This is a genomic window from Pontibacter qinzhouensis (assembly GCF_008017455.1).
Lineage (GTDB): Bacteria > Bacteroidota > Bacteroidia > Cytophagales > Hymenobacteraceae > Pontibacter > Pontibacter qinzhouensis.
This window is the reverse complement of record NZ_VRTY01000033.1, coordinates 1-56,865: the sequence shown is the minus strand read 5'-3', so window position 1 is coordinate 56,865 and position 56,865 is coordinate 1. Positions and strand designations below refer to the sequence as shown.

General features: G+C 46.5%; 41 protein-coding genes. 23 read left to right on the top strand and 18 right to left on the bottom strand.

Annotated features, from left to right (window positions below; genetic code table 11):
- From FVR03_RS10535 to FVR03_RS10490, 10 genes are all read left to right on the top strand, one after another.
- On the top strand, positions 1-2,322 hold a 2,322-nt coding region (locus FVR03_RS10535; RefSeq protein WP_369410452.1), incomplete at its 5' end, for a GumC family protein.
- Positions 2,323-2,756: 434 nt separating this feature from the next.
- Positions 2,757-3,833: an NAD-dependent epimerase gene (locus tag FVR03_RS10530; protein ID WP_147921710.1), complete on the top strand. Its 1,077-nt coding sequence runs from the start codon at positions 2,757-2,759 to the stop codon at positions 3,831-3,833.
- 138 nt (positions 3,834-3,971) lie between these two features.
- On the top strand, positions 3,972-4,856 hold the full coding sequence (locus FVR03_RS10525) for a hypothetical protein (protein WP_147921709.1): 885 nt from the start codon (positions 3,972-3,974) through the stop codon (positions 4,854-4,856).
- A 48-nt stretch (positions 4,857-4,904) separates the two neighbouring features.
- Complete coding sequence (locus FVR03_RS10520) at positions 4,905-6,179, top strand: nucleoside/nucleotide kinase family protein (protein ID WP_147921708.1); 1,275 nt, start codon at positions 4,905-4,907, stop codon at positions 6,177-6,179.
- A gap of 14 nt (positions 6,180-6,193) precedes the next feature.
- Positions 6,194-7,648, top strand: a complete 1,455-nt coding sequence (locus FVR03_RS10515; protein WP_147921707.1) for a lipopolysaccharide biosynthesis protein — start codon at positions 6,194-6,196, stop codon at positions 7,646-7,648.
- Entirely contained in the window at positions 7,645-8,421 is a 777-nt protein-coding gene (locus tag FVR03_RS10510) for a phosphotransferase (protein ID WP_147921706.1), read from the top strand. The genes FVR03_RS10515 and FVR03_RS10510 overlap by 4 nt, the downstream gene beginning before the upstream one ends.
- Positions 8,408-9,352: a glycosyltransferase family 2 protein gene (locus FVR03_RS10505; RefSeq protein WP_147921705.1), complete on the top strand. Its 945-nt coding sequence runs from the start codon at positions 8,408-8,410 to the stop codon at positions 9,350-9,352. Before FVR03_RS10510 ends, FVR03_RS10505 begins: the two co-directional genes overlap by 14 nt.
- 208 nt (positions 9,353-9,560) lie before the next feature.
- Positions 9,561-10,856 carry an O-antigen ligase family protein gene (locus tag FVR03_RS10500; protein WP_147921704.1) on the top strand — a complete coding sequence of 432 codons (1,296 nt, stop codon included), beginning with the start codon at positions 9,561-9,563 and terminating at the stop codon, positions 10,854-10,856.
- Between the two features lie 102 nt (positions 10,857-10,958).
- Positions 10,959-11,972: a glycosyltransferase gene (locus FVR03_RS10495; RefSeq protein WP_147921703.1), complete on the top strand. Its 1,014-nt coding sequence runs from the start codon at positions 10,959-10,961 to the stop codon at positions 11,970-11,972.
- Between the two features lie 96 nt (positions 11,973-12,068).
- Positions 12,069-13,145, top strand: coding sequence for a DUF354 domain-containing protein (locus FVR03_RS10490; protein WP_147921702.1), 1,077 nt, complete (start codon positions 12,069-12,071; stop codon positions 13,143-13,145).
- A gap of 308 nt (positions 13,146-13,453) precedes the next feature.
- Here FVR03_RS10490 and FVR03_RS10485 read toward each other — a convergent pair whose 3' ends face one another.
- Both FVR03_RS10485 and FVR03_RS10480 read right to left on the bottom strand, forming a co-directional pair.
- The gene (locus FVR03_RS10485) at positions 13,454-15,115 is read right to left on the bottom strand and encodes a hypothetical protein (protein WP_187270118.1); all 1,662 of its coding nucleotides are present in this window, start codon (positions 15,113-15,115) and stop codon (positions 13,454-13,456) included.
- A gap of 167 nt (positions 15,116-15,282) precedes the next feature.
- Entirely contained in the window at positions 15,283-16,665 is a 1,383-nt protein-coding gene (locus tag FVR03_RS10480) for an exopolysaccharide biosynthesis polyprenyl glycosylphosphotransferase (RefSeq protein ID WP_147921700.1), read from the bottom strand.
- A gap of 1,729 nt (positions 16,666-18,394) precedes the next feature.
- Here FVR03_RS10480 and FVR03_RS25195 point away from each other — a divergent pair.
- The 6 genes from FVR03_RS25195 (at position 18,395) to FVR03_RS10450 (ending at position 30,935) form a co-directional block, all read left to right on the top strand.
- Positions 18,395-21,577 (top strand): phytase, encoded by a 3,183-nt coding sequence (locus FVR03_RS25195; RefSeq protein ID WP_369410451.1) that lies wholly within the window; start codon positions 18,395-18,397, stop codon positions 21,575-21,577.
- Positions 21,578-23,114: 1,537 nt separating this feature from the next.
- A complete protein-coding gene (locus FVR03_RS10470) occupies positions 23,115-24,092 on the top strand; it encodes a glycosyltransferase family 2 protein (RefSeq protein WP_255474163.1) in 978 nt (325 codons plus the stop codon).
- Between the two features lie 3 nt (positions 24,093-24,095).
- Entirely contained in the window at positions 24,096-25,196 is a 1,101-nt protein-coding gene (locus tag FVR03_RS10465) for a glycosyltransferase (RefSeq protein WP_147921698.1), read from the top strand.
- 242 nt (positions 25,197-25,438) lie between these two features.
- Entirely contained in the window at positions 25,439-26,845 is a 1,407-nt protein-coding gene (locus FVR03_RS10460) for a purple acid phosphatase family protein (RefSeq protein WP_147921697.1), read from the top strand.
- A gap of 34 nt (positions 26,846-26,879) precedes the next feature.
- A complete protein-coding gene (locus tag FVR03_RS10455; RefSeq protein WP_147921696.1) occupies positions 26,880-27,734 on the top strand; it encodes a hypothetical protein in 855 nt (284 codons plus the stop codon).
- 816 nt (positions 27,735-28,550) lie between these two features.
- Complete coding sequence (locus FVR03_RS10450) at positions 28,551-30,935, top strand: T9SS type A sorting domain-containing protein (protein ID WP_147921695.1); 2,385 nt, start codon at positions 28,551-28,553, stop codon at positions 30,933-30,935.
- Positions 30,936-31,478: 543 nt separating this feature from the next.
- Here the strand turns inward: FVR03_RS10450 and FVR03_RS10445 are convergent.
- Positions 31,479-32,783, bottom strand: a complete 1,305-nt coding sequence (locus tag FVR03_RS10445) for a polysaccharide lyase family 20 protein (protein ID WP_147921694.1) — start codon at positions 32,781-32,783, stop codon at positions 31,479-31,481.
- A 970-nt stretch (positions 32,784-33,753) separates the two neighbouring features.
- A complete protein-coding gene (locus tag FVR03_RS10440) occupies positions 33,754-34,767 on the bottom strand; it encodes a YihY/virulence factor BrkB family protein (RefSeq protein ID WP_147921693.1) in 1,014 nt (337 codons plus the stop codon).
- Between FVR03_RS10440 and FVR03_RS24370 the strand changes: the two genes are divergently transcribed.
- The 5 genes from FVR03_RS24370 to FVR03_RS10420 all read left to right on the top strand — a co-directional run bounded on the left by FVR03_RS24370 (position 34,766) and on the right by FVR03_RS10420 (position 38,306).
- Positions 34,766-34,930, top strand: a complete 165-nt coding sequence (locus FVR03_RS24370; protein ID WP_187270117.1) for a hypothetical protein — start codon at positions 34,766-34,768, stop codon at positions 34,928-34,930. The genes FVR03_RS10440 and FVR03_RS24370 overlap by 2 nt on opposite strands.
- A 24-nt stretch (positions 34,931-34,954) precedes the next feature.
- Positions 34,955-36,496 (top strand): glutamate--tRNA ligase, encoded by a 1,542-nt coding sequence (gene gltX, locus FVR03_RS10435; protein ID WP_147921692.1) that lies wholly within the window; start codon positions 34,955-34,957, stop codon positions 36,494-36,496.
- 318 nt (positions 36,497-36,814) lie between these two features.
- Positions 36,815-37,174, top strand: a complete 360-nt coding sequence (locus tag FVR03_RS10430) for a hypothetical protein (RefSeq protein ID WP_147921691.1) — start codon at positions 36,815-36,817, stop codon at positions 37,172-37,174.
- A 38-nt stretch (positions 37,175-37,212) separates the two neighbouring features.
- Complete coding sequence (locus FVR03_RS10425; protein WP_147921690.1) at positions 37,213-37,980, top strand: TIGR00266 family protein; 768 nt, start codon at positions 37,213-37,215, stop codon at positions 37,978-37,980.
- A gap of 125 nt (positions 37,981-38,105) precedes the next feature.
- Positions 38,106-38,306, top strand: coding sequence for a hypothetical protein (locus FVR03_RS10420; protein ID WP_147921689.1), 201 nt, complete (start codon positions 38,106-38,108; stop codon positions 38,304-38,306).
- Positions 38,307-38,714: 408 nt separating this feature from the next.
- Here the strand turns inward: FVR03_RS10420 and FVR03_RS10415 are convergent, their stop codons facing one another.
- The 3 genes from FVR03_RS10415 to lptB all read right to left on the bottom strand — a co-directional run bounded on the left by FVR03_RS10415 (position 38,715) and on the right by lptB (position 41,436).
- On the bottom strand, positions 38,715-40,235 hold the full coding sequence (locus FVR03_RS10415; protein WP_500797022.1) for a GH3 auxin-responsive promoter family protein: 1,521 nt from the start codon (positions 40,233-40,235) through the stop codon (positions 38,715-38,717).
- Between the two features lie 41 nt (positions 40,236-40,276).
- Complete coding sequence (locus FVR03_RS25190) at positions 40,277-40,495, bottom strand: four helix bundle protein (protein ID WP_147921711.1); 219 nt, start codon at positions 40,493-40,495, stop codon at positions 40,277-40,279.
- A gap of 209 nt (positions 40,496-40,704) precedes the next feature.
- Positions 40,705-41,436: an LPS export ABC transporter ATP-binding protein gene (gene lptB, locus FVR03_RS10405; protein ID WP_147921687.1), complete on the bottom strand. Its 732-nt coding sequence runs from the start codon at positions 41,434-41,436 to the stop codon at positions 40,705-40,707.
- A gap of 446 nt (positions 41,437-41,882) precedes the next feature.
- Here lptB and FVR03_RS10400 point away from each other — a divergent pair, with 446 nt between their 5' ends.
- Together FVR03_RS10400 and FVR03_RS10395 are read left to right on the top strand one after the other, a co-directional pair.
- Positions 41,883-42,689: a glycoside hydrolase family 25 protein gene (locus FVR03_RS10400; RefSeq protein ID WP_147921686.1), complete on the top strand. Its 807-nt coding sequence runs from the start codon at positions 41,883-41,885 to the stop codon at positions 42,687-42,689.
- A 59-nt stretch (positions 42,690-42,748) separates the two neighbouring features.
- Positions 42,749-43,144, top strand: a complete 396-nt coding sequence (locus tag FVR03_RS10395; protein ID WP_147921685.1) for a transmembrane 220 family protein — start codon at positions 42,749-42,751, stop codon at positions 43,142-43,144.
- A 54-nt stretch (positions 43,145-43,198) separates the two neighbouring features.
- Here the strand turns inward: FVR03_RS10395 and recJ are convergent, their stop codons facing one another.
- The 11 genes from recJ to FVR03_RS10345 all read right to left on the bottom strand — a co-directional run.
- Positions 43,199-44,911, bottom strand: a complete 1,713-nt coding sequence (gene recJ / locus FVR03_RS10390; protein ID WP_147921684.1) for a single-stranded-DNA-specific exonuclease RecJ — start codon at positions 44,909-44,911, stop codon at positions 43,199-43,201.
- Positions 44,912-45,159: 248 nt separating this feature from the next.
- Positions 45,160-46,983 (bottom strand): tetratricopeptide repeat protein, encoded by a 1,824-nt coding sequence (locus tag FVR03_RS10385; RefSeq protein ID WP_147921683.1) that lies wholly within the window; start codon positions 46,981-46,983, stop codon positions 45,160-45,162.
- A 647-nt stretch (positions 46,984-47,630) separates the two neighbouring features.
- Positions 47,631-49,742, bottom strand: a complete 2,112-nt coding sequence (locus tag FVR03_RS10380) for a peptidylprolyl isomerase (RefSeq protein ID WP_147921682.1) — start codon at positions 49,740-49,742, stop codon at positions 47,631-47,633.
- A 176-nt stretch (positions 49,743-49,918) separates the two neighbouring features.
- Positions 49,919-51,217: a hemolysin family protein gene (locus FVR03_RS10375; RefSeq protein WP_147921681.1), complete on the bottom strand. Its 1,299-nt coding sequence runs from the start codon at positions 51,215-51,217 to the stop codon at positions 49,919-49,921.
- A gap of 16 nt (positions 51,218-51,233) precedes the next feature.
- Complete coding sequence (locus FVR03_RS24365; protein ID WP_187270116.1) at positions 51,234-51,407, bottom strand: hypothetical protein; 174 nt, start codon at positions 51,405-51,407, stop codon at positions 51,234-51,236.
- On the bottom strand, positions 51,404-51,943 hold the full coding sequence (lptC, locus tag FVR03_RS10370) for an LPS export ABC transporter periplasmic protein LptC (protein ID WP_147921680.1): 540 nt from the start codon (positions 51,941-51,943) through the stop codon (positions 51,404-51,406). The genes FVR03_RS24365 and lptC overlap by 4 nt, the downstream gene beginning before the upstream one ends.
- 272 nt (positions 51,944-52,215) lie before the next feature.
- Positions 52,216-53,508, bottom strand: coding sequence for a BamG family beta-barrel-assembly machinery protein (gene bamG / locus FVR03_RS10365; RefSeq protein ID WP_147921679.1), 1,293 nt, complete (start codon positions 53,506-53,508; stop codon positions 52,216-52,218).
- Positions 53,501-54,223 (bottom strand): type III pantothenate kinase, encoded by a 723-nt coding sequence (locus FVR03_RS10360; RefSeq protein ID WP_147921678.1) that lies wholly within the window; start codon positions 54,221-54,223, stop codon positions 53,501-53,503. Before FVR03_RS10360 ends, bamG begins: the two co-directional genes overlap by 8 nt.
- A gap of 7 nt (positions 54,224-54,230) precedes the next feature.
- Positions 54,231-56,039 carry a pseudouridine synthase gene (locus tag FVR03_RS25105; protein ID WP_147921677.1) on the bottom strand — a complete coding sequence of 603 codons (1,809 nt, stop codon included), beginning with the start codon at positions 56,037-56,039 and terminating at the stop codon, positions 54,231-54,233.
- A gap of 89 nt (positions 56,040-56,128) precedes the next feature.
- Positions 56,129-56,689, bottom strand: coding sequence for an SMC-Scp complex subunit ScpB (gene scpB, locus FVR03_RS10350; RefSeq protein WP_147921676.1), 561 nt, complete (start codon positions 56,687-56,689; stop codon positions 56,129-56,131).
- Between the two features lie 12 nt (positions 56,690-56,701).
- Positions 56,702-56,865: TraR/DksA family transcriptional regulator (locus FVR03_RS10345; protein WP_187270115.1), on the bottom strand; the 164-nt coding region annotated here is incomplete at its 5' end.

The window sequence follows — 56,865 nt, the reverse complement described above, 5'->3', positions numbered from 1 at the left end:
TCAAAAGACAAATCTACCACCGAGAACAGCCTGTTCCTGGACCTGGTATACAAATTTACTCCTTACTGGCCCCTGTTCCTTACCCTGCTGGTTATTTCCTGTATGGCGGGCTGGGCATACCTCAACTACTACGCTACGCCAGTTTACGAAGCCTCTGCCTCTCTGCTCATAAAGGATGAGAAGAAAGGTGTGAACGACTCTAAAATGACAGAATCAATAGATGCCTTTATTACCAGCAAAATTGTGGAGAACGAAATAAACGTTATTCACTCGCGCACGCTCATGAAGCAGGTGGTAAACAAACTGAGCCTCTATGCTCCAATTTATGAGGAGGGGAAGTTTAAATCGACGAATGCCTACACCAGCTCGCCCATCAGAATTAAGCTCAAGAACCCCGAAGATATTAAGCAGACCGTGCAGGTTTACTTTACCTACAACAACAAAACAAAGAAAGTAAAATTTGACGGCATGAAATACCCGCTAAACGAGTGGGTAGATACGCCTTATGGCGAAATGAAATTCTCGAAAAACAAGAACATGCTTTTTGCAGCAACAAACCCACTATATTTCACGCTCCAGGACCCTCGCAAGGTAACAGACCAGCTGGTTGCCAAACTCACCATTGTACCGTCCGGAAAGCTGTCTACAGTAGTAGATATAAGGCTGCGGGATGAGGTGCCAGAAAGAAGCGAAGATATACTTAACTACTTGATTAACAGCTATAATGACATGGCTGTTCTGGATCGGAACGAACTTGCCGCTAATACTCTCGACTTTGTGGAGAGCAGAATACAGTTGGTAGAGAAAGAACTCAAAGACCTGGAAAATGAAGTAGTGCATTACAAGGCGACAAACGGGGCCGTAGACCTGAATGAACAAGGCAAACTGTACCTGCGCAACATCGGAGACAACGACCGCCGCATCTCTGAAATCAGCAACCACTTATCGGTACTTGACCAAATAGAAAAATTTGTTGTATCCAGAAATTCCTCTACCGGCAGTATCCCCTCCACACTGGGCATCAACGATCCGATCCTGTCAGACCTTTTGCAAAAGCTCCAGAACCTGGAAATCCAGTATCAGAAACTTAAAAATACAACAGCAGAGAACAACCCTATTCTGATTTCTTTGGCTGAGGAGATTGGTAAAGTGAAGCCAGGCATTATCGAAAACATCCGGACACAGCGTGTAAACCTGAAAACCAGCTTATCGAACCTGATGGCTTCTAACGGCATGTATAATTCTGCCATTCAGTCTATTCCGCATAAAGAAAAAGAATTGCTTGACATCACACGCCAGCAGGCCATTAAAAACGACGCTTACAGCTTTTTGCTACAAAAAAGAGAAGAAACAGTTCTGGCCTATGCCCCAACTGCCGGCAGCAGCAGTATAGTAGACCTGGCAGAGGCTTCGTTATGGCCGGTTAGCCCAAAACCTCTTTATGTTTATTTAACAGCCATTTTTGTAGCCTTAGCCATGAGCATCGGCTTTGTAATGGGCAAAGAGATGATGAACAGCAAAGTACTGTTCCGTTCCGAAATAAAGGAGTGTACCAATGCTCCTATTGTGGCAGAGTTATCGAATGTGAAATTTAAAAAAGATGAGTTCTTCAAAGTTTCCAAAGAGCCGGTGGTAGTAGAGCAGTTTCGCCAGATGCGAGCCACTATGGGCTTATATGGTCGCAACTTTGTTAAAAAGAAGATCATGGTCACCTCCAGCATTCCAGGAGAAGGCAAAAGCTTTGTTAGCGCTAACCTGAGCTTGAGTCTGGCGGCATCAGGCAAGAAAGTGGTGCTGCTCGATTTCGACATGCGCAATCCTAATACTTCGCTGCTGTTCAATGTCTTTAAACAAGACGGGCTGATTGAGTTCCTGGACGGCTCCATCAGATCGAAAGACATGATAATAAGTACTGACATCCCGAACCTGTTCGTGGTGTCTGCAGGTGTCAATATAGGCGACCACACAGAGGTTTTGCTTAACGGAAAAGTTGATGAGCTTTTTGCTTACCTGGAAACCGAGTTTGATTATATCATTATTGACACACCACCTGTCGACCTTGTATCAGATGCCTACCTGCTATCGGAATACTGCGACATTACACTGCTTGTGATCAGACATGCCTTTACGCCCAAGAGCCTGGTACAACGTTTTACGCAGAACAACAAGCTCGAATCGCTTAAAAATGCAGCCATTGTGTTTAACGGTGTAAAACCCAGAGGCTTTATTAAAGGCCAATATGGCTACGGCTACGGCTATGGTTTCGATAACAAGTACGGCAACAAAGTGTATGCAGCCAAAGGCGCTACCGCAAAAGCGTAAGCCAGTACCGGCATGTGGGCCGCATCTGGAATTCTGACCCTGCCTAAGCAGTAGGCATCAGCCATACAGGCAATTTATAGAGCAGGCACACTTAGCTGAGCAATACTGACTATAGGTTATAACCTGGTTACCACAGTAACTACGGCTGGCGTAGCCATACCCGGAGAACAGCAGCTAAATACTGAGCCTGTAACCTGGCAACGGCGGCAAGCTAGATAGTTTTTCAATAAGTTCAGGCTTTAAGTTGGCTATAAACATGCTTGTCCTGAGCAGCGTGTTTATAGCCAAAGCAATAAAAACAAAAGTATCTTTTAGAGGAATAACACCTCCGAAAGTGGCCCTCCCTCCGCTTGGCACTTTTTACAGGCCAAGTCAGCAGAATCTCCTGAAAGCATTAACCCTACACGTACCCTTACTTACTATAAGCACACCAGATGAAAGTATTAGTTACAGGAACAGCAGGCTTTATCGGATCTTATTTGGCAAAAGCTCTCCTCTGCCGCGGAGATGAAGTTGTAGGAATAGACAACATAAACGATTACTATGACATTAACCTGAAATACGCAAGGCTAGCCGAAAGCGGTATTTTAGAGGAACTGGTAAACTGGCATACAGAAGTACAAAGCTTAAAATACCCTGGCTACAGGTTTATCAGAATGAACCTCGAAGACAAGAAAGAGCTCCTGGCACTTTGCATGCGCGAGCAGTTCGATGTAATTGTGCATTTAGCGGCACAGGCTGGTGTGCGCTATTCTATTACAAACCCCGACGCCTATGCTCAGTCTAACCTATTAAGCTTTCTGAACATATTGGAGGCAAGCCGGCACAACCAGATCAAGCACCTGGTTTATGCCAGTTCATCGAGTGTGTATGGCCTCAACGAAACCATGCCTTTTTCTGTGAAAGACAGTGTAGATCACCCGGTATCGTTGTATGCAGCCAGCAAAAAAGCGAATGAACTGATGGCGCACACCTATAGTCACCTTTACAGAATTCCTACTTCCGGACTACGCTTTTTCACTGTTTATGGTCCATGGGGTCGACCAGATATGGCTTACTTCCTGTTTGCCGATGCTATTTTTAATAATAAGCCTATTAAGGTGTTTAACAATGGCAAAATGAAGCGTGACTTTACTTACATAGATGATATTGTAACCGGTATTGTTAACGTAATGGATAAACCTGCTGAACCCTGCGCCAACTGGAACCCTAAACAACCGGATCCCTCGCGCTCCACTGCCCCTTACTGCATCTACAATATAGGCAACAACAACCCGGTACAGCTAATGAGCTTTATTCAGGAGATCGAGAAATGTATGGGTAAAAAGGCGGTTCTTGAAATGCAGGGCATACAGGCAGGCGATGTAACCGCTACCTGGGCTAATGTTGACGACCTGATGCATAACTTTAACTATAAGCCGAGTACCTCCATCAAGACCGGGCTCAGCAATTTTACAGAGTGGTACAAAGAGTACTACGGAGTAGAAAAGCTTGTTGCCCTTACTGCCTGAAAGAGCAGGTTACATGTTCATCAGTCACGCTTACTCTCCATTGGCGTAGTACCTGGCACTTGCTGCAGTAACCTAATTTGCTATAGATACTAACATGCATTACGCAACAGCAAACCCCAGACAAACTTAAATATTGACATGAGAAAATCGATCAATCAGTTTCTTCGTGCTTACAGGTTAAAACTGGTTCCTATAAAGGAAGACTTTGAACCTATACATTTAGACAAAACCGTTACCAACCCGGCTTGCCTTAATTACCTGGGCAACAAGCAGCCGGTTGTAATGGAGGCTTCACTTGATTTAGGGAGAGCTTTACCGCTGTTCTCATTTACAAAGCAAAGCCGGCACCCCTATGTTATGGCCATACAACAAGCCTTAAAATCCGATTCGCCCCGAAATAAAATCAAAGCTACTTTAAACAGCTACTATAAAAGTTTTCAGCCTGAAACAGCAGCAGAATTAGTAGGCCTAGACAGCACACACACCCTACATAAAGAACCCTACTGGGCTATAGTTTTACCCTGGAACAACGATTCGGCAGACCAGATGAAAGCCCGGATACAAAAATCGGTGGCCTGGGAAAACAAAACGAACGGAGCCTCCCTGGGTATAGCAGATGGCTGGGCCTGGGCTGGGCCTGTATCGGATTACAAGCTGGAGGTGGAAACAGACCGGCTGTTCAACATATTTGAATCGGTGCGCAAGAACGGCTACAAACGGAACGACAGCGCAGATGGTGATATACAGGCCTATGTACTGATGGCTGAGAACGGTGAATGGGTATGGCAGGCCCAGGTTGGCCTGCACAGAGCCTCTACAGTGGCTGGTCTGGCATACAAACAAATTCCCATTCGAATAAGCAAAATTATTTACAGGGCAGAAGCAGACTTCTGGCCTAATGTTATGTCTGGCTTGTACTCTAAAGAAGATGCCCTTAAGATTTTCGATATGATCTTTTATGGCCAGTACCCGGCAGAGGCTGCCAACTGGTCAGAGAAAATGAAACTAGATTGTGCCATTTAAGCAAAGCTGCTACAACGCCCTATACATGCTGCCATTACCCGGAAGAATATGTTAAGAAACAGTACATCAGAAGAGACACAGGAGCGAATGAACGAAGGTTTAGTTACTTTGTTTCAGGCGCTGAACAGGAACGCTGTCAACTATTTTCTTCTGACAGACTTTGAAAGCGATTTGGTGTCTAACGACATCGATCTGTTTGTGCACCCCGGTCATAAGCAACTATTTGAGGAGACCTTGCTGGCCTGTGGCTGGTATAAGCGCAAAGAGCCAACACACCACTACAACCATTACTTCTACTACCTGCCAAACTCCGACCTGTACCTGGATGTAAAGTATGCGCTGTCTTTTGCCAACGGGCCCGACAAATGCTTTAGCTATAACAGGCAGGAAGAGGCTATGCAAGACACTATCTTAAACAGCAAAGGCATCAGAAGACCAAAAGGTATACATGCCGTGGTGCTATATGCTGCGCACCTGGGCTATAAAGAGCGCGGAAAACTAGAGCACAAACACAAGCACTACCTCAGTTCCTTTATTAGCCTGTATGATGCCGAACTGGAAAAAGCAAGCGCTCCGGTTGTGCAAGCATTGCGCACCTGGCTGGAGCTTTCTTTTCCGCACAACATACAAAAACTGCAGAATATTCTGGAGCCTCACTTCCGGTACGAGCAGAAAAAAATGGTGCGGAACAAAAGACATCTGAAATATGGGTATGGTTTAAAAGTTCTTTTTCTGGGAACCGATGGTTCCGGTAAAACCACTTTAATTAAAGCCGTAGACGACAAGCTAAACCTGAAAACAAACAAACTATACCTGGGCATGGGCGATACCGGCTGGACCTCCTCTTTCAGTAAAAAGCTTTACAACCACAAGTTTAAAATAAAATTGGTCGATAAATTTTTTAGTGTGTTAAAGACTTTTCTGGTGTTGCCTGCAGAGCTTTGCCTGCGCATGCTCCCGGTTAAGCTGCGGTCTAAATATGCCGTGGTGCTCATCGATCGATTTCCGGGTTCTGTCTTCCTCGATAAGAAATTCGGCAAAAAAACTATTTACGAGTCTATTCTGCCCCAACCCGACCTCATCTTTTTTCTGTATGCCGACCCGGAAACACTGGTACAAAGAAAGCCGGATGAAATTACGCTGGAAAAAAGCACCGCCGACATCGCCAAGTTCAGACAGGTCGCTGAAGTAGTTTCGAAAGGGAATTACATCGGTATCGATACTTCTAAGCTATCTGTAAACGAGGCAAGAGATTTTATTATTTCAGAAATATTCAAGCACAGTAAAGTGTATACCAATTTGCTTACCGCAAAATTTAATTAAGAAGAAATTTCGTAATGGCAGTAGCTAGTGTAAAATCGAAGGTAATATCGGGGCTGAAGTGGAACACGATTAGTGTGGCGGCAACGCGCAGCACTGACTTTGTGGTGCAGATTATTCTGGCGCGCCTGCTTATTCCGGATGCTTTTGGTGTGGTGGGCATGGCCATGGTTATTATCGGCTTTTTGCAGGTAGTATCAGATATGGGGTTGTTCAATGCCCTGGTTCAAAAAAAAGAGGACGAGTTTACAAATACCCGCTACTCCAGCGCCTTCTGGTTTTTGCTGCTTCTGGCTAGTGCTTTTATTCTTTGCTTTTTCCTGTTTGTATCGCCGCTGGGAGCCTCGTTCTACAAAGAGCCGCGCCTGCTACCGATACTCAATGCTTTAAGCTTTTACCTTTTCTTAAACATATTAACCATTATTCCGCGGGTTATTCTCACAAAACACCTCGATTTCAAAAGCCTGGTTCAAACCACCATTCTCGGAACTGCCATAGGTTCCTCTACGGCCATTATCATGGCTTTTCTGGGGTTTGGGGTTTGGAGCCTTGTCGTAAAATATATTGTTACGGCTAGTGTTTTGTTCTGCTCCTACTGGCTCAGAGTCGGTTGGAGACCAACTTTTGTTTTTGATAAAACCTTACTTACCAGCCTGGCTGGTTACAGCATCTATACACAGGTAAACAGCATTCTGTACTTCTTCAGGAGCCATGTAGACTATCTGGTTATCGGTAAGCTGGTAAGCGCGCATGCCCTGGGGGTATATACGCTGGCTTTTACCCTTTCGGAGGTACTGAGGGCTCAGCTCTACTCCATTCTGAACAAAGTGTTTTTTCCGGTGTACAGCAAACTGCAAGACGACCTGGAGAAAATAAAAGAGTACTATCTTAAAATTATGCGCTTTACGGCCATTATTACTTTCCCTATCTCGATCCTTTTTATTGGCCTGGCCGAAGAAATAATGCTGGTGGTATTCGGAGAGAAATGGTTAGAAGCGGCTCCACCACTGCGCATTTTATCGGTGGCTTCCATGATCTTCGCTATTTCAGGCACACCGGCCGAGGTGCTCAAAGGTATTGGTAAACCAAATGTGAGTTTTACCCTGAACCTGTGTAATACTTTTTTGGTAGCACTGCCGCTCATCTATTTCGGGCTGAAGTATTTTGGACTTGTGGGTGTTGGCTATGCAGTGTGTATACACTATACTACCTCGCGGCTGTTTTTTCATTACTACATGAAAAAGTACATCCACATTACCGACCAGGATGTGTACCGGGCGCTCAGGAAACCTGTGTTTGCGGCCCTGGTTATGCTCAGCATCATTTATGCGCTTACGCTGCTGCCAATACCAGTGCTGGCCAAGCTCATTGTGGCAGGCGCAACAGGATCTCTGGCTTACGGGCTGTTTTTTATAGCTGATTTAAAACAAGCTCTGGCTTTCATAAAGAACAAGAAGAAAAAAACATCATGAACCAGCTCCTGAAATCGACCTACAAGCTTATGCAGCAGCGAACTTTTATTTTCCATCTGGGAAGTAAAACCTATAAGTTTTTTTCTCCTAAAAAAATAAACTACAGGCATGCGGAGCTACAGGGCAACAAAGCGGCCTTGCAGACAGACTTCTGGGCGGAGCATGTGCTGGAGGTGAGCCCTTACCCTTTGGGCCTGACAATGGCCACCGGCAAACCTGTTTCCGGTCAAATGCCGGAGAGTGCGGAGCAGTTTATAAACCGTAAACTACACCAGGCGATCTCTTACCCACACCATGTCATAACAGAGGCTTTTAACCTCGAAAAGATGCGGCAACTAATTGCCTTTGGCCTTGAGGCAGACCTGCTAAGTTATGCCGAAACAATCTTAAAAAACATTCGGCTGCCTATAACCAGTGCGCACGGCGATTTGCACCCCGGCAACATGCTTTGCCTCGGCAATAAGCTAATGATTATAGATTGGAGCATGTTCTCGGCTAAGGGTTCTTTTATAACAGATTATATACATTATTATAATTACAGCACCGCTCTGCAACACAAGGAAAGCTGGTCGAAGGCTATTCTGCGAGAAGCCACTTATTTAAGCGACCTCTCCGCTACTCTTAGCCTGCCTGTACCACAACTGCGCCTGCTCTATTGCCTGAGCCGGATTTCGGGAGAAGTGAGCCAACGGAAAAGCGCCGGCGAAGTGTTACCCAGGCAAATAAAGAAATATAACGTTGTACTAAAGCAAGTGTTAAATGAGCTCTCTTAATCCTGCCTTCAGCGTTATTATTCCGCTCTACAACAAGGAGCTGCACATTGCAAAAACCCTCGACTCGGTGCTGGTACAAACCTGGAGTGGGTTCGAAGTTGTTGTTGTAGACGATGGCTCCACAGACGGCAGCCTGCGGCTTGTACAAAATTATGCGGCCACCGATGCGCGCATAAAAGTGTACAGCAAGCCAAACGGAGGTGTATCGTCTGCACGGAACTATGGTATCGGCAAAGCCCAAAACGAATATATTGCCTTTCTGGATGCCGATGATTTCTGGGAGAAGAACTACCTGGAAGAGATGAACCGCCTGATTGCCCGCTACCCCGACTGCGGCATGTACGGCTGCGCCTATAAGGCTGTGAAACGGAACAAAACCATTTACAATTGCCAGCATGTGCCCGAGGGTATTATAGAAGACTATTTTCAGGTTATCTTAAAAGACAGAATTTCCTGGACCTCTGCCACCATTGTCAGAAAAGATATTTTTGCAAAAGCAGGTATGTTTCCGGTAGGCATGATCGGGGGCGAAGATTACTTTATGTGGGCCAAGGTAGCGAAAGACTATAAAATGGCCTTTACACCCCAGGTGCTATCGTCTTACAACATGGTATTCAGCAACTCGCTTGGCCGAATCGGGCACCATGACTCCTGCCAGGAATCGTGGTACGAACTCTACCGCAGCAACGATTTTTATCTGAACGAATTTATTGCTAAAAAGGCTATCGAAAACGGCATCAGGCACGCCTGGGGGAGCCATAAGGCCAAAAGCACCGAAATAGAAAAACAATTTAAGTATACGCAGCTTTTTAAGCGCAACTGGAAGAAGCTCTATTACTTAAACCGGCTACCACGGCCCCTGGTTAACCTGCTGCTGCTCTACAAAAAAATGCAGACATACTACTACCTAAACTTCAGCCGCAACTTTTAACCCCTCAATACCCTTGACCAAAAAATGCCCGAAAAGCTTTTGAAGAGGGTTTTTATTGAAATAATTTCTGGTTGTTGATTGTTGGTCGCTGATTGTTGAATGGTTTAATTGTTAAATGGTTGATTTGGAGATTTGAAAATTTTGAATGAATGAGTGGAAGGATGAGTGAATCATTTTTTAACTCCTAACTCTTAACGAGAGAACGCCTATGCTTTTATTTATTCTTGCCTTACTCCTGGCAGTCGCTTTTTTTTACGACATAAAGCACAAGTTTATATACGCCCTGGTCATCTTCTTCGTCTTGTTCGATATGGTTGATGGGTTTTATAAAGACGATAAAATTTATGCGGCCATTCGCTATTTCGTGCCCCTGAGCATGATTCTGGTGTATGTGTTCCGGTTTAAGCCCTTTAAAAAATCAGACTCTGTTTTTCTGATGCTCGTGGTGTACCTGCTGCTGCTCTGGATCTACAACGCCGGCGACATTATTATCTCATCCAGGTACCTGCTCGGCCTGATTACGGCCCTGCTCATGATTCCGGTTGGGCGGTATATTGGCGAGCGATACGATTTTATAAGCGAGTTTGAACCTTACAACCGGTTCCTGCTCATTTGTATTCCGGTGTATGTGGTGCTGGCAAATAAGTTTAACATCGGGCAATCGTACACCGAGGCCTTTACTACTGGCTTCCTTATAACCTCCCGCATGTACATAGTGCCGATTGTGGTGTTTCTGGCCATACATTATGCTGTTTCGAACAAAGACAAAAGCATACTGCTCAAACTAAACGACCTGGCTTTTATCTTACTCAACGTGTGTATTTTGCTGATTAACACGCGGCGCACCGCGTTAGGGATGCTGGCAGGAGCCATTATTATTTATGCCCTGCTCAACCGGCAGCTGCTGTTTAAAATGGTGCTCTTCCTGTTCCTGGTTACCGCCGCGCTTATTTTTAGCTATCCGCTCTACGAAGACCGGCTCACGACGCAGCTCGAAAGGCGGGAACGCATCCAGAACATAGAAACCTACGAAGAAGAAGGCCGTTACCTCGAAACACTCTATATTATTCAGTACCACCAAAGCAAAGACAACATTCCTGAATTTCTGTTCGGGGTGAAGCTATTCGACACCCATGAGTTTGGCCGCAAATACTTCGGTACCGACCGCCCTATTCATAGCGACCTGAATATGCTTTTCTATAGCACGGGCGTGGTTGGGTTGCTGCTCTTTTTCATATTTTTTGTTCATTATTTTCTTCTGGGCAATACAGCCATTTCAGATAAAAACAAGAAACTCTATTACCCGCTGCTGGTCATGTTCCTGATTATTTTGTTGCCAGGCAGGTTTATCGGCACCACCACCTTTGCCCCGTTCCTGATGCTACTGCTGGCAACACTTAAACACGGGGAAGATGCTGAGGAAGAGCAGGAGGAGGAGCCGCTGAAACAGGAAGCAGATAAGAACACTCCAGAATTCGAAAGAAAGACCATGATCAGTTCCTAACCCTCAGTAAGCCCTACCACCAACTTTCTCGGCCCGCCCTGCCAGAGGAGTTTTACTTTAAAACAGCATAGCATAATGCATTAAACCTTAAGCACCAATAACATGAAAGTACTTTTTGTTTGCAGCGGTAACAGTAAGAATTTTGAAATCATCCCTTTTATCAAAGAGCAGGGAAACTCGCTTGTAAGGCAAGGCATTAAAGTAGAGTATTTCCCGGTAATAGGAAAAGGCCTTGCAGGCTACTACAAAGCCGGCAAAAAACTAAAGAAGCACCTGCGCAGAAACCGCTACGACCTGATACACGCGCATTTCACCCTCTCCGGCTGGTCGGCGGTAATAGGTGCGGCAGGTAAAACGCCTGTGGTTCTCTCGCTTATGGGCAGCGATGCCTACGGAGAATATGTGGGCGTAAATCAGGTGCAGTTCAGCAGCAGAATCAACACGCTTCTAACGTACCTTATTCAGCCATTCGTGAAAGGCATCATTTCTAAATCGCAGAACATCGAGGATTATGTGTACCTCAAGCACAAATCTCATATTATACCCAATGGCATAAACCGCGACAAGTTCAGGCCCGACCCTGCGGCAGGCTTCAGTAAAGACCAGAAGCAGGTGCTCTTCTTAGGCAACGCAGCAAACCCCAGAAAAAACTTTGAGCTGGTGCAGAAAGCAGTAGACCTGCTCAACCTACCCGACATTACCATTGTAAACCCTTACCCCGTTGCCCACCACGAAATACCCAATTACCTGAATGCCGTGAACGTGCTGGTGGTGCCCTCGTTTATGGAAGGCTCTCCGAATGTGGTAAAAGAAGCCATGGCCTGCAACTGCCCCATTGTGTCGACAGACATGGGCGATGTGAAGTGGGTGCTGGGCGACACGCCGGGCTGTTATGTCTCTTCTTTCGAACCGGAGGATTTTGCGCAGAAGCTTGCAAAGGCCCTGCAGTTTTCGGAGCGGCACGGCAGAACGAACGGCGAAGAACGGATTGAGGAACTGGGCCTGGATGCCGAACGCGTGGCAGCCCGTGTAATAAGCGTGTACAGAAAAGTATTGGGCCAGCCACAGGAGGTTGCTGCTCCTAATGCCACTGCCGCCATACCTGTAGCTTCGTAAGTATTCTTCTTCAGCAATTTGGCCTGGCCCTGCCTCTCACCAGAACTGGCCTGTGCATGTAAAACTATATTTGGTCTTTGCAGCAATTTATTTTTTATGAAAATCTTAATTGATATCAATCACCCGGCACATGTTCATTATTTCAGAAATTTCTCACGAATAATGATAGAAAAAGGCCACGATGTTCTGTTTGTATCCAGGAACAAGGAGATGGAACACCGCCTGCTGCACCTCTACAACATACCCTACATAGACCGTGGCAAGGGCAAGACCGGCAAAATCGGCAAGTTTCTGTACCTGCTCTACGCCGACCTGAAGCTTTTAGAAATAGCAACTAAGTTCAGGGCCGACCTGTTTCTTAACTTTCTGCACCCTTACCCTTCGCAGGTAGCTAAATTGCTGGGCAAGGTTTCGTTGGTCTTCAGCGATACCGAGCACGCCAGGCTGCACCACCAGTTAACTGTTCCGTTTGCCACCAACGTGTTTACCCCCTCCTGCTACCGCATAGACCTGGGAGCCAAGCATATCCGGTTTAGAGGGTACATGGAGCTGGCGTACCTGCACCCAAACTATTTTACACCCGACCCTGCCATTCTGAGTCTGCTCCACGTGGAGCCCGGCGAGAAGTTTGTTATCATCAGGTTTGTATCGTGGGCCGCCGCACACGACTTTGGGCACTCTGGCATGTCGCTAGAGAACAAACGGAAAGCGGTAAAAGCCCTGTCGCAGTTTGCCCGCGTGTTTATTACTTCAGAAGGCGAACTGCCTCACGACCTGGAGCAGTACCGCATCAGCATCCCGTTCGACAAAATGCACGATGCCCTCTACTTCAGCAGCCTTCTGTTTGGCGAAAGTGCCACTATGGCCTCTGAGGCAGCCGTACTCGGCACACCCTCTATTTTTATGGATAACGACGGCAGAGGCTACACCGATGAGGAAGAAACCAAATATGGCCTTGTGTTTAACTTTACCGAAAGCCCTGAAGACCAGACCTTGGCTATACAAAAAGCGCTGGAAATAATGCAGGAAGTAAACGGAACAGAAAAGTACCAGCGCGCGCGCAAACAACTCCTCTCCGACTGCATCGATACAACGCAGTTTATGGTAAACCAGGTACTTAAATACGCTCCGCAACAAGTTACGCTACCCAAGCCCGCAACCGTTACCCCTTGACCCCGCAAACCAAAAAAAGCTTCGGAAGGCTAATTTCATTGGAATAATTAGGTGGCTGCGCCAAATTATTCCAATGAAATTATACGTGATGGAGTGTGTCTATCTAAAAAGCTTCAGTTATGACCAGCCCTGTTTCTTACACCCTTGGCACTTTCTTTATGAAAATCTCTTGGAAGGCTGTTTTCATTAGAATAATTGGGTTACTGCGCTAACTGGTTTGAAATTTTGGAGCTGTAAAGAGTTGGAAGTTTAAGAGAAAGAGCGGAATTTGAACAGCAGCGGAGCCCGCATTCTGGTACTTTTTAATTCTAATTCGGCGAAGGACCAGCCGGCGGAGTACCTGTTTCTTTCGTGTCAGGAGTCTCACCTGCCCATTTTTCGAGGAGGTCGAATATGGTTCCATCTTGTTGTGGGGCTGTAGCAATTTGATCTATGGCGGCCTTGCCAAGGCGTTCTTCCAGTTGCGCCAGGTACAGGCTCCGAGGCGTTACTTCCGAGCCAGTTAATTCGCGGTGCCCGTTGCCCAGGTATTTATTAGCTCTGCCGCCTACTAGCCAGTTAATGCTGCCGGGAGGGCTTTCTACGGTAATGCCTTTTTTGGTGGTGCTAATGCAATTCCAGAACATGGTTTGCGCGCCAGACCAGCCGTGGCCGGTGCCGCTGTCTTTTCTGTTCCGCACTCGTATGTCGCCTCCCTGAACATTATCGAACAAGGTACCGGTGGCCCAGCGGTGGTGCGGCCCTATATCAGACTGTGTTTCAAGGGCCAGGCAATCCAGGAAAACGTTGGGCCCACTCACCCGGGAACCGGTTACATAATCGTGGCGACCTCCCTTGGTGAAGCACCGCTGAAACAAGTTAAAGCTCCCCGAGTGGATATAGAACGAGTACTTTCGCTTTCCTTTGGTCTGGGATTTAGGGTCGAGCATGGCACAATCTTCTATGGTGTTGTAAACCGACCTTTTGTCGATGGTAACGCAGGAGTAGCCAAAATACTGGGCAGTAACCTTTTTTACCCAGCAGTTCTCCGCCATTCGCAACGCAATAGCTTCCCAGCCGTGCTCCTCATCTTCGTCGTGGGCATAAGCCGATACCAGGCGCATGTTCTCTATGCCTGCGTTTTTGGTTTTCCGCTGGCTCCGGATTTTTACTACCTGCCCACCGCCTTCCTCCTGTTTTATAGCATCTACCATCGGAATGTTAACCGTAATACTCGTATTAGTTATGGAGGTGATTATTCGCTCATGAGGTATAATAAAAGACTCCGGCGACCAGTCGTAGCGGTTCATATCTAATTTCCGGACCCAAGCCAGATTAGGAGTTTTCTGAACCAAAATAGTATCTCCTATGCTGTAGTCGAGCAAGTTATTTGCAGAAAAGGTTACGGCCCCAGTTGGTACGTATTTAGTTGAAATCGGGGAGCTGGTGTGCCGCAGCTTCGGCAACCGGGAGGCTCCATCGCCTACTACAATAAGTGTATGCTTTGCTTTTTTTGTAGCTCTCAGCACAGTACCGTTCGCTCCCTGCCCTTCGCCTGCCAGCACCACGCCACTTGCTTTTAACGTCAGGCTATCGCTTACCTCGTATGTGCCGGCTTTTAATAATATTTTTCCACGGAAGCCATTGCTGTCTGGGGTGAGTTGGCTTACAGCATCTATGGCACGCTGAATGTGCTCTCTGTTATCGCCGGGCTTCGGATACAGAATTTTGACAACAGGCAGATCGGGCAAGGCAACACCTCCACTTTTGTAGCCGGCGAAAGAGAAATCGGGGAGCATGTTTATCAGCTCCGACTCACCTGCATTGGCATATAAGCTGTATTTTAAGGTTCCCTTGGTGGAGCTATACACCAGATTTGTCTGGTTAATTTCTGGCTGATGGTGATAACGTGACTTTTCTTCGTTTTGAGAATATGCCAACACGAAGAAAAAAGCTGTTGAAACTAAGATAACGATTAATGCTTTCTCCATTATCATATTCTAGGTAAGTGGTGATAGTAGGTTGCCACTATAAGTTTGTTAGGGTGCTGGTGCTGAAGCAGGTGTTGTTCTATAGCATCGCGCCTGCTGCTAAATACAAGCAGCAGGCGCGATGTTAGCTTCCTGTAAAATGCTTTTGGGCCAGGAGGGTGTTATAATTAGAATGCTGACTTATGTACTTTCCTGCTAAAAATGGTCTTGTATATAATTCTAATATCAAGCCAGAGCGACCAGTTTTCCATGTACCAGATATCGTGCTGGGTACGCTGGGTACGCTGTTCGGCTGTTTCGGTTGGTCCGCGCCAGCCGTTAACCTGTGCCCAGCCCGTAATGCCTGGTTTAAAGTAGTGCCTGATCATGTACTTATCTACACTCTCCTGCAATTGCTGGTTCAGGTAGCTTCTGTGTGGCCTTGGCCCTACCACGCTCATATTTCCCAGCAAAACGTTCAGGAACTGAGGCAATTCATCGAGGCTGTATTTTCTTAGAATCCGCCCGAGTTTTGTAATTCTAGGGTCATTTTTCTGAGTCGAGAGAGCCCCGGCAGCCACATGGTCGCTCTCGCACATGCTCCTGAATTTAAATACCCTGAAGGGCCTGCCAGCTCTGCCAACACGTATGGGGCAATAGAAAACCGGACCAGGGGAGTCGAGCTTAATTAAAACGGCAATTACTAAAAATACCGGCGATAGCAAGACCAGCGCTATAGCCGAAAATAACTTATCGAAACTGTTTTTAAGAGCAAAAGAAAAGGTTTCGTCCAGTGGCAGCTGCCGTACATTTACGGCATCAAGCTCGCCATAGCGCGTCATTTTATAGCTGTTGCCAAATAAGCCTTTATAATCCGGAATAAATTTTACCCGAACACCGAAATAGTCTGCTGCAGCCAGAATATTCTTAATCTTTTTGTACCGGTTTACCGGCAGGGCAATCACAATCTCATCTATCAGGTTTTCTTTTAAATACTCGTGTATGTGTTTCAGGTCGCTTACTACCTTGCTTTTAGCTACAAAGCACTCATCGTTCTTTTTGCAATGAATAAAACCCTTTACTTCGAACCCTGGTTTTTGGTGCGTATAAATATGCCTTTCCACGCTCTCGGCTAGGTTACCAGTACCGGCAACCAGGATATACTTTATGTGCTTATCAATTTCAGGCTTCTTTTGGGATACTTCAGGAGCACTCGCCTGTGCGGCTGGTTCCGGATTAGCGATTAGTGCCATCAGCAGAAAATTAAGCGGAACGGTGAGTAACGGAAAAGCAACTATTATAGCAGCTACTACATTTCTGGCTGGCTCCTGTAAAGGGAAAAGCAGAAACAGAAAAGCTGCAAAGGCAATAAGTAGCACATAAGCTTTCAGGAACGTGTAAAGCCTGTGGCTTTGCCTGCTATATAGCTTTACCGCATGATGCTTCTGCCAATACCCAATAGAGAGCCAGAGCACCAACATACCAAAAAAAATAAGCCATTCAGATTGCCTGTAGATATTATTATTAAATAGAAAAACTGCTATAAAAAAAGTAATAATGAGTGAAAGCATCTCTCCACCTAAAAAGAGATTCGGCAGTTTTGACCTTAACCTAATCATAGTGTTTAGTTTAATTACGTACATGCATCGTTTCAGCTGCATCTATAAAACGCAGCATCCATATATTAAATTAACTATATTTTAAAACAATAAGATTCAATTAACTATGGTAACTAGTTTTAAAATCCCATTTTGGCACAAATCAACTAAATAATTGTATATTTATCCCAAATTGATATTAATCAATTATAATATATGAATAATTTACTCTGGCAAAAGCTGTATAGCAGTAGCTTTAATATGCATCTATTACAATAAATGGTTTTTCCTTTTATTAATAATTGCATGCTGTTGTTTTAACCACTATTCTTTCCTAATCAGCTTTGTATTAACACTGAATGAGTTTATCATCAGTCGTTGGGAAGGCTGTCTTAGCATTTAATAACTATTAGTTTACAAGCAGTTAGCGTATGCTATAAGCTATTGCCAATAAGCTATTTGCTACGACAGTAATGCGCATTTTATTTGTGGAGGGCCTGGCAACATATGTTTATTAAGTTTTGGTTTGAAGAATCTTACATAGAATAATGTGGTACTCGAATTGGCAAATTCAACTCACAAGATACAATAGACCTGACTCTTATACACGACTGCATTTGATGGCAGCACTGTCAGACTAAACACCGGGATCGCAACTTAAGAAATGGGTAGTAAATATTTAAATGCTCCTCGTCTGAGAAGCATTAAGCTAGTATTGCTACTCTAAATTTAGTGTAATATACAATACTTTCCTTAATATTCAAGTAATAATAAAGTAAAAAAATTTAATTTATTCTTGTAATAGTATACTGATTAGCTTGAGATTAGATTCAATCCCTCTGTATACAATATTTTATCTTACTCAATATCAGGCCTATATAAATTTTATTTTATAGTAAAGCAGATATTGGTTGTGATAATATTCCGGTTACAAAGCAAAGTAGCTATTCTAACTCCTTCAAAAGCCTTAGTAACTAGAGCAGCTAACTACGCCACAACCCCGCTACAACAGGCAACTGCCTCGCCTTTACCCGAGCAGGTTATAATCTGTTTCTGTTAGAGAATCTCATAATTAACTCAACGCTTTATATTTTAGACATTTAAGCATTCTAACAGCTAATCCTCGGCTGCAACATCAAGCGTGTCCATTATCTTACAGGTTTAATTAGGGGCTTAACAATTAATTAACATCCGTTAACAAAATTATACACCCTCCAACGCAACCCAATCTGCATTTAATACTATAATAAGCCTGCTTAAGCCTCCCGGTGAGACCAGCATACAAACACTGCACCTAAGGCATTGTTGTATGGTCTTTAAATACTGCCACTACCTGCGCACCCTGCCTTGTGCCGAGTTTTTTACTGCTGCTTTGTTTCCTACACGCTACGCTTACCTAACAAGTAACTTAATGTTTGAGTGGTCACAGCTTTTTTGTATGTAGACAACATATACTATCTGCTTTACCTGACAGTCTGCCCTGATGCAGTATAGCAGACCTTCAACCACTTCAGGTTCATTATATAATATGCTGCCGGTAGGGTGGCTATTTACGATAGATTAACTATAAACAAAAGCATCTTCTTACAGGCAGCTCTTGCTATTTCAGTCTTTATAAACCTTAAATCAAATATGTATGCAACAAGTGAACAATTCCTGCTGTTTTCTCTTTCTCCGCTGCTTTGCAACAGTTCTTATTGGGGTGGTATGTACTGCAAATGTCTGGGCACAAGGAGTGGTGGCGCCTGCCTTTATTTCGGAGCGGGTAGCAAACGACTCAGACGACCCTGCCATCTGGCTTAATAAGAACAACCCATCTGAAAGCCTGATTTTAGGCACAGACAAAGAAGAGGATGGGGCGCTGTATGTGTTTAACATGCAAGGGAAAATAATAGCTGATAAAACAGTCCGGAATTTAAGACGTCCTAACAATGTAGATATAGCCTATGGCATGGCACTGCAGGGCCGTAAAGTAGACATAGCCGTTGTAACTGAGCGGCTGGGGAACAGGCTACGCATTTTCTCCGTGCCCGACATGCAACCCATAGATAACGGCGGTATAGCGGTTTTTGAAGGAGAAACCTCTACTGACTATCGCGCCCCCATGGGCATTGCGCTTTACCAGCCTGTAGGTAGCAACAGGTTATATGCTATTGTAAGCCGAAAAGCCGGGCCCACCAATGGCACCTACCTCTGGCAATACCTTCTGGAAGACGATGGCCGCGGAAATGTGAAAGCAACAGTTGTCAGGAAGTTTGGCAAGTACAGTGGCCGGCAGGAAATTGAATCTATAGCCGTAGATGCAGAACTAGGCTATATCTATTACTCAGATGAAAAAGAAGGTGTCCGGAAATATTATGCAGATCCTGAAAAAGGAAATGAAGAGCTGGCACTCTTCGGCACAACCGGGTTCAGGGAAGACCACGAAGGCATTTCTATCTATAAAATAGCTGATGGTACTGGCTACATTCTCGTATCGGACCAGGGAGCCAACAGGTTTCAGGTGTTCCCGCGCGAAGGCTCCGGGGGCAATCCGCATAGCCATCCGGTTGTAAAGGTGGTACCGGTGCAGGCCCGGGAAAGCGATGGCTCTGAATTGCTGAATTACCCTATATTACCGCACTTTCCCAACGGTGTTTTTGTAGCCATGTCTACCGACAGAACTTTTCATTTATACCGCTGGGAAGACATTGCCGGAAACGACCTGAAGGTGGAGCCTCCAAATACAAATATTAATGCGCCCCAATTGAGCGCTCCGGCTAATGGCAGCACCAGCCTACCCATAGCACCTTTGTTGAACTGGCAAACAGTACAGGGTGCAGATGCTTACCAGGTACAGGTTTCTTCCAGAGCAGATTTTTCTACCACTGTTCTAAACCAAAGTGTGAGATCGGCAAACTCGCTGCAGCTGAGCAACCTGGCCTACAGCAGTGTGTTTTACTGGCGGGTGCGGGCAGTACAGGCAGCGCAGAACAGCGCGTGGTCATCGGTTTGGAGTTTTACTACCATAGCTCCACCACGCCCAGAGCTCACCACGCCAATCCTGTTGTCGCCGGCCAACCTGGCTGCCGAGGTATCTGTTACACCTACTTTTAGCTGGCGCGCTGCAGCAGGAGCCGATACCTACCAGCTACAAATTGCTTCAGACGATAATTTTCAGGATGTTGAATTTGAGGAAGATGAAATAGCGACTACCACCCTGCAGGCGAGCAGCCTGGCTTACAGTACTACCTACTTTTGGCGGGTAAGGGTTATGAACAGCACCGACAGCAGCAGTTGGTCATCGGTAAGGCGCTTTACCACTATTGCTGCCACACTGGTTCCTGCGCTTGCTTCTCCTGCAGATGGTGCCACACGGGTGCCTGTAACTCCTGTGCTAACCTGGTACTCATTAGAAAATGAGGCAACTTACCAGGTACAGGTATCGGGGAGGTTCGATTTTTCAGCAACTGTATATGACCAGGCAGCACTTACTGATACGGCAGTGCAAATCAGCGAGTTAGAGCCCAGCACTGCATATTTCTGGCGAGTAAGGGCTCAAACTGCTACACAAACATCCGACTGGTCAGGCGTATGGAGCTTTACTACCTTGCCTGTTTCCTCTGTTGAGCTTCCTCCACCTGCTCTGGTAGCACCGGCAGACCTTGCTGGCAATGTGCCTGTTTCGCCAACGTTTAGCTGGCGCTCTACGGCAGGAGCCGATGCCTACCAATTACAGCTTGCTTTAGACGAAGAGTTTGAAAACGTAGCATTTGAAGAAAGCAACCTTACTGTAACTTCTACACAAACTACCAGCTTACAAATCGAGACCACTTATTTCTGGCGGGTAAGGGCCATGAACAGCACCGATAGCAGCAGTTGGTCAGCTATCAGGAGCTTTACCACCACGGCAGGCATACTGGCAGGCACACTGGCAGGCTATTGGGAACTGGATGAAGGGTCTGGCAGATTACTGCTCGATGCTTCGGGCAATGGTAACAATGCCACTTCAACCGGAAACCCTGCCTGGGAAGAAGGCATCAGTGGCTTGGCTCTAAGGCTTTACCGTTCAAACCAGCACGTCAGGGCACCTCATGCGCCGTCCCTTAACATTACAGAGACCATTACGCTGGCCGCCTGGGTTAAACCTGAGGAGAGAACTACACAATATATTATAAAGAAAGCCGTAAATGGCGAAAAAGATGGCTACGAACTTTCTTTAGCCAGCAACGGAAAAGTATTTTTCCGGTTTAACCAAGCCTCTGCTAAAGATAAATACCGAGTTAACTCCTCGACCTCTTACCCCAGGAACGGCCGTACCTGGATGCATATTGCCGCTACCTATGATGGGCGTGTTGCCAGAATCTACATTAATGGCATTGAGAACAGTGCTAAGGAATTCAGCAACCCGCCAGCCATAGCCACTAACACCCTGCCGCTTGGCATAGGGGCAGAGAGCGATGGCAGCAAAAACTTGAAAGGAACCTTAGACGAAGTCAGGGTCTACAACATAGCCCTCAGCGCCTCCGAAATACTGGCGCTCACAAAGCTGCCTGTACCCGGCCCCTCTGCTACCGACACAACCACCGAAGACCTTGTTGATGTACCGGATCTGGAACAGGAGACGTTGCGGCAGCCTGAACTTGCTCAGCACCTGCTACTGTACCCTAATCCGTTTTATAGCACAGCAACTATACAATTTGTGCTACGCGATGGCGGTGCCTACAGCATAACCCTTTACGACAGCAAAGGCGCGCAGGTAAACAAGGTACTCCAGGGTACAGCCGAGGCAGGAAAGCAGCATACAGCAGAAGTATCGGGAGAAGGACTCTCTAACGGGCTCTATATTGTAAGGCTGCAATCGGCGCAAGGCACTAAATCTGTGCGGCTTATGCTTAACAGGTAAAAAGTATTTGCTAAAGAAAATTATTCTTGAACATCAGCTGCCTCCTAGGTTTAGTCAGTACTGATATTACTCTTTAAGTTCTCTATAGTATAAAAGTACTTCTTTAAAAGCTGATTTTGTAGGTTAATGGCCCCTGGTGCGATCTTGTAGCTCGTATCAGGGGCCATTAACCTATAGCCGTCAGGGGAAGGGCGATACCAGCTATAAAATCTGCTCCGTTCGCACCTTTTGTGTGTTCTCACCAACAGGCATATCGACAATTGATAACCTCTGGGCTGTTTGCTCTTTGTCAGCAGAAAGCGCTCCGTGTCTGTAGAACCTGGATAGCTGCTCTGGCTTATAGCGACCCTTTCTTGCCGGTGAAAACACCCGGCAAAGGCAGGCAGTACAGATTATGATGGCAGTGACGTAAAAGAAAAAGCTTAGCCTGACGGCTATGGGCCTTTGGGCTAAAGCATCAACTCTTAACTACCTGATTTTGCTTACCTCAAGTTATGAGTTGCATAAAAGCAGGTGCTACCAGCTCGCACTAGCAAACAAAGCTCAGAATCAAATCCTGATTTATTCAATTTCAACAGAACGATCAAAAAAATTCCTGTGTCCTGCTTCCCGAAACCATGCAATTTCGAATTCCGAAAAGTTAAAACGCCGGCTAAAACAGGATAAAAAATGGTCTTTTGTGTTGTTCTCTGCATTGTGTGCCCTGCAAGAGATGGCAGTGAAATTTCGAATTCAGATAGGTTAACACACCATTTATAACCGAAACACTATGGCTCTTTTTACTTAACTAAAGACTTAATTACTATAGCATATTATTAAAACTTAAATAAAACATAATTTTTATTTTTTTATTCGTATAATTATTCATTATATTAGTCTTCTTACCCGGTTATGCAGCTTCAACCCCTAATGCCAGAAACATAACCTGCAGCCGGTTTGCTAAACTGTAAGTAAGTTCTTTCCAATATTTAGTAATTCAGCAGGTAAAAACTGTAAACAGCGTTTGCTAAGGGGCTTCGCCAAGTTAGATTGCAAGAATTAAAATATTGCAAGAGGCGCTATAATAACTTATTCAAGAGCATTGTCAACAGGGTTTTTAATTCGTAGTTGCTGATTTATTATAACAGCTTTACCAAAAAGACCTGTTTTACCTTACATAGAAAAACAGGTTAAAGCCGCAAAAATATAGTTATTTTAATATATAAGGTGCCGGCAAATAAACCAGCAACTGTAACAGTATATAAATTCTGCTAATAAAATCTGCCTTCCGCAAGCTTTTTTACTTAAAATAGCCAAGGGCCGGGGAGCCGCACATTACCTGTTGCAGAAGATAAGACCTGGCGTTTTACACGGCCCTTGATATAAAACTGACAAAAACACATTCGGAAGGGCATTTTCATTTGAATAATTCATTTTTAGGGCACGGCAGGTTATTGCCGTGTAATAAGATTTTGTTTTAGCCTTTTGTTGCACCTCAAGACCGAACTTGAAATTTGATCTGAGGTTAGGTTCTACTACTTACTTTTTCTGATTTACAATGGCCTATATTCCGTCTGCTCCGCCACCAATACAGCCGCTGCCACCTCACGGCTCAAGACCTCGCTGGTCTGTTATGATTCCGGTCTATAACTGCTCACAGTTTTTGCCAGAGACCCTACAGAGCGTACTGGCCCAGCAAATACCCGAACACCAGATGCAGATAGAGGTTGTAGACGATGCCAGCACAGACACCGACGTAGAAGCGCTTGTGCTAAGCATAGGCAAAGGACGGATTAAGTATTTCAGGCAGGAGAAGAATGTTGGCAGCCTTTTAAATTTCGAAACCTGCCTTAACCGCTCCACAGGCGACCTGGTACACCTGCTGCACGGCGACGATCTTATAAGGGAAGGGTATTACAGCAAAATGGAAGACCTGCTAACCAAATACCCAGATGCAGGAGCTGCCTTTTGCCGCTACAGCTGCATTAACGAGGCAGGCCGCAAAGTTTACCACAAAACCCCCGAAATGCGCCGCGACGGCATATTAAAGAACTGGCTCCTAACCATAGGAGAGCGCCAGCACATACAATATGTGGCTATGACCGTTCGCCGGAAAGTGTATGAGAAATTAGGCGGCTTTTTCGGGGTTGAGTATGGCGAAGACTGGGAAATGTGGGTACGGATAGCACGCCATTTCCCGGTAGCCTATACTCCCGACATGCTGGCAGATTACCGCAAACACGAAGCCTCTATATCGGGCAGCAAATTTCTAACAGGCGAACACCTGCAAGACCTGCTACAGGCCATGATGCTGATTCAGGAACACCTCCCGGACGAGAAAAAACAGCATATCTTACAAAAATCAAAAAGGTATTATGCTGGCTACAGTATTAAAATAGCCAAAGAGCTTTGGCGTAAACTACATAACCGGCAGGTAGCAGAGGTGCAGATAGCACATGCTTTGGAGTTACACAAAAGCCCTTTGTTGTACTGGATGATCATAAAACTGCAGTTTCAATTCTTACTGAACAGATAGCTTATGAGACTCGGTATAACAGTAGTAATCTGCACCTTTAACGGAGCGGCGCTCCTGCCGCCCACTCTACGCCACATAGCGGGCCAGCAGGTGCGCCCCGGCATAGATTGGGAGTTGCTGGTGGTAAACAACGCCTCTACCGACAATACCGCTGCGGTGGTAAAAACCGAATGGAATTTAGCAGGAAAACCGGTGCCGCTCACGCTGCTACACCAACCAAAGCTAGGGTTAACTTATGCCCGGGAACTAGCACTAGAAAAGGCCCGCTACGAGTTCATTATTTTCTGTGACGACGATAACTGGCTCGCACCAGATTACCTGAACCGCGCCTATGACCTGATGCTGCACAACCCCCTGATAGGCGTGCTGGGCGGCTGCGGTGAACTTATTTTTGAAGTGCCACCTCCACAATGGGCAGTAGGCCATAATTTGTTTGCCAACGGACCACAGTCGCTCAGGCCGGGCAAGGTAAAGCACCATGTAGTGTACGGGGCTGGTTGTGTTGTTCGCAAATCATCTTATAAAATTCTAGTAAACTCTGGCTTCAAATCGATGCTGACCGATCGAAAAGGCAAAACGCTTTGTGCCGGAGGAGATTATGAGTTATGTTATGCCATAGCTCTGGCCGGCTACGACATCTGGTACGACAACAGCCTCCGGTTTAAACATTTTGTGCCTAAGGAGCGGGTGCAGTGGAGCTATTACGCACGCCTTTTCAGAGATGGTGCCCAGAGTTATCAGGTACTGGTGCCTTATAGAATAAGAGTTAACATGCACAGCAAAAGCATGGTGGCTTTTCATGCAAAGTACTTGTCTATTCTGCTGTCTTATGTTCTAAAATTATTGTACCTGCTGCTTTCCGGATTAATGGCAAGACGAGCATCAGACGAGGAAAAAACAATTTCGTTGAAATTGATCTCGTTAAAATCGAAAATTCTAAGCCTAAAAAAGTACGCAACCATGAAAGAGAATTTCATAAGAATTGTAGCTTTTGAGCAAGCGAACCTGGCAGCGATCAGAAGAAAGAAAAGAGCAATTCGCCCGTTCATAAAAGTATGGACTAAAAAGATTATGCCTGAGGTCGGCAATAGTAGCCGCATGTAATGCCCGCAGCATTTAAGGAGTAGCTCCTGCATAACCTGAATTGCTGCTGGCAAGTTTTCCTTTCATGAAGCAGCAACAGGCGCATGCTGCCCAATTAAAACCTGAGTTTAAACATGCAAAAGAGACTTAAAATTACTTATACAAGTACCTGTTTTTAGAAAATTCTATGACACCTAGAGTTTTTAGTTTAACTTTTCACAACCACCGCCTGCTTTTATCCGGTAATTATAACGACCAACACAATGCAGAGAATTTATAGCTTATTGTATGGCGTTTCAGCGTGCCTGCTACTCATATTTGCCGCCTGCCAATCATTAGAGCGCCAGGAGAACCCGCTCGACCAACTTACTGAACAGGCAACTGAACCCATACATGTGCGGGTACTATGGACGGAGAACCCTGCTAACCACGCAATCGTTTCCTGGACAACCTTGCACAAGCTCGGAGACGCACACCTGGTATACTACGACACCATCAGCCACAAAGGAGACCTGCCAGCCTACGCCCATAAGGTAGCTCCCATTCGCAACGGCAAAATATCTATTGTAGACGAAGACATAGAAAAAGGTATGCCGCAAGGCTTTTTTCATCATTCGGAACTAAACAACCTGGAGCCAGCTAAGGCTTATTATTTTGTGGTGCAAAGCAACGGCAAGCAAACAGAGGAATTCTACTTCAGAACAGCACCTGACGACAACCGGCCCTTCGGCATTATTTGGGGAAGCGACTCCAGAGCAGGAGGAGAACGAACTCTGCCCGACATTGTAACCAATGCCTTGCCCGATGCAATAGAAGATATTGTGCTGCCAGACTACACACCGCACCAGGCACGCCAGAGCATGAACGAAGTAATTGCACAACTGGTGGAAGATAATGATGAAATAATTGCCTTTGCCCATGGTGCAGACTACAGCCTTACCTCAGAGTGGCGGCATATGTACTGGTGGTTCGAAGACCATGAAGAAATTATTACAAAAGATAATCGCTTGCTGCCGCTCATTATCTCGCAGGGTAACCACGAGGTAGAGGCTGGATTCAAAGAGAACTTCTACCTAGACAAAAGTGAGGAAGGCCGCAACCTCGATACCTTTTACTACAACACTGACCTGTCGCCGGAGGTATCGTTAATTACCCTAAACACCGAAATAAGTGTGGCTGGCGACCAGCACGAGTGGCTCGAAGCTGCACTTGCAACCAATCGGAAAGAGAAAAAATGGGTGATGGTGCAATACCATAGGCCTGCTTACCCTGCCGTAAAGAGTTTTATGCGGCAGACCTTTGTAAGGGTTCGCAAGTCGTTTGTGCCTCTCTTCGAAAAATATAATGTAGACCTGGTAGCCGAATCTGATGGGCACGTGCTGAAACGAACCCTGCCCATCCGTAACAACAAACCCGATACATCGGGTATCGTGTATATTGGCGAAGGAGGGTTAGGTGTTCCGCAAAGGCCTGTCTACGACTCTGCCCGCTGGTATGTGCAAGCTCCGGGTTTTGTACAGAGTGCACACCATGTGCATGTTATTCGGTTTTCTAAAGACAGCCTGCATGTACAGGCCATCGGCATAGATGGCGAAGTGCTCGACGATTTTGTAAGGGAACCCCGAGCCAAGTCTAAGCATGCATTCCGCACTCAATCCGTTTCCAGATAAATTTATTCTACGGCGAACCATGACACCAGGCTTTTTGAGAACGCTACTTGTAAAAATGTTGCAGCTAACTGTTTTTATGCAGTCGGTGGGCATCTTTTTATATAGCCGCTCCTCCGGCCCCTTTATAGATTACCTGGTAATGGAACATGGCTTTACCTATGAGCAAGCCTTTAGCTTTGAGAACATCTTTGCCTGGAGTACCCTCTTGGTGGGGGCAGCTGTTTTGCTATACCCGGCAACCCTGCTGCTTCTTGCCAGTGCATGCTTAACCTTTTTGCTGGCGTATATTACCGTGGCGCAGGGTGGCAGCGCCTTCAGCTCCTGGACCTTAACGGCGCATGCCGCCCGCTATACAGCACCGTTGGTTCTGCTGCTTTTCCGGCATGGCCCTGAGAGCAAACCAACGCTCCTTACCTGCCAATGGCTTGTAGTTGTTGCCCTGAGCCTGACGTTTGCAACACATGGTTTAGAAGCGCTGGCCCGCCACCCAGACTTCACCGATTATATTATATCGTCGGGGGCGAACCTGGCTGGCATTAAAATAAGCCAGTCTGCGGCAGAGACTCTGTTGGCAGGCATTGGCATAATGGATATATTCTGTGCGCTGGCCATACTTTCCTTTACAAACCCCTACATACTTTGCTGGATGGCCTGCTGGGGCCTGATAACAGGATTTGCCAGAGTTACGGAGCTAGGTCCTGCTATGTATGGCGAAGTCATTATCCGGGCAGCCCATTTTGTCTTGCCCTTGGTGGCACTGTTACTTTTTAAGCTCAGGCACACGGCCGCGGCTACTGCAGCTAAACCAGGCAGGCAAAAACCTCCCTCTCCTGTTACAGGTAACTTATCTCAACAGAACTTCTATTCCTGCCAGGGCTTCCCAGACTAAGTACAAACAAGGAAGTTTTGTCAGATCGGTCAAACCGATCTCAGTCTTAGCTTCTAAATTATTCGAATGAAAACAGCCTTCAGAAGGTTTCATATCAGAATTTTGCCAAGAGTCCACCCAACATGTTTTAGTTGAATATACTTAGTATATAATCAAATCAGAAATTAAAACTTACAATGGTACAGATGCCCTGGCTTGTGATAACTGTTCTATTTAGTGCTGTCGCATGTATTCAAAAGCTAACCTTGTCAGCGAATTTTAAATTATTCAAATCAAAATAGCCTTCCGAAGGAATTTCATCAAAATTTTGTCAAGGGCTCAGGCGATGTATTTTACTTATAAATACCTCGTACACCATTATAAGCATAAATCGCTTAAATTATTCAAATCAAAAAGCCCTTCCAAAGCATTTTAACCGGCTTATTGCTCAAGGGTCTGGTTACCATCTGGCTCACTTCCTGCCTTAACCAGTTGTTTTCTTTTTTATAGCTCGCTCCTAGGTTCTTATCTATACAAGTGAGCAGCCCCCGGTAAAGCCTGGTTACTTAGCCGGGTCTTTAGAAGGTATGTAGGACAGTGTTACACAGCGTAACCTGCTGTTTACAACTAACATAGCTTTGTTAACTAATTTTATAAATAAAAATGCAACTTATTCTTTTATTAAGAATATACATAAATACCTTTTCAAAATAATTTCAATATTCAATAGATCTATTCCGCCAAACGCCTTCTTTCAGGTTGAGCCGCATTAGTGTTACAAATACCCAGAATTCCTGTTACAGGATCAAAATCATTTATTACCTATAAGCTATAGTTATGAAAAAAAGTATACTCCTGTTGGCACTTTTACTGTTGGTTACTTTTAATTTAGCCGCTCAGTTTGCCTCTGTCACTAACCTGTCACAGGTATCTATTACTACCAATTCAGGCGAGAAACCGCAATCAAAAGTCTGGATACATGCTGGCAGGCACTGGGCTGTTTTGCCTAGCTCTAACGGCACCTACCTCTGGCGCCTCGATGGCACTACCTGGACAAACGTATTACGGCTTTCTACCAAAACATCATCTAAAGCAGATTGTAAAGAGGCAGGAGACATTGCGCATATTCTGCTATACCAGGGAGCCTCTTCTCAAATGGTTTCGGTGGAATATGTTCCGGCTCAGAACACCTATAAGCTATGGTCCAGAAGAACATCTACGGTAGGTCTAAAGCTCGACAAAGGCGTGGAGACAGCTACCATAGACATAGACGGAAGTGGCAGAATGTGGCTGGCCTCGGCTGGCGTAAACGAAATTAATGTCCGCTACAGCGACTCTCCCTATAGTAACTGGAGCTCCCCGATAACAATAGCAACAGGCGTAACCGATGATGACATTTGTGCCGTGATCGCCATGCCTGGCAAAATAGGTGTGCTATGGTCGAACCAGAACACCAAGCGCTTTGGCTTTAAAACCCATACCGATGGCGCCTCTCCTACTGCCTGGTCTGCCGACGAGGTGCCCGCCTCCCAATCGGCGCTGAACAGAGGTGCCGGTATGGCCGACGACCACCTGAACCTTGCCATAGCCAGCGATGGCACCCTTTATGGTGCCGTAAAAACAGGTTATAATGCGGCTGGTTATGCGGCTGCAGCCTTACTGGTTCGCCGCCCTACTGGCACCTGGGACCCTATGTATACTGTGTCGGAGCAATTTGGCACACGCCCCCTTATAATCTTGAACGAAGCATTAGGTAAAATACGGGTAGTTTATACAGCACAGGATGGCGGTGGCAATATACTTTACAGAGAAAGCGCCACAGCTTCCATCTCTTTTGGCCCGCAACGCACCCTCATCAGCGGTAACTACGACAATGCCACCAGCACCAAACAGAATTTTACATCGGAGGTAGTTGTTATAGCCTCTACCAGCTCGCGGGCAGTGAGCGTGCTTGCTACAGATGTTACTTCGCCTACTCCTCCTGCAGTTCCTGTTCTGGCTTCACCGGCTAACCATGCTATTAGTGTTGCCGCAACCCCTACCCTCACCTGGATCTCATCGGCAGGTGCTGCCTCCTATCAGCTACAGGTTGCCTCCGACCAGGGGTTCAACCAGTTGGTGTTCAACCAAAGTAACCTGGCCGGCACCTCGGCACAACCCAGCGGCCTCAGCTATAACACCAACTATTACTGGCGCGTTAGAGCAAGCAATAGCTACGGCAGCAGCAACTGGTCTACAGCCTGGCGCTTTACAACTGCTCTCGATTTACCCGCAGGTATATTGGCGGGCCACTGGAAAATGGACGAAGGCAGCGGCTCCGCCTTGCTAGACGACTCTGGTAATGGGAACCATGCCTCCACTATAGGCAACCCCACCTGGGAAACAGGAAGGCTACACCTTGCCTTAAAACTGAACGGCTCAGGCCAGTTTGCCACTGCCCCTCACCACGAATCGCTCAATATAACCGGGCCCATTACGTTGGCGGCCTGGGTTAAACCCGCAAAAAAAATAACGCAATATGTGGTTAAAAAATCTATTGGCGGTAGTGTAGATGGCTATGAACTTTCGCTTGCCAGCAGCGGACATGTGTTTTTAAGGTTTAACCACGCAACCTCCGGCGATACATACCGGGTAAATTCTACCATAAACTACCCGACAGATGGCAACACCTGGATGCATATTGCAGGCACCTACGACGGCAGCGTTCTCAGGATTTATATTAACGGCGTTGAGAATGGCTCTAAAACAGTTACTGGCTCACCGGCTATAAAATCTAACACGCAGCCACTGGCACTCGGAGCCCAGGCCGATGGCGTTTATAAACTGCGCGGCTCCCTCGACGATGCCCGCATCTATAGTGCAGCGCTAAGTGCCGCAGAAATAAGTGAGCTGGCCGGCCTGACACCGGCCGCGTTTGCAGCCACCATAAACCTGGGAAAAAGTCAGTTGTTAACTGAACCCGCAGATGAGTTTCTAGCTTACCCGAACCCCTTTACCTCTCGTGCTACACTACGTTTTGCGTTACCCGAAGACGGCACCTACACTATTGCTATTTATGACAGCAAAGGCGCCCAGCTTAACGTACTGCAACAAGGCCACGCTAACGCCAAACAAGTAACCGAAATAGAATTAGACGGAACCAACTTAGCAAAAGGTCTATACATTGTGCGGCTACAGACACAGTCCGAATCAAAATCGTTAAAACTGATACTCAATCATTAACCTGCTTTACATGCAGGCCGCAACATAGCATGCGCACTTTAGCATTTCTTCCTGTTAGCAGAAGTTAAAGAGAATTTGTGCCCTGCTATTAGAAGTGCCATAAATTCGAACTTCAAAAATGATATGTAAAGCTGTCAGACAAAATTCAGCAATTAACGAAGCATAGAAAGGTGAAATACTCCGATAACTGTTAGAAAAGCTTATGTGTAAATTTAAAAATTTGACCAAAGCCTTAGGCGTTTTATGAAATGGGCTATAACTAAATTCTTCTAATAGAAATGGTCTTCCGAAGCCTTTTGCGCTTAAATATATCAAGGGCTTTGGCCAGGTTCACCAGGCTGCTTCATGTCCAATAGCAAAAACCTCCTGCCTTTCAGGTTAGAACCGACATGGTTCTTTACCTGAGGCAGGAGGTTTTGCGTGTAGCGTTGGCTATACCCGCGGCACTTTTTTGTCTTGATTCTAAAGGAAGGCTTGGTGTGTTGGTTGTGCAGCAAAGGCTCTGCCTCTCTTACCACCTTCCGCCAAAACTAATTACAGTGTTTACTTCTTAATAGAGAACGTAAGGGTAAGTGGCGTACCGGCAGTACCAGTTCCTTTAGCTCCTGAGTAAGGAGTTGCTACCAGCGTATAGGTACCAACCGGCATCGTTAAAGCACCATAGTAGTAGTTACCTTTTTTGTCGTCGCCAAATAGAGCATATGGGTTGTCGCTATCGATATAGCTATAGCTCATTGCACCTTTTAACTCAAACTTAACACTACCCACCGACGATGAACTGAGGTTTGCACGGAAATTTAGTTTTTTAGTACCTAAAGAACTAAAGCTTAACACAGTTCCGTTTGTCATAACTCTCACATCTCTCTCAGTTTGCGCATCTACCAGCGTAAAATTTGTTACTGCCACACCAGTTCCGGGCACAACAGGCGCTGGCGTAGGTGTTGGAGCAGGCGTTGGGTCTGGTGTTGGAGTAGGCGTTGGCGTTGGTGTTGGAGTAGGCGTTGGATCTGGAGTAGGTGCTGGTGTTGGCGTAGTTGTTTTGCCAGTCACCATGTCAGCGTAAGTTGCCTTTTCGTTACCAACTTTTACGTTATCGTAGTAAATAACACGTTTATCGGTGTCGGTGGTGTTGCTGTTCCATTTAGACTTGTAAACACCCAGTTTCCAGTTAGGCAGCCTGGTGTTATACATGTTACCGCCAGTATGCGTCAGAATTTTGGTGCCGTTGCGCCACACTTCAATCAGGCCATCAGAGCCGTAAGAGTGAATAAAGTGAAACACAAATTCCTGCCAGCTGTCTTTTGTTACCGGGCCTAAATCAATCTTTTTCAAGCTGCTGGAGTTATTGCCAGTCTGCAGGTAGAAACGATCTTTCTCGATACGAAGCGTCGTTGATTGTGTTGTTCCAGACTCCTGGTACCACTGGTTTATCACTTCATTAGATGAGTCGTACTGGTATCCGTCTTTCGGGAAATAAGCGGCAAAGCTGTACCACCTGTTTTTGTTGGAGGCAAAGTCAACAACCAGGGCCTCGGCTCTTGTGCCGCCGCTTACCTGGGCATCGCTGTCTCTGAGTTCAAATCGGCCAGCCTTTGCGCCACTAAAGGCAGGATTGCTAACCAGGTTAAACGCATGGCTCCACGAACCTACCTGCAACTTCACGGCATCTCCAAAAGCTTTTGAGCCTTCAAAGTCTTCATAAAAAATCAGGTTAGCGGCTGTAGCATTGGCAGTAGCTTCCAGGTTCATACTGTTTGGAGTCACTTCTTCAAGTTCTTTTTCCTCGCACGAGAAAAGAATTGCACCCAATAATACAGGCGCAAGTAGGCTGTTAAATTTGAAATTCATTTTGTTTGGCTAAAATTGAAAATAAAATATTCGAAGTAATGTAATTGCTGATTCTCTTGTGAACTTTAGGTTTTTGCTTACCAAAACCCGGATATTTAATAGAAATAATTTAATACAGAGCTTTTTTATTTTAATTGGCTCGCCTGCGTTAAACACGTAATTTTTATATAATTATTTTAATACAAAAATCAAGTTTATATTTCTATTTTTAAAACTCTACATCCGGCCGGTTTGCACATTTTTTTATTTTTTACACTTCACAAATGTAAAGCTCTTATAATCAATAACAAAAATATGATTTCCGAAAAAAGGGCGAACATACGTAACTATTATGTAATCTCTTGTTTTTAACTAGTAAATGGATTATAATAGTAAATTTTTTATATTCAAAAAATATTATCTAACCCTGATTTTCATTGCACTAAATAGCGTTTTTTAATTAAAGTACTATATACACTTATTCTATGTTTAGCCTTTTACCAAATTGTTTTATTTCTTTAATCTTCAAACAAACTATATAGCTTAAAACTAATTGTAATTAGTTTAGTATCGGGGCAAACTGCCGTATTACAAATAGAATTGTTTTCGCTTCGCTATCTTCTCAAAATAAGCAGCAAAGTAAGTTCTCTGATAAGGGGAAGCCCAGGCCAGAAAATATAATAGCAACAGCGTTTGAGGAGCTCGCCGGGAAGTGTGCTGCTTTACAATAAAATAGCTATCCTGAAAGGAGAAATGAGTACGTACAGCAATACTGGGTACAGGGCTGACCTTAATTATTCAAATGAAAATGGTCTTCCAAGAGGTTTGGGGCCATTCTAATTCAAGAGGTAGACCATGATCACATGATGCTCTTACCTGCAAAGGTGCTTATTAAGAGAGTATAGCCCGCGTAATAGTTGTTACGCCGGGGCTGTTCGCACCTTAAAAATCTGTTATTTTTAACTTTAGATTTAACTAAGCGTTGGTTTCATCAGATATTCTCCCCTGCCGATGTGTTCTCCTGCCGCGAGTCTGGCAGGTCTTCTTCTCCGTAAATTTCTCCGGCGAACTTGCCCGGCTCCGCATTTACCGCCGAGTGCCCCACCTCTAGCTCCTGCCGCACAAAACGCACAGCATAGTCGGCAGGATAAATATTGTGACCATATTTGCGCGAGTACACAAACGTAAACACCGCTCCGAAAAAGATCATTTGCGAAATAAAGAAGACCCAGGAAAGGATAATGATAACTGTACCGGCTGCTCCGTAAGCAGAACCCACATCTGCTTTGCCCAGGTAAAACCCTACTATACCTCTGGCAATAGAGAAGAGTACTGCCGTTACAAAAGCACCTACCCACACATCGCGCCACTTAATTTTAACATCGGGCAGGTACTTATAAATACAGGCGAACAGTAGCATTACCAATACCAGGTTCAGCACAAAGTTGGACATGTGCAGTACATAAAACACCCACCCTGAAAAACGAGCCGTCAGAAAATCGCCGATGGCCACCAGCACTGCATTAGCCAGCAACGATACCAGCAGCAGAATGGCAACGGCCAGTATCATACCGAAAGAGAGTACCCTGTCGAGCAGCGCCTTTAGGTAGCCGCGTTTGTAGTTGGGCCGCACATGCCAGATCTCGTTCAGCGAATCCTGCAACGACACGAACACACCCGTAGCTGCCACAAACAGCACCACTGTACCAACAAGCGTGGCAAAGTTAATATCGGTAAAGTCGTTTATGTTCTCTACCATTTTTTGCACTTCGTAAGCTGCCTCAGAGCCGATGAGTTCTTTTATCTGGTAATAAATTTCGCCAGACACCGCCCGTTCGCCAAAAAAGTAACCTGCCGCACTTATAATAATGATCAGGATAGGCGGAAGCGCAAAAACGGTATAATAAGCCAGAGCAGCCCCTTTCTGGAAAGAGTTGTTATCCAGAAACTCCAGCCACGTTTCTTCCAGCAGGTACCATGCAATCTTTAACCTCTTTAAAACCATGAACAGGGGGCTATTTACTTTTTATACAAATACGGAAACCACTGATTATGTTTTTATTACCGCCACAAGTGGTACAACTGCCAAATCTGTGGGAGCAAAAGCAATGCATGTGCCTGCCATTACCGAAACGCCACATTATTTTGTACCTTTGTGGCATATTTAGACAAGCATTTTTCAGTAACCATACATGGAAAGAGAAGTAAGAGTACGCTTTGCCCCGAGCCCGACAGGGCCTCTCCATATAGGCGGCGTTCGCACGGCCTTATACAACTACCTGTTTGCCAAGAAAATGGGTGGCAAAATGATTTTACGCATCGAGGATACCGACCAGAACCGTTTTGTACCTGGCGCTGAAGATTATATTATCGAGGCTCTGAACTGGTGCGGCATAACCCTGGACGAGAGCCCGGTAACAGGCGGCCCTTATGCGCCTTACCGCCAGTCGGAGCGCAAGCCCATGTACATGCAGTATGCCCTGCAACTGGTAGAGAGCGGCCACGCCTACTATGCCTTCGACACGGCTGAAGAGCTAGACGAAATGCGCGAGCGCCTGAAAGCCGCCAAAGTTGCCACACCACAATACAATGCCATTACACGCGCTACCATGAAAAACTCCCTCACCCTGCCAGAGGATGAAGTGAAGCGCCGCCTGGAGTCCGGAGATCCTTACGTAATCAGGCTCAAGGTGCCGCGCAAAGAAGAGGTGCGCTTAAAAGATATGATCCGGGGCTGGGTAATGGTACACTCCTCTGCCATAGACGATAAGGTTTTAATGAAATCGGATGGTATGCCAACGTACCACCTGGCCAACATCGTAGACGACCACCTGATGGAGATTACGCACGTGATCAGGGGTGAAGAGTGGCTACCCTCGGCACCGCTACACGTGTTGCTGTACCGCTACCTGGGCTGGGAAGATACCATGCCTGAGTTCGCTCACCTGCCGCTTCTCCTGAAGCCAGATGGCAATGGCAAACTAAGCAAGCGCGATGGCGACAAATTAGGTTTCCCGGTGTTCCCACTCCGGTGGACCGATCCTTTCTCTGGCGAACTGTCTAGTGGTTACCGGGAGGCTGGTTACCTGCCAGAGGCGTTTGTGAACTTCCTGGCATTTTTGGGTTGGAACCCAGGCACACAGCAGGAAATTTTCTCGCTGCAGGAGCTGGCCCAGGAGTTCTCGGTGGAGCGCATTGGCAAGTCCGGCACCCGCTTCGATATACAGAAGGCCCGTTGGTTTAACGAGCAGTACCTGCGCGCTAAACCCGATGCAGAACTAGCCACTTACCTGCTGGCTGCACTGGAAGAGCACCAGATTACCTGCACGCCTGAGAAGGCCGAGAAGATTGCCGGCCTCATGAAAGAGCGTGTCAGCTTTCCGCAGGATTTCTGGCAGGAGGCTGCTTACTTTTTTGTAGCTCCTACCGAGTATTCCGAAAAAGTAGCTTCCAAGAAATGGAACGTACAGGCAGTGGAGGTCTTCCAGGATTTTAAAAATGAAATCCCGGCCTTAGCAGATTTTAATGCTGATGCGGTAAAAGAACTGCTGCTGCAGATCCTGGAGCGCCGCGGCATGAAAATAGGGCAGGTTATGCAGGCACTTCGCCTGGCAGCTACCGGTGCAGAAGCAGGCCCTGACCTCATGCAGATAATAGAAGTAATCGGCAAAGAAGAAACAATTAGCCGCATCGAAACAGCTATTGCTAAACTTGGCCATTACGCTACAGCTTAAGTAGCCCTACCTCTACCAAAAGAGGCTGATCCATTTCGGTGGGTTAGCCTCTTTTTTATTTCTCGAGCGTTGGATGCTGCCAATTAAGCTTGCTTAAGCTAGTTTCTAATTTTGCAACTTTAATTCTGATTGCATCATGTGCCAGCTCCAGCCGCTATTTGCAACCATTTCCTGATTTCGCCTTATACAAGTGTTTAAGTTATGATCGTTAGATATTCGTAAGAAATCAAATACAAGTATCAGGGTATCAGTCATACCTGCTATCCTAGTTCAAGTATCTTTTGGCCAGATACTTCTGTTTCTCTTAAAACTAAAACTATGGCAAAGAACAAGAAAGAAAGCAAAAAGAAATCGAGAGTACATAAAGACCTCGAAGGCTTTGAAATAAAGGTAAACCAGCAGGGCGAAATTATCTCTAATTACAACATCGACCAGATAAACGAGTTTCTGAACAAGAACGTGGAAGACAAAAAGCTCCTGAAACGCGATGCCGCTGAAAAGGCACTACGCCAGGAAGAGGATGAGTTTCATGTGGAGGAGACAGTAGAGGTAGAAGAAACAGACGAGGATTTTGTGCGCAACACCAACGCTGTAACCGACGATGAAGACGATGTGCCTGTTCGTGGTAAAAAAAAGGGCAAGCTTGGTGAGGAGGAGGAAGATGATGAAGAAGATTAACAAAATCTTATATTGCATCTGAACTCTTACATCAGACTATGAGAAACTCACACGAAATCGACTACAAGATTTTTGGCAACGACATACAGGTGCTGGAAATTGAACTGGACCCCAACGAAACTGTAATTGCCGAAGCCGGTGCCATGGTGTACATGGAAGAAGGCATTGATTTCCAGACGAAAATGGGCGATGGCTCTAACCCAACTCAAAGCATATTGGGCAAATTAGCCTCAATGGGCAGCAGGTTGCTTACCGGCGAGTCGTTGTTTATGACGCACTTTACCCACCGGGGCTATGGCAAGAGCCGGGTAGCTTTTTCGGCACCATACCCAGGTACTATTCTGCCAATCGATTTAGGCCAGGTGCTTGGCAACCAGCTTATTGTGCAGAAAGATGCTTTTCTGGCAGCAGCACTGGGCACCAAAGTAGCCATGCACTTTAATCAGAAATTAGGAGCTGGCTTGTTTGGCGGCGAAGGCTTTATCCTGCAGAAACTCAGCGGCGATGGGCTTGCCTTTATACATGCCGGGGGCACTATTGTAGAGAAGCAGCTCAACAACCAAACCCTACGCGTAGATACTGGTTGTGTCGTAGCTTTTGAGCCGGGTATCGATTTCAGTGTGCAGCGTGCTGGTGGGTTAAAGTCGATGATCTTTGGTGGCGAAGGTATATTCCTGGCCACTTTACGCGGCACCGGCCGTGTGTGGCTGCAGTCTATGCCAGTTAAAAAATTGATCGAAGCTCTGATGCCTCGTGGCGAAAATGCCAAGAAAGAGGGTGGTTTTATGAGCAACTTTCTGGAGTAGGCGATAAAGTTAATCGGGCAATAGTTATGAGCCCTCAGCCAAGGCTTTAGATTTATAAATTCTGTAAACTACTCCGTAATTATGCTTAAGTTTTTTTAATTGTATATACCCAATTATTTTAAGCTATGACGTTAGATATCAGGAATAACTGGAATGCCCTTAATAGAGCGTTGACCATTATCAACTTATTCCTATTTATGGTGCTTACAGCGCAAGGTTTTAATTATGAAGAACTGAAAGACAAGAAGATACCTATCGTGCTCAATGTGCTTCTTCTGTTAATTATGGGCTCTATTGCATTTATAGTGATTTATAAATTAGTGTAGCCCTTAGTTTAACCCAATGCTACACCAATTTACTTGAGGTATAGCTTAAACAGGACTGCCCGCCAGATATAAACTGTCGGGCAGTCCTGTTTGCCATTTCGACAAATGGCAAATATCTAGGAGCAGGTGCAACATTAACTATTTTTCATGACGCAAGCAGCTTCAATTGCCATAGTTAGTTTGCGGCCTCTGGCCGCTTTTATACTAAAGGGGCCGTGAAATGATAAACACAAGTGGAAGCTCGCACCATAGTGGAGGTGTTTAAAATATCTATGACCTAGCTAATGATCAAAGCCCTAAATTATTCTAATGAAAATGGCCTTCAAAAGGCTCTGCTGCCTGAAAGGACTCAAGGCACAGGACATTTCCTAATAATTTAGCCCATCAGCACATTAAATCATTAGCACATTACCCCAGGCCATTCACCTCCAGAATCTCCTCCAGGTACTCGCGGGTGTTCGAGAGCCTTGGCACTTTATTTTGCCCGCCTAACTTGCCTTTTTTGCTCAGCCAGTTTGTAAAAGTACCTTGTGGTGCAGCATGAATAATGGGCGCTACCAGGGCAATGTCTTTGTGGCGTTTGGCATCGTAGTCAGAATTAATTTCGCGGAGGGAATCGTCGAGTACCTGCGTAAACTTTTGCAGATCGTTGGGTTGTTTCTCAAACTCAATTATCCACTCATGCCCGCCACGCTTGCCGCTCTCCATGTAAACAGGAGCAGCCGTAAAGTTCGTAATAATAGCACCTGTGGCATCGCAGGCTTTGGTAACGGCGACCTCTGCATTCTCTACAATCACTTCTTCGCCGAAGGCATTGATAAAGTGCTTGGTGCGGCCCGATATTTTAATGCGGTACGGGTCTATGCTCGTAAACCGGACTGTATCACCAATTTTGTAACGCCACAGCCCTGCATTAGTCGAGATAACGAGGGCATAATTTTTACCCGGCTCCACCTGGTCCAGCGTCAGCACAGTTGGGTGTTCCTCCTCAAACTGATCCATGGGTATAAACTCGTAATAAACGCCGTAGTCGAGCATGAGCAGCATTTCGTCTTCGGTACCAACCTGGTCCTGAATTCCGAAAAAGCCTTCAGAGGCATTGTACACCTCCAGGTAATTCATTTTATCGGTGGGAATAATCTCTTTAAAAAGCTGCCTGTAAGGTCCGAAGGCTACTGCTCCGTGCGTAAACAACTCCAGGTTGGGCCATACTTCCAGAATATTTTGCTTACCGGTTGTTTCGAGTATGCGCTTCAGGAGCACGTAGGTCCAGGTGGGCACCCCCGACATGCTGGTTACATTCTCCTGTACCGTAAGCTCCACCATCTTGGCAATTTTCTCTTCCCAGTTATCCATTAAGGCAACCTTTAGCGGTGGCGTGCGCATGGCTTCGGCCCAAATGGGCAGGTTCTGCATAATCACGGCCGACACGTCGCCACAGGAAGTTTTGGAGTTGAGTTCGTTCGGGTGGTGAGTACCTCCTATCGACAGGCCTTTGCCCGAAAACAGTTTTGTATCGGGGTACAGGTTCACGTAGATCGAGAGCATGTCTTTGCCGCCTTTGTAGTGGCACTCCTCCAGCGCCTCGGGGCTAACGGGTATAAATTTGCTCCGCGCGTTGGTAGTACCAGACGATTTGGCGAACCACTCAATTTCTGAGGGCCAGAGGATGTTTTGCTCCCCCTTCATACTGCGTTCAATGTACGGAAACAGATCTTCGTAAGCCGACACCGGCACCCGCTCCTGGTATTCCTTTACTGTCTTAATGTCTTTGTAGCCATATTTTTTGCCCCACTCCGTGTCTTTGGCAGTGCTTATCAGGTTATGGAACAACTCCTCCTGCACATCGTGTGGGTACTTCCGAAACAAGTCGATCTGATGAATCCTCTTTTTCATCACCCACGTTACTATCGAGTTTATTATTTCCACTGTTCTGGTTGCTGGTTTGTTAGTTGTTGATTGTTTAGAAGCTACTGTTGCAGATTCATGTTTGTTACCTTTATCAGGCTGTTTAGCATTTTAGGCGAGTTTTGAAGTACAGAAAAAACATAGGTATAATCTTCCTGCGTCAGGAGTTTTCGCACTCTGCACTTCTCATTCCAATCTAAGCACTCGTATACAGATCCTCTTGCATATCTGAAAAACTGTACTTTCTCCTTCTTACCGTGCCGCCCAAAACCCTTGGCTATATTAGCTGATACTGTCGAGAGCTCTTACAAACTGGTGGCCTACTGTATTACGAGCAAAATTCTCCCATTGCTCTACCCTTAGCCATAAAAAATTAATTAGGTTGAATGCGGTCTTGTAAACCTCAATATCGTTTAACTGTACATGTTTTCGTTCCTGCATGTAGTGCAGAATCAAATCAACAAACAACAATTAACCTCCAACAACTAACCTAAACCTTCCGCTTCAGCTCGAAGTGCTTGCCCAGGTAAACTCTTCTTACGGTTTCGTCTGCGGCCAGATCTTCGGCGGTACCAGACTTCAGAATCTTGCCTTCGAACAGCAGGTAAGCCCTATCGGTTATGGAGAGGGTTTCGTTTACGTTGTGGTCCGTAATAAGGATGCCGATGTTTTTGTTCTTCAGTTGCGCCACAATACCCTGAATTTCTTCTACGGCAATGGGGTCTACGCCGGCAAAGGGCTCATCCAGAAGTACGAACTTCGGATCTACGGCCAGAGCACGGGCAATTTCGGTGCGGCGGCGCTCCCCACCTGAGAGCACAATGCCTTTGTTTTTGCGCACATGCGTAAGCGAGAACTCCTCCAGCAGTTCATCTACCTTCTCTTTCTGCGCCTGCTTGCTCATATTTGTCATCTCCAGCACGGCCAGTATGTTCTCCTCCACCGTCAGCTGCCTGAACACCGATGGCTCCTGGGCCAGGTAGCCTACCCCGCGCTTGGCACGCTGGTACATAGGCAGAGTGGTAATGTCTTCTTTATCCAGAAAAATTTTCCCTTTGTTAGGCTTCACCAAGCCTACTATCATGTAGAACGAGGTTGTTTTACCGGCTCCGTTAGGCCCTAGCAACCCTACAATTTCGCCCTGATTCACTTCCACGCACACATCGTTCACAACCATGCGCGACTTGTATTTTTTAAACAGGTGTTCTGCTTTTAGTTTCATTTCTGTAATTTACTTAATAAACCTGCGCCCTGCAAAAAGCGCCATCAACGCAATATTTTAAGGTGTCACTACTTCACCCAACTAACGGACAGTAGTTTTATAAAAACGAATTATTCAAATAAAAATGCCCTCCAGAAGAATTTCAGACATTTTTGTGCCAAGGGTTACGAAGGAGCCCGGAGGTAAAATAAGTCTCTTTCGTTCTAGTAATCATCTACTTGTTAAGCTTTATATTAACTACTAAACTCTTAATAAGTAGCAATTAACAATTAAATTATTCTAATGAAAATGGCCTTCCGGAAGCATTTTATATGCCAGGGCACCAAGGGTTAAACGAACCAGGCACCAGTTAGAGGCAAAGTTCATGCTTATTTAGCTAAATACTCTATAAAAAGCTTGATTTTTACTTGTTACCTGCTTAGCTTGTACTACTTATCGCCGCCACTATGTTTTTCGCTTTTCTTTTACTTGTTTCGCAGAAGCTGACCCACATCAGTTTGCTGTTTATGGCTGGCTTTGTAAGCTTGCTCAGCACCTCTGAGCCTATTGCCAAAGACGACGATAAAGCCACCGCCACTACCACCAAAGTCAGTAGCCTGAAAGGGATAGATGTATCGAGGTGGCAACACGAGGTAGACTGGCACCAGGTTAAGGAAGCCGACATTACCTTTGCCTTTGTAAAAGCCTCGCAAAGCGATTGCCGCCAGGACCCATACTTTGAACGCAACTGGCAGGAAACAAAGCGAGTAGGCATAAAACGAGGTGCCTATCATTTTTTTATTCCTACGGTACCTGCCATAGAACAGGTTAAAATCTTTAAAAACCTGGTGCGCCTCGAGGCCGGCGACCTGCCGCCTGTGCTCGATGTGGAGGTGGCTGCCGCCAGTGTTAGTGGAGAACAGTTCCGGGAGCAGATCAGAATCTGGCTGGAGGCTATAGAAGATCATTATGGCATGAAGCCCATGATCTACTCGAACCAGAACTTTTACCGCCGCTGGCTTAAAGGCCATTTCAACGATTACTCCTTCTGGATAGCCCGCTATAACACAGCCCAACCCGTGTTACACCAAACCGACAAATGGGCTTTCTGGCAATATACCGACCGTGGTACCTTGCCTGGTATAAAGGCTGCCGTAGATCTCAACTTCTTCCCCGGCGATTATGAAACACTGCACGCCCTCTGCCAGCCAGAGTTGCCTGCCCCCAAGGAGGACCTGCTACAGCAACTTAAGCACAGGCAGCCACTGCCGTAAAAGCTAATTAGGCGCAATGTTTGCTCGTATTAAATAAGATCTGAACTTAATTAAGTAATATGAAATTAATTCGAGGATTTTTCGGCTTTTGGTGCCTGGCCTTTCTGCTTTTTTCTTACTGGCAGTTCAACGACCCTGATGCCTGGCTTTGGATACTGATTTACGGGTTCTCGGCAGTAATGTGCGGTTTCGCAGCGTTTGGTATTTATCATAAAAGTTTGGTAACAACCAGTGCGGTTCTGTTTCTCTTTGGGTTTGCCCTGCTCTACCCCAGCTCCGTTTCGGAATGGATAACGCAGGAATGGGCGCAGAAAGATTTATCTATGAAAACCAATGCCATGGAACAGGCCCGCGAATCGTTTGGTTTGCTGATTGCCGGAGTCGTGATGGCACTGGCAGCAGCAGCAAGCTGGCGGAAGCACGACCAAAACGCACCAGCCACAGCCGTTCGGTAAATTTCATACCAACTAGTTTTTACCCTCTTCCATTTCTGGTTCATCAGAAGATTTCTAGCGCGTTTGCGTTCTTATGTCTTTGATGCGAAGTTGTAAGGTAGATACCCCTCTGAAAATGTTTTCTTCAATGGTGTAGCATACATCAAACGGAATACCTTTGGAAATAGCGTCATAGTAGTCGCTTAGGCCGAAGCCAATGGCATCTATGGCGTGGTAACCGTCCTGGGTAAGGGTGAGCTTCAGGTGTGAGCTGCCTACCACCCGTACCGCCCCCGTATCGTACACGCACTCCGACACAAAAACTGGCCGCATGTTGCCTGGCCCAAATGGCTCCATCTGGTGCACAATGTTGTAGAAGTTACGGGTAATCTGGTTCAGCTTCAGTTTGCCGTCTATCTCGATCTGTGGTATCTTCTGCTCCTCGGTTATGGTATCAGACACAAACGCCTCGAAACGCTCCCTAAAGGCCGGAATATTCTCTACAGGCAGTGTAAGGCCAGCCGCATACATATGGCCGCCAAACTGATCGAGCAAATCGGAGCAGCTTTCTATGGCGTTGTGCACGTTAAAGCCATGCACCGAGCGGGCCGAGCCGGATGCTTTGCCATTAGACTGCGTTAAAATAATGGTAGGCCTATAATATTTTTCGATACAGCGCGAAGCCACAATGCCAATAACGCCTTTGTGCCAGGAGTCTTTATAAAGCACGGTAGAGTTGGCTGTTCTCAGAAAATCGTCTTCCTCGATCATCTGCAGCGCCTCTTTGGTAATGTTGGAGTCTTTGCTGCGCCGCTCTTTGTTCGATTCGTTTATGATGTCGGCTACCTGGTAAGCCTCTTCCTTTGTTTCGGCCAGCAGCATTCTAACAGAGCGTTTGGCATCGCCCATGCGGCCGGCAGCATTTATGCGTGGCGCAAAGCCGAAAACTACGCTTGTTACATCCATTGGACCGGTTATGTCTGCCAGCTCTTTCAGCGCTTCCAGGCCTGGGCGCATGCCATCAGTACCGTTAATCTGCTTAAGCCCATAATGCGCCAGCACGCGGTTTTCTCCTACAATAGGCACAATATCAGCTGAGATACTGACCACCACCAGGTCCAGCAGCTTAAAAGCCTCCTCCTGCTCTATGTTGTTTTGGTAGCAGAAGGCCTGTATCAGTTTAAAGCCCACGCCGCAACCCGACAGCTCTTTAAACGGATACAGACAGTCCGGGCGTTTGGGGTCCAGCACGGCTACTGCCTGCGGAATGTCTTCATCCGGGAGGTGATGGTCGCAAATAATAAAATCGACGCCAAGGGAGCTGGCAAACGCTACCTTATCTGCTGATTTAATGCCGCAGTCGAGGCTGATGATGAGGGTAAAGCCATTCTCTGCCGCCCACTCTACGCCCTGCTGCGATACGCCATAGCCCTCTTTGTACCTGTCCGGAATATAGAACTCTACATGTTGGGTGTGGGTGCGCAGAAAGCTGTACATAAGCGCCACCGAGGTAGTGCCATCTACATCGTAGTCGCCATACACCAGAATTTTTTCGGAATTATGAAGGGCTTTGTTAATACGATTTACGGCCAGGTCCATGTCCTTCATCAGGAAGGGGTCGTGCAGGCTGCTCAGGCAAGGCCGGAAAAATGCTTTGGCTTCTTCGAAGGTGCAGATGTCTCGTTGGCAAAGAATACTGGCCAGGGTCGTGCTAATCTTCAGGCTATCTGCCAGTTCCGAAATTACCTCCGGCAGTGCCTCTTCGTTGTAAACCCATCTTTTCTCCATATGCTTCAGCTACACGTATCGTATTATTTGCAAAGGTAGGGATTTAACAGGAATTTGGCTGCCGCCAGAAGCAACTGCCCTACCCGATTCCTGAAATTTTATATCTTTGTGCCGGTATAACAGGTAAGGAGATGAAACGATTCAAAGAGTTTTATGAGAAGTGGAAAGATTACTCCCTGGACATAATCATGTACGGTTTCTTCTTTATTTTCCTGCTGTTGCTCTTCCTCTTTTTCGGTGATTAACCCTTACTGGTTCAGGTTATCGCCACGCAGGTTCCGAAAACGCTTGCGGGCTTCTGCCACATAAATGCTTCCCTGGTGCTTTACCAGCAGATCGTTATAGAGTTGGCGGGCCTTTTCGGTATCCTTCAGGTTCTCTTCATAAATATAGGCCATTCTGTAGAGGGCATCATCGCTTAATATATCTACCTGCGGATTACTCACAATTTTATTGAGGTTGGCTACTGCCTGCTCAAAGTTCCCCATGCGCTCATACAGGGCCGCCTTCTTAAAGTAAATTTCATCGGTGAGGCTGTGGCCCGGAAACTTTTCGAGCATGGCATCCAGCCGCGTGTGCGCCTCCTCCAGCTTATTCTGAAACACGAGCAGTTCTATGGCGGCATATTCTTCCATAGCTACCGTGGAGGTGTCGAGGCCGGTGTTGTCGGTTATGAGCAAACTTAGTTCCATGGCGTCGTTGGCAATTTCGCGACTGGTAGCCAGCTTCAGGATGTCGAGGTGCGCCTGGGCCAGCTCAAAGTCTCCTTTGTAGTAGTTCAGGCGGGCGTTGCGCAGCTTTGCCTCATGCCCGATGCTAGTCTCCTTATGCGACTTCTCTACCTGCGAGTACAGCAGCGTCGATTCCCAGGGTTCCCCTTTCAGCAGGTAAATGTCGCCTAAGGTTAATTTGCTTTCAGCTACCAGGTTCGGGTTGGTGCGGGGCATAGCAATTACCTCCTGCAGCAGGTTTATGGCTTTGTCCTTTTCGTCGAGGTGGAAGGCGTAAAGGCTGGCCATGTGCGGCAGCACCTCTACAGAGTTGGCATTGCGCCCCACCTCTCCCAGCAGCGCCTCATACTCCGCAATCAGGCTTCGAATTTTAATTAAATCTACCGGAAACGTGTTCTCTACCTGCTCCTCGCGGGCGTTAATGAGCCGCTGCCGCGCCATAAAGTAATAGGGCCCGTCCGGGTACTCCTTCACCATATACTCGTAGGCCTCAATGGCACCATCGTAGTCTTTGTTCTTAGCGCTTATGGCTCCAAGTTCCATAACCCGGGTGCCGCCGCTGCGGGTGCGCTTGTCTACGGAGCGCGCCTGCAGCAGGGCACTGTAAAAATCTTTGCGTTGGGTATACAACCATATCAGCAACTCGTTATACGATAGCTTATCTGGCTCCTGCTGCACTTTTACAAGTAGCTCCTTCTCCAGCAGGTCGAAGCCTTTATCATCGCGCAGGCTGTTCTGCAGCATGTTCTGCACATAGCCTAACTCCTGCTCATTTTCCTGCAGCAGCTTGAGCACTTCCTGCACCAGTGGCTCGTTTTTCTGGCGATGGGTATAGAGTGCGATGAGGGGGCGGTTATACTCCAGTGGGTTCTTGCTCAGCTCACGGCCGCGCAGATAGGCTTTCTCGGCATAGTCGAACTGGTTTTGTTGCATAAAAAGACTGGCGACGGCTACTATTTCTCCCTGGCTCAACTGGCTGATCAGTTTATCGTAGTGCTTTTCAGCCGCCGCTTTATCGCCTGCTTCCTGGTACACAACCCCGAGGTCAACGGCATACATGAGCGTGTTGGAGGAGCGTTTCATCGTTTTCTTTACCAGCTTCTCGGCCTCTTTGTAGTTGCGCTGCGCCAAGAGGGTTTTCAGGTAATCGGGGTACACCACGTGGAACAGGCGCTGGTCGTCTATCAGTTTGGCGTAAAGACTTTCGGCTTTTTCGAAGTCGCCTTTGCTCAAATATTCACGGGCCAACTCCACCTCCTGCTGCTTAGATTGGGCCACCAGCTTGACAGAGGCCAGCAGCACCATCATAAAAACCAGGCTTAACAATATTCTTATCTGCATAATACTCTAAAACGCTCCGCCAGCTATTTTGATATGAAACACAACCGGTATTTTAAAGATAAGCAAAAGTCCGCAACTATCGGAGCGCTACAGTAAGACTTTTGCCCCGTGATGTATGCGCTTTCTAGCGGAGCATAGGCTACGACTTAGCACCTTACATTAAATTATTCTAATGAAAATGGCCTCCCGAAGGTTTTTTGCCTAAAAAGAGTCAAGGGTCTGATTCTATAAAAGAGCCTCATTCTGTTCTTAAGAGTCTTCCTGCGTTTTGCTGCTTTCAAACTATTCCTATAACTTGCCCGGAACAGAGTTATTCCTGCTTCATCTTAAGTTTAAAATCAAACTTCGGAAGATTCCAAGCAGCAGAGATGTTAGATATTTTCTCCAAAGCGGATGGTCAACCTTCCTTCTCCTTGGCTCAGACACTCGCAGGAGCTGCGCACGCTGCGAGGTCTTAGCTGTTCTTCCTAAATTAACCATTTAACAATTAAACAATTTAGCCATTCAACAATCAGCAAAACAGCAATTATTCTAATGAAAATGGCCTTCCAAAGGTTTTAAGTCTTAAAAGAGCCAAGGGTTTAATAATAAAAAGAGCCGCTCGGTTAGGAGCGGCTCTTTTTATAAATGTGACTTCTACTTTTTGCTTAGAAGAATTTAACACGGTTATCTTTAACGTCGGCCTTCTCTTTGATGGCTTCGTAAGCGTTAGACTGGTTACGGCCACTGCGGGTATTCACCAGTTGTTGCTTCACCTCGGTAAAGTCTGTAGTTTCAGGAGCGTTGTTTAGCTGCACCAGCTCTACCATCAGCACACCATTCTGGCCTTCGAAAGGAGCTGTACGGGCACCTGGCTTCAAACCAAACGCTTTACCCACTGCAACAGGCTCGAACCCAAGACCTGTTATGGAGCCACCTGCAAAGGTAACGCCATCAGCAGTTTTTACAGAAGCTTCAGCACCGTAGCTGGAGGCAATGGCTTCCAGGGTTCCGTTGGCGCTCTTTAGTTTCTCGGCAATTTGTTTTGCTTTCAGCTCATTACGAACAGCGGCTGTTAACTCATCTTTAATATCTTCGATGTTCGCATAGCCTTTTTCGCGCTTACCTGTCAGGACTGCCACTACGTAGGTTTCGTTTACTTCGAATACCGGCGATACGTCACCAACTGATGTGCCTTTGGCGTAAGCCCAACGAACCAGCTCGCGGGCATTCTGCAGGTTATTTACCAGCACATTGTTTTTGCCTATGTTAGCTGCTTCTTCTTTTACAAGTGCGCCGTTTTTCTCTACATTCTCTCTGAAGCCCTTTAGATCGTCGCTGGTACCGGAAATCTCATCGGCTATGCTGTACGCTACGCCACGAGTTGTTTCGCTTGCTTCAACGGCACGTTGCAGGGCTCCAAGTTTGTAGGTTTGCTTTGTTTTAGGAGCAGTAATTTTAATGATGTGATAGCCAAATTCCGTTTCAACAGGGTTTGGCAGCAAACCAGCAGAAGATGCTCCGAAAATAGCTTTCTCAAATGCCGGCACCATTCTGCCTTCACCGAACCAGCCCAGGTCACCACCTACTGCGGCAGTTCCATCAGTGCCGTGTTGTGCAGCCATCATAGCAAAGTCAGCACCATTCTGGATCTGAGACAACACGTCTTTGGCTTTTGCCAAAGCAGCTGCTTTTGCTTCCGGTGTATCGTTGTCTGGTTTAATCAGGATGTGGCTGGCACGTGCTACGCTTGTCTCACCTTCTTTGGCATCTATTACTTTATACAAGCCTACAGAGCCATTAGAGGTAAATGGTCCGTACACTTTTCCTTTTTCCAGCGGAAGGGTGTTGCGCAATGGCTCCGGCAGCTCGCTTACAGGCAGGTAAGTGCCGTCGTACGATACATCTGAGTTCATGTTCACGAAAGCAGAATCGTTATCGGCTGCGGCAAACTGCTCTTTCAGCGTAGTTATTTCCTGCTGGTAATACGAGCTGTCTTCTGCTGAAGCACTCACCGGAATGGTAACAAATTCTAAAGAACGGCCTTCTTCTACTTTGTAGGCATCTTTATGGCGTTCAAAATAATCTTTCAGTTGCGCATCCGATACTTTTACGGTAGAGTCGGCAATGGCACCATAAGGCACGAACAGCGCCTTAATGCTGGCTGTTGCGTTTTGTGCGGCATAATAGTTTTTTGCTTCGGCAGTTGTTATGTACACCGACTTGGTCAGCATGTTCATGTACTTGCTCTGCACCCGGTCTTCCAGCAGACCTCTTTCGAAGTTGGTCCACATAGGGCGTGCCTGCGGCTCCATCTGGTCGAGGTTCTGCAGGTATTGCACGACCTGGTTACGATCGAACTCACCGGTTTGTGGGTTCGTGAAGGCCTGGCGCACCGATGGGTGAATGTTTTCGCCCTGCACCATATCGAAAAGCTCTTCTTCTGTTACCTGAATACCAAGTCTGTCGTACTCTTTCTCCAGGGCAATTTTGAACACCAGGTTGTTCCAGGCTTGCTCCCGGATCATGGCAAGTTCTGTTTCTGTTGCAGAACGCCCCGACTGATTCTCGTAGTTGGCTTTAATTTGCTGGAATACCTGATCGAACTCATTGTACTCAATATCTTCGCCGGCTACTTCGCCAATGGTGGTGTCGTTGCCGCCCAGCAGCCTTGAGTTAGGGCCAAGCAGATCTCCGCCTACCACAAACACACCTAGCCCTATGGCGATAAAGCCAACTGCCCAACCAGACTTCTCTCTAATCTTGTTAATTAATGCCATTTGTTATACAACTTAATAAAGGAATGTGCAAAATAAGGTTAATCGCGCTAAATTTCAAAATTTTATAAATAACTGTTTCAGAGCTTTATCAGATTGCCCGATTTACTTCTGAAACGAGCCTGTTCAATAACAAGCGTTCGGATAACGGCTTTACAGCCTCTGTTCAAACGTGTTTATCAGGAAGCTGCCTCGTCCTGCTTTTCTGTGGCTTTCGTAAGCTTTACAGCATTTATCCGATTCTCGTCCATAGAGAGCACGGTAATAGTAAAGGGCGGCACCTCCACCACATCGCCCGGCATCGGAATTTCGCCGGATGCCGCCAGAATAAAGCCTCCCAGTGTTTCATAGTCTCCTTCAGGCATGTTGAGTTCATACTTGTCGTTCAGGTAGTCTATTTCGTGGCGCGCGCTGAGCAGGTACGCTCCCTGCTCAGGCAGCACCTGCTCCAGCAGCGAGTCTTCGTCGTACTCATCGTGTATCTCGCCCACTATTTCCTCTATCACATCTTCTACGGTTACAATACCCGATGTACCTCCAAACTCATCTACCACCACCGCCACCGACCGGTGCTCTGTTACCAACCGCACAAATACCTCGCTGGCCAGCATACTCTCCGGCACCAGGCTCACCGGCGACAGAATTTCGGCAATGGTAGCAGGCTGCTTAAACATAGCCAGCTGGTGGCAGTAACCTACAATGTTATCGATGGTATCGTTGTAGACCAGGATCTTGGAATGGCCGGTGCTCACAAAGGCTCCTTGTAACGTTTCTATGCTGGCTCCTAGTTCCACGGCTTCGATCTCGGTGCGTGGCACCATACACTCGCGCACTTTTACCGTCCGGAACTCAAGCGCATTATGAAATATTTCGGAGTCTACTTCGGGGCTTTTCTCAGTTTCGGGGTGGTAGAGCCTGTTCCTGATATAGGCATTTACATCAGTGAGGCCAAATACGGGCTTCTCTTCCGAAAACTCCACCTGAAATACTTTTTCTGCCATCCACTGGCTCAGGCGCACGATCAGGTACACTACCGGGTAGAGCAGGTAATAACACAGCAGAATAGGCACTGCCAGCACCTGCAGCATGCGGTTAGGGTTAATTATAAATAAACTGCGCGGAATATACTCTGCCGTGAAAAGCACGATAACGGAAGCAACCATAATCTGCAACACCAGAATAAGCAAGTTAAGCTGCAGTGGCTCGGGCAATAAAAAGAAGAGCATGTTGTGCAGCATGCTGGCTATAACAAAGCCATACAGCACCAGGGCAAGCACGTTCCCGATAAGTGCGGTACCCATTAGCCGCGAAGGGTTCTTCAGCAGGAAAGTTAAAATACGGCCCGACAACACACCATTCTTCTCGTCGAGCTCAATCTGAATGCGGCTGGCAGAGGTAAATGCAATCTCAATACCTGAAAAGAAGGCTGAGCAGAGCAGTGCTACAAATAACAGTATGATCTGGTTGGGGTCTATCATATGGGTTTAAGCAGCATCAGGCGCTGTTGCGCTTTTTCCTGTGGCGGTACACCATAAAAAGGATAAGCGAAATCATGAATATCCAGTAATTTGTGGCTATATCCGATTCGTAGATGCTTTTGTGTATGCCAATAACCATGGCCACAAAAGCCAGGGAAAGTAAAATAGTGTTTAACAGACTCTGGTTCATTCGTTTTCTAGTGCAAAGCTGCCGGTTACCTTTGTCATTACCCAAGGCGAGAACTTCTGGTTTGTCCGCAGCCCGTATCCTGTAATTACCTCGCTGTCTGTGGTAATCTTCACAAACTTATCGGTATGAATTTTATCTCTGTTCTTGTCCCAGAAAAGTTCCTCGGTTTCAATCTTTTCTTTTTTCTGAAGGTTCTCCACCACCACATTACCTGTTACATGGTACAGGTTTTTGTTCCGGTCCTGCTTGCCGTAGTTAGAGCGCAACGTAGACGTTATAACCCCGGGTTCGTCATAAAACTCAATGTATACACCATCCGGAAAGATAGCATCGCCGTTCTCGAACTCCTGCTGTACAGGGGCCTTCATTTTTATAAGCAGTCGCGCCGAATCGCTGAAGAGCGTTAAAACATTGTTGTTCTCTATAAGCGGTCCGGTATATTTAATCTCCTTATCCGGATCTTTCAGGTCTTTGTCGCAGGCGGTGCTTAGCAGAGTTATTACTACCAGCAGCCCTACTGTCCACGCTTTAAGCATTGGGCAAATTTATTTTAATAGTTGAATATACTAAATATGTAAAAAGACACAAGTATCAAGACACAGGACATAAGACTTTTCGCATTTCCTGGTTTTGAATACTAGCCTCTTAATTCATTCCTGATCTCAAAAGTTAAACCAATTATGTTTAATTACTTATTGTTAACATCGATGCACATGCTCTCACTTACTTGTTTAGTATGGTTGCATAAAAAAAAGCCGCTACAAGAACGGCTGCTTTTACACTATAATGCTTTTTTTACCAGAAAGGTTTACTCTAACCTGCGTTTTAAGAACCACCTGCTGTTAATGGTGAACCCAATGCTGAAGTCAAAATAGTTTTCCTGAATAAGGCCGTTGGCAATTGTACCTCTTCGACCCAATGAAAAGGCTGTATTCATCTGGTAATAATCGTACATAGAAGCCTGGCCAATAGGGAAGGTCATACCCCAGGTTACCGCCATGTCTTTTAACTGCTCACCGTTTATGATATAGGGCGAGTTACCGTATTTAACTCCGGCCCGGTAGGTAACGCGGCTCAGGTAGCTACTCACAGAGTTCGGATTAGGTGTATATTCCGCTCCGAGGGCCATCATGTAGCTATCGCCTAACTCGCGTGTTTCGTTAAAGTTGCGGAAGTCTGACCACTTCTGCGCATAGTATTCTGCTGCCACAGTAAAGTTGTTGCCATTGTCGAGGCTAAGGCCTGCACGGATACTGGCAGGAACACGAGAAGAACCGGAGGCGCTGTCTGGCAGAATATTCTGCTCACTTACGACATCCGAAAGCGTCCGGCGCTCATAGGCACTTTTGCGGGTTGTATTGATGTCGGAGCTGAGGCTATAAACAGTACCTGCCCCTAAAGACCATTTGTCGGTTATTTTTTTACGATAGCTCGCGCCTGCCCTGAACATAACATCGCTGTAACGGGTGCGCTCACTAAACACTACTATTTCCTGGCCACTGTTTACCAGGGAAGTATCCTGAATAAGAGAAGCTGATTCTTTAGTAATGGTGCCAAACAGGTAAGAGGCACTAGCACCTATACCCAAACCCTCGGCTATACGCACACCGTGTGCGAAATTCAACTCTGTTATGCCACCTTCTCCTGTATAATACCGGTACTCCATGGCCTGTGGGTTACTACCCAAACGAGCAGACTGGGTAATTTCGTAATTTACAGTACTATAAGGACGCAGGCTAATAGCTGAGCTCCACCTTTTGCTTAAAGGCACCCCCAGCGTCAGGTAAGAGAGGTTTGCATTACCGTCTCTTCGCGATAAGGTAGAGTTTTTAGCAGTTCTTAACTGCCCTGCAAGACCAATATCGAAAACGGTGGTGGTGTTGTAATAGAGCAGTGCCGGGTTAGCGGTATTGGCCTGAAAGTTATTGCCTGCACTTACACCTGCGCCAGCCATACCGTTGGTACGAATACTGCCCTGGTTCTCGTTTAGGTCGCCTAAACCGTAGCGTGAGTATGGTGAATTAGAGAAGTTTTGCGCCTGTACAGCCTGCGTCAGACAAACAACGACAGCGCAAATTAATAAACGGAGTATTTTATACATTATATGCTAATATTCTTTGGAGCCCAATCAGAACCAATTCAGGAATTACAAAGATGCGTCCTTTTAAGTTACTTTCAAAAAAAGCTGCGTCGCCTCCACAAACTATAACCACCAGATCAGGTGCTTTTTGCGAATAATTCTCGATTATTCCGTTCACTTCGGCCACTGTGCCGGCTAATACCCCGCTTATAATAGACTCCTGGGTGGTTTGGCCAATTAACGAAAATTCAGGACAAATGTGCTGTACTAACGGCAGCCTGCCTGTAAAAGTATGCAAGGCCTTGTATTTCATCTGCAACCCCGGCGATATGCCCCCGCCATGGTACTGGCCCTGGCTATCCAGAAAGTCGTAGGTTATGCAGGTACCGGCATCTATTACAAGGCAGTTCCGGCCCTGGAAAAAGTAATGCGCCCCTACTGCACCTGCTTTTCGGTCGGCTCCTAAAGTTTCGGGGGTTTTGTAGAGGTTAGAAACAGGCAGGGCTGTCTGCGCCGAGAGCTCCAGAAATTGCCCCGACACAGACAGCCCTGCCTGTAAATGTTTTGTATCGCCAGCCGCCACCGAGGCTACCAGAGCATGATCGAAAACCTGGTTCTCCAGCTCCTGCGGAACAGGAGCCTGGTTTCCGAAACTGCCATGCGCAAGCAGCGTTTCGTTTTCGAAAACGCCATACTTACTTCCTGTGTTTCCTATGTCGATAACGAGGCTGCGCATACGCTGCTTACATAAAGTACTTCAGCCTTACAACTTCTTTCTCGTTCAGGAAACGCCAGTTGCCACGCGGAAGGTCCTTTTTAGTAAGGCCGGCATACTGCACTCTGTCCAGGGTAACTACATCGTAGCCCAGGTGCTCAAAAATACGGCGTACAATACGATTGCGGCCAATATGAATCTCGACACCTAAAAACCGGCTGGTATCTCCTATCAGCGCCAGATCGTCAACGTCTGCTTTTCCGTCTTCCAGCTCAAGCCCTTCGGCTATTTGCTTAAAGTGCTCTTTTGTAATAGGCTTATCGAGTTCTACCTGGTATATCTTCTTGATATCGTTAGACGGGTGCGTCAACTTCTGGGCCAATTCGCCATCGTTTGTGAACAGCAGAAGGCCGGTTGTGTTACGGTCTAAGCGACCTACCGGAAATATGCGTTCTTTCGAGGCATTGGCTACCAGGTCCATCACCGTCTTTCTTCCTTCAGGGTCGTCTGTTGTGGTAATAAAGTCTTTGGGCTTGTTCAGCAGCACGTACACCATCTTTTCGCGGCTCAGTAATTTCTTACCGTAATGAACCGTGTCGCCGGGGTTTACTTTGTGGCCCATTTCTATTACCACCTCGCCGTTTACCTTTATCTCACCAGATTCTATGAGTACATCGGCCTCACGACGCGAACACACACCGGCATTAGCAATGTAGCGGTTCAGCCGGATAGAGCCATCTTCTTCCTCGCCGGTACGGTTTGTTTTCTTAATGCGTGGATTTTCTTTGTAGCGGTTCAGGTTATAAGTCGGGGCTTCAGCTGCCTTGTCTGCCTCATCGCTACGGCCTCTGTCACGGCCTCTGTTTCGGTCGGCAGCGTTCTGGCCTAAGCGGGAATTTTTGTCGAACGGTTTTTTATCGCCATAAGAAGAATTTCTTTCGCCTCCTCTTTCTGGTCTTGCACCACGGCTGTCGTCTCGCCTGTCGGTATTTCCAAAGGAGCGGCGTTCGCTACGGTCAGCACCAAAAGGTTTTTTATCACCGCCTTCTTTTCTGTCTCCTCCAAAAGAACGACGCTCGCCGCCCTCACTACGGTTTGGTCTGTCGTTGCCAAAGGAGCGACGTTCCCCGCCTTCGCGGTTACCAGTTCCGAAAGAGCGCTTTTCGCCACGGTTATCGTCTCTGCGGAAGCTGCCTTCTTCACGTCGGAAATCTTTTCGGTCGGAGTTGAAGCTTTTTCTTTCGCCACCCTCTCTCCTGTCTGATCCTTCTCTTCTGTCTGGTCTGTCGCCTCCGAAAGAACGGCGTTCGCCACCTTCTCTGTTACCGGCTCCAAACGGTTTTCTATCGCCGCCTTCGCGTCTGTCAGAGCCGAAGCTTCTTCTTTCGCCGCCTTCTCTTCTATCGGAGCCAAATGGTTTTCTGTCACCACCTTCTCTTCGGTCGTTTCCGTAGGGTTTTCTGTCGCCACCTTCACGGTTACCGGCTCCAAACGGGCGTCGTTCGGTTCTTTCGCCGCTTCCTCCTGCCGGTCTTCTGTCGTCTCTCCTGAAACTGCCTTCTCCGCTACGGCCGCTTTCTCTTCGGTCTCCTCCGAAAGAACGTCTTTCACCGCCCTCTCTTCTGTCAGATCCAAACGAACGCTTCTCGCCTCCCTCTCTTCTGTCGGAACCGAACGAACGGCGCTCTCCACTGTCTGGTCGGCCTTCTTTATCTCTTCTGTTAAAAATCTTTTTTTCTCCTCTGTCGTCAGATGGTTTGTTGAAGCTCCTTCTTTCAGAACCTCTTTCGCCTCCGTCGCTGTAATCGCGGGAAGGTCTTTCGTTTTCTCTTGCCATTATATAAATATTAATGATGCAGTATCGCTACTGTATCGGTATGTGCAGTAATAAAATGTTTTACTCTAAATTGGTAGCGTAAGGTTGTATCAATCAGCTATTTCGCCGATCATGTTCTCTTCAGTGGTGAAGTCTTTGAGCTGAGGAAGGTCTTTGATGTGGTTGATTCCGAAATAGTCCATGAATTTTTGAGACGTGCCGTAAAGTACGGGTCTCCCAATGGTTTCGGCTTTACCTTTAATTTCGATAAGTTCTTTTTCCAATAGTTTATGAATGGCATAATCGCAGCCTACGCCACGAATCTGCTCTACAGCCGATCTGGTAATAGGCTGTTTGTAGGCAATAATTGCCAGCGTTTCTAAGGCAGAGGTAGAGAGCTTTTTCTTTGATTTCTGTTTCAGGTATACACCTACCGTATCCTGGTACTCCGGTTTAGTCAGAAACTGGTAGCCGCCGCCAATGGCATAAATCTGAAATGCGAAACCGGCACCTGCCAGGTGTTCGTTTATTTCCTCTATGCTCTCGAGTACATCGCTGACCAGTATCTCCATCTCCAGCGACTCGCTGAGGGCTCGCTGAATTTCTTCGATACTGATCGGCGACTGGGCACAAAATACCAGTGCCTGAATATGGTTCTGCAGCATATTCAAAAGAAAAAAGTACTAATCGTTTCGTTGCAGTTTAGCCTCTATGGTGTGCTGCGTGTGCGGTACCGCGCGCAGCCTCTCTTTCGGTATCAGCTTGCCTGTTACGATACAAACGCCGTATGTGCCGTTTTTAATGCGGATGAGCGCATTTTCTAACTGCTGCATAAACTTCATCTGGC

Bases quoted from the DNA above. Each gene is read 5' to 3' on its own strand.
- FVR03_RS10530 (WP_147921710.1), top strand. From the start codon at position 2,757: ATGAAAGTATTAGTTACAGGAACAGCAGGCTTTATCGGATCTTATTTG.
- FVR03_RS10525 (WP_147921709.1), top strand. From the start codon at position 3,972: ATGAGAAAATCGATCAATCAGTTTCTTCGTGCTTACAGGTTAAAACTG.
- FVR03_RS10520 (WP_147921708.1), top strand. From the start codon at position 4,905: ATGTTAAGAAACAGTACATCAGAAGAGACACAGGAGCGAATGAACGAA.
- FVR03_RS10515 (WP_147921707.1), top strand. From the start codon at position 6,194: ATGGCAGTAGCTAGTGTAAAATCGAAGGTAATATCGGGGCTGAAGTGG.
- FVR03_RS10510 (WP_147921706.1), top strand. From the start codon at position 7,645: ATGAACCAGCTCCTGAAATCGACCTACAAGCTTATGCAGCAGCGAACT.
- FVR03_RS10505 (WP_147921705.1), top strand. From the start codon at position 8,408: ATGAGCTCTCTTAATCCTGCCTTCAGCGTTATTATTCCGCTCTACAAC.
- FVR03_RS10500 (WP_147921704.1), top strand. From the start codon at position 9,561: ATGCTTTTATTTATTCTTGCCTTACTCCTGGCAGTCGCTTTTTTTTAC.
- FVR03_RS10495 (WP_147921703.1), top strand. From the start codon at position 10,959: ATGAAAGTACTTTTTGTTTGCAGCGGTAACAGTAAGAATTTTGAAATC.
- FVR03_RS10490 (WP_147921702.1), top strand. From the start codon at position 12,069: ATGAAAATCTTAATTGATATCAATCACCCGGCACATGTTCATTATTTC.
- FVR03_RS10485 (WP_187270118.1), bottom strand. From the start codon at position 15,115: ATGGAGAAAGCATTAATCGTTATCTTAGTTTCAACAGCTTTTTTCTTC.
- FVR03_RS10480 (WP_147921700.1), bottom strand. From the start codon at position 16,665: ATGCTTTCACTCATTATTACTTTTTTTATAGCAGTTTTTCTATTTAAT.
- FVR03_RS10470 (WP_255474163.1), top strand. From the start codon at position 23,115: ATGGCCTATATTCCGTCTGCTCCGCCACCAATACAGCCGCTGCCACCT.
- FVR03_RS10465 (WP_147921698.1), top strand. From the start codon at position 24,096: ATGAGACTCGGTATAACAGTAGTAATCTGCACCTTTAACGGAGCGGCG.
- FVR03_RS10460 (WP_147921697.1), top strand. From the start codon at position 25,439: ATGCAGAGAATTTATAGCTTATTGTATGGCGTTTCAGCGTGCCTGCTA.
- FVR03_RS10450 (WP_147921695.1), top strand. From the start codon at position 28,551: ATGAAAAAAAGTATACTCCTGTTGGCACTTTTACTGTTGGTTACTTTT.
- FVR03_RS10445 (WP_147921694.1), bottom strand. From the start codon at position 32,783: ATGAATTTCAAATTTAACAGCCTACTTGCGCCTGTATTATTGGGTGCA.
- FVR03_RS24370 (WP_187270117.1), top strand. From the start codon at position 34,766: ATGAACAGGGGGCTATTTACTTTTTATACAAATACGGAAACCACTGAT.
- FVR03_RS10440 (WP_147921693.1), bottom strand. From the start codon at position 34,767: ATGGTTTTAAAGAGGTTAAAGATTGCATGGTACCTGCTGGAAGAAACG.
- gltX (WP_147921692.1), top strand. From the start codon at position 34,955: ATGGAAAGAGAAGTAAGAGTACGCTTTGCCCCGAGCCCGACAGGGCCT.
- FVR03_RS10430 (WP_147921691.1), top strand. From the start codon at position 36,815: ATGGCAAAGAACAAGAAAGAAAGCAAAAAGAAATCGAGAGTACATAAA.
- FVR03_RS10425 (WP_147921690.1), top strand. From the start codon at position 37,213: ATGAGAAACTCACACGAAATCGACTACAAGATTTTTGGCAACGACATA.
- FVR03_RS10420 (WP_147921689.1), top strand. From the start codon at position 38,106: ATGACGTTAGATATCAGGAATAACTGGAATGCCCTTAATAGAGCGTTG.
- lptB (WP_147921687.1), bottom strand. From the start codon at position 41,436: ATGAAACTAAAAGCAGAACACCTGTTTAAAAAATACAAGTCGCGCATG.
- FVR03_RS10400 (WP_147921686.1), top strand. From the start codon at position 41,883: ATGTTTTTCGCTTTTCTTTTACTTGTTTCGCAGAAGCTGACCCACATC.
- FVR03_RS10395 (WP_147921685.1), top strand. From the start codon at position 42,749: ATGAAATTAATTCGAGGATTTTTCGGCTTTTGGTGCCTGGCCTTTCTG.
- recJ (WP_147921684.1), bottom strand. From the start codon at position 44,911: ATGGAGAAAAGATGGGTTTACAACGAAGAGGCACTGCCGGAGGTAATT.
- FVR03_RS10385 (WP_147921683.1), bottom strand. From the start codon at position 46,983: ATGCAGATAAGAATATTGTTAAGCCTGGTTTTTATGATGGTGCTGCTG.
- FVR03_RS10380 (WP_147921682.1), bottom strand. From the start codon at position 49,742: ATGGCATTAATTAACAAGATTAGAGAGAAGTCTGGTTGGGCAGTTGGC.
- FVR03_RS10375 (WP_147921681.1), bottom strand. From the start codon at position 51,217: ATGATAGACCCCAACCAGATCATACTGTTATTTGTAGCACTGCTCTGC.
- FVR03_RS24365 (WP_187270116.1), bottom strand. From the start codon at position 51,407: ATGAACCAGAGTCTGTTAAACACTATTTTACTTTCCCTGGCTTTTGTG.
- lptC (WP_147921680.1), bottom strand. From the start codon at position 51,943: ATGCTTAAAGCGTGGACAGTAGGGCTGCTGGTAGTAATAACTCTGCTA.
- bamG (WP_147921679.1), bottom strand. From the start codon at position 53,508: ATGTATAAAATACTCCGTTTATTAATTTGCGCTGTCGTTGTTTGTCTG.
- FVR03_RS10360 (WP_147921678.1), bottom strand. From the start codon at position 54,223: ATGCGCAGCCTCGTTATCGACATAGGAAACACAGGAAGTAAGTATGGC.
- FVR03_RS25105 (WP_147921677.1), bottom strand. From the start codon at position 56,039: ATGGCAAGAGAAAACGAAAGACCTTCCCGCGATTACAGCGACGGAGGC.